General features: G+C 72.8%; 39 protein-coding genes. 10 read left to right on the forward strand and 29 right to left on the reverse strand.

Translation table 11 applies throughout. The features are described 5' to 3' along the window. Positions 1–74 precede the first annotated feature (74 nt). Complete coding sequence (locus AB0K00_RS40730) at positions 75–1,265, reverse strand: helix-turn-helix domain-containing protein (protein WP_363532554.1); 1,191 nt, start codon at positions 1,263–1,265, stop codon at positions 75–77. A 66-nt stretch (positions 1,266–1,331) separates the two neighbouring features. Here AB0K00_RS40730 and AB0K00_RS40735 point away from each other — a divergent pair, with 66 nt between their 5' ends. Further along, positions 1,332–2,402: a ferredoxin reductase gene (locus AB0K00_RS40735; RefSeq protein WP_363532557.1), complete on the forward strand. Its 1,071-nt coding sequence runs from the start codon at positions 1,332–1,334 to the stop codon at positions 2,400–2,402. A 103-nt stretch (positions 2,403–2,505) separates the two neighbouring features. Next, on the forward strand, positions 2,506–3,651 hold the full coding sequence (locus AB0K00_RS40740; protein WP_363532560.1) for an acyl-CoA desaturase: 1,146 nt from the start codon (positions 2,506–2,508) through the stop codon (positions 3,649–3,651). 11 nt (positions 3,652–3,662) lie between these two features. On the opposite strand, the gene AB0K00_RS40745 is transcribed toward AB0K00_RS40740, so the two are convergent. Next, positions 3,663–3,893: a DivIVA domain-containing protein gene (locus tag AB0K00_RS40745; RefSeq protein ID WP_363532563.1), complete on the reverse strand. Its 231-nt coding sequence runs from the start codon at positions 3,891–3,893 to the stop codon at positions 3,663–3,665. A gap of 50 nt (positions 3,894–3,943) precedes the next feature. Between AB0K00_RS40745 and AB0K00_RS40750 the strand changes: the two genes are divergently transcribed. After that, a complete protein-coding gene (locus AB0K00_RS40750; protein ID WP_363532566.1) occupies positions 3,944–4,660 on the forward strand; it encodes a spermidine synthase in 717 nt (238 codons plus the stop codon). Here AB0K00_RS40750 and AB0K00_RS40755 read toward each other — a convergent pair. Together AB0K00_RS40755 and AB0K00_RS40760 are read right to left on the reverse strand one after the other, a co-directional pair. Further along, positions 4,653–5,492, reverse strand: coding sequence for a cellulose binding domain-containing protein (locus tag AB0K00_RS40755; protein ID WP_363532657.1), 840 nt, complete (start codon positions 5,490–5,492; stop codon positions 4,653–4,655). The two genes, AB0K00_RS40750 and AB0K00_RS40755, sit on opposite strands and share 8 nt — an antisense overlap. Further along, positions 5,408–6,673 carry an endo-1,4-beta-xylanase gene (locus tag AB0K00_RS40760; protein WP_363532568.1) on the reverse strand — a complete coding sequence of 422 codons (1,266 nt, stop codon included), beginning with the start codon at positions 6,671–6,673 and terminating at the stop codon, positions 5,408–5,410. Before AB0K00_RS40760 ends, AB0K00_RS40755 begins: the two co-directional genes overlap by 85 nt. Positions 6,674–6,820: 147 nt before the next feature. On the opposite strand from AB0K00_RS40760, the gene AB0K00_RS40765 reads away from it, so the two are divergent. Continuing rightward, on the forward strand, positions 6,821–7,495 hold the full coding sequence (locus tag AB0K00_RS40765) for a hypothetical protein (protein WP_363532571.1): 675 nt from the start codon (positions 6,821–6,823) through the stop codon (positions 7,493–7,495). Between the two features lie 18 nt (positions 7,496–7,513). On the opposite strand, the gene AB0K00_RS40770 is transcribed toward AB0K00_RS40765, so the two are convergent. Genes AB0K00_RS40770 through AB0K00_RS40785 form a run of 4 tightly spaced genes read right to left on the reverse strand, consistent with a single transcriptional unit; the run spans position 7,514 to position 11,338 of the window. Further along, complete coding sequence (locus AB0K00_RS40770) at positions 7,514–8,431, reverse strand: carbohydrate kinase (RefSeq protein ID WP_363532574.1); 918 nt, start codon at positions 8,429–8,431, stop codon at positions 7,514–7,516. Next, complete coding sequence (locus AB0K00_RS40775; protein ID WP_363532577.1) at positions 8,428–9,231, reverse strand: ATP-binding cassette domain-containing protein; 804 nt, start codon at positions 9,229–9,231, stop codon at positions 8,428–8,430. Before AB0K00_RS40775 ends, AB0K00_RS40770 begins: the two co-directional genes overlap by 4 nt. After that, the gene (locus AB0K00_RS40780; RefSeq protein WP_363532580.1) at positions 9,228–10,274 is read right to left on the reverse strand and encodes an ABC transporter permease; all 1,047 of its coding nucleotides are present in this window, start codon (positions 10,272–10,274) and stop codon (positions 9,228–9,230) included. The genes AB0K00_RS40775 and AB0K00_RS40780 overlap by 4 nt, the downstream gene beginning before the upstream one ends. Then, positions 10,271–11,338 carry a substrate-binding domain-containing protein gene (locus AB0K00_RS40785; RefSeq protein ID WP_363532583.1) on the reverse strand — a complete coding sequence of 356 codons (1,068 nt, stop codon included), beginning with the start codon at positions 11,336–11,338 and terminating at the stop codon, positions 10,271–10,273. Before AB0K00_RS40785 ends, AB0K00_RS40780 begins: the two co-directional genes overlap by 4 nt. Before the next feature lie 202 nt (positions 11,339–11,540). On the opposite strand from AB0K00_RS40785, the gene AB0K00_RS40790 reads away from it, so the two are divergent. Further along, positions 11,541–12,563: a LacI family DNA-binding transcriptional regulator gene (locus tag AB0K00_RS40790; RefSeq protein WP_363532586.1), complete on the forward strand. Its 1,023-nt coding sequence runs from the start codon at positions 11,541–11,543 to the stop codon at positions 12,561–12,563. Positions 12,564–13,066: 503 nt separating this feature from the next. Here the strand turns inward: AB0K00_RS40790 and AB0K00_RS40795 are convergent. The 12 genes from AB0K00_RS40795 to AB0K00_RS40850 form a co-directional block, all read right to left on the reverse strand. Further along, the gene (locus AB0K00_RS40795; protein WP_363532589.1) at positions 13,067–13,837 is read right to left on the reverse strand and encodes an AIM24 family protein; all 771 of its coding nucleotides are present in this window, start codon (positions 13,835–13,837) and stop codon (positions 13,067–13,069) included. Between the two features lie 10 nt (positions 13,838–13,847). Next, on the reverse strand, positions 13,848–14,525 hold the full coding sequence (locus AB0K00_RS40800) for an AIM24 family protein (protein ID WP_363532592.1): 678 nt from the start codon (positions 14,523–14,525) through the stop codon (positions 13,848–13,850). Between the two features lie 11 nt (positions 14,526–14,536). Continuing rightward, positions 14,537–16,105: a TerD family protein gene (locus tag AB0K00_RS40805; RefSeq protein WP_363532595.1), complete on the reverse strand. Its 1,569-nt coding sequence runs from the start codon at positions 16,103–16,105 to the stop codon at positions 14,537–14,539. Positions 16,106–16,186: 81 nt separating this feature from the next. Further along, the gene (locus AB0K00_RS40810; RefSeq protein WP_363532597.1) at positions 16,187–17,899 is read right to left on the reverse strand and encodes a TerD family protein; all 1,713 of its coding nucleotides are present in this window, start codon (positions 17,897–17,899) and stop codon (positions 16,187–16,189) included. A 46-nt stretch (positions 17,900–17,945) separates the two neighbouring features. After that, positions 17,946–19,424: a TerD family protein gene (locus AB0K00_RS40815; protein WP_363532600.1), complete on the reverse strand. Its 1,479-nt coding sequence runs from the start codon at positions 19,422–19,424 to the stop codon at positions 17,946–17,948. A gap of 28 nt (positions 19,425–19,452) precedes the next feature. Beyond that, a complete protein-coding gene (locus tag AB0K00_RS40820) occupies positions 19,453–20,271 on the reverse strand; it encodes a hypothetical protein (protein WP_363532603.1) in 819 nt (272 codons plus the stop codon). Further along, positions 20,268–21,398, reverse strand: coding sequence for a cysteine protease StiP family protein (locus tag AB0K00_RS40825; protein WP_363532605.1), 1,131 nt, complete (start codon positions 21,396–21,398; stop codon positions 20,268–20,270). Before AB0K00_RS40825 ends, AB0K00_RS40820 begins: the two co-directional genes overlap by 4 nt. Continuing rightward, a complete protein-coding gene (locus AB0K00_RS40830) occupies positions 21,395–22,738 on the reverse strand; it encodes a phosphoribosyltransferase family protein (protein WP_363532608.1) in 1,344 nt (447 codons plus the stop codon). The genes AB0K00_RS40825 and AB0K00_RS40830 overlap by 4 nt, the downstream gene beginning before the upstream one ends. Continuing rightward, positions 22,735–23,916 (reverse strand): HpcH/HpaI aldolase/citrate lyase family protein, encoded by a 1,182-nt coding sequence (locus AB0K00_RS40835; protein WP_363532610.1) that lies wholly within the window; start codon positions 23,914–23,916, stop codon positions 22,735–22,737. Before AB0K00_RS40835 ends, AB0K00_RS40830 begins: the two co-directional genes overlap by 4 nt. A gap of 55 nt (positions 23,917–23,971) precedes the next feature. Further along, the gene (locus AB0K00_RS40840) at positions 23,972–24,115 is read right to left on the reverse strand and encodes a hypothetical protein (RefSeq protein ID WP_363532613.1); all 144 of its coding nucleotides are present in this window, start codon (positions 24,113–24,115) and stop codon (positions 23,972–23,974) included. A 244-nt stretch (positions 24,116–24,359) separates the two neighbouring features. Beyond that, positions 24,360–24,935, reverse strand: a complete 576-nt coding sequence (locus tag AB0K00_RS40845) for a TerD family protein (protein WP_363532616.1) — start codon at positions 24,933–24,935, stop codon at positions 24,360–24,362. Positions 24,936–25,364: 429 nt separating this feature from the next. Next, positions 25,365–25,625: a hypothetical protein gene (locus AB0K00_RS40850; RefSeq protein ID WP_363532619.1), complete on the reverse strand. Its 261-nt coding sequence runs from the start codon at positions 25,623–25,625 to the stop codon at positions 25,365–25,367. A 679-nt stretch (positions 25,626–26,304) separates the two neighbouring features. On the opposite strand from AB0K00_RS40850, the gene AB0K00_RS40855 reads away from it, so the two are divergent. Together AB0K00_RS40855 and AB0K00_RS40860 are read left to right on the forward strand one after the other, a co-directional pair. Continuing rightward, the gene (locus AB0K00_RS40855; RefSeq protein ID WP_363532622.1) at positions 26,305–27,312 is read left to right on the forward strand and encodes a hypothetical protein; all 1,008 of its coding nucleotides are present in this window, start codon (positions 26,305–26,307) and stop codon (positions 27,310–27,312) included. 102 nt (positions 27,313–27,414) lie between these two features. Continuing rightward, positions 27,415–29,748: a GTPase-associated protein 1-related protein gene (locus tag AB0K00_RS40860; protein ID WP_363532624.1), complete on the forward strand. Its 2,334-nt coding sequence runs from the start codon at positions 27,415–27,417 to the stop codon at positions 29,746–29,748. Here the strand turns inward: AB0K00_RS40860 and AB0K00_RS40865 are convergent. The 3 genes from AB0K00_RS40865 to AB0K00_RS40875 all read right to left on the reverse strand — a co-directional run bounded on the left by AB0K00_RS40865 (position 29,723) and on the right by AB0K00_RS40875 (position 33,314). Then, positions 29,723–31,882, reverse strand: a complete 2,160-nt coding sequence (locus AB0K00_RS40865) for a rod shape-determining protein (protein ID WP_363532627.1) — start codon at positions 31,880–31,882, stop codon at positions 29,723–29,725. The two genes, AB0K00_RS40860 and AB0K00_RS40865, sit on opposite strands and share 26 nt — an antisense overlap. A gap of 69 nt (positions 31,883–31,951) precedes the next feature. Then, on the reverse strand, positions 31,952–33,046 hold the full coding sequence (locus AB0K00_RS40870) for a nucleotide disphospho-sugar-binding domain-containing protein (protein WP_363532630.1): 1,095 nt from the start codon (positions 33,044–33,046) through the stop codon (positions 31,952–31,954). A 10-nt stretch (positions 33,047–33,056) separates the two neighbouring features. After that, positions 33,057–33,314, reverse strand: a complete 258-nt coding sequence (locus AB0K00_RS40875) for a MerR family transcriptional regulator (RefSeq protein WP_363532660.1) — start codon at positions 33,312–33,314, stop codon at positions 33,057–33,059. A 545-nt stretch (positions 33,315–33,859) separates the two neighbouring features. Here AB0K00_RS40875 and AB0K00_RS40880 point away from each other — a divergent pair. Then, positions 33,860–34,717 carry a S41 family peptidase gene (locus tag AB0K00_RS40880; RefSeq protein ID WP_363532632.1) on the forward strand — a complete coding sequence of 286 codons (858 nt, stop codon included), beginning with the start codon at positions 33,860–33,862 and terminating at the stop codon, positions 34,715–34,717. Positions 34,718–34,733: 16 nt separating this feature from the next. Here AB0K00_RS40880 and AB0K00_RS40885 read toward each other — a convergent pair whose 3' ends face one another. From AB0K00_RS40885 to AB0K00_RS40910, 6 genes are all read right to left on the reverse strand, one after another. After that, on the reverse strand, positions 34,734–36,083 hold the full coding sequence (locus AB0K00_RS40885; protein WP_363532635.1) for a glycosyl hydrolase: 1,350 nt from the start codon (positions 36,081–36,083) through the stop codon (positions 34,734–34,736). A gap of 108 nt (positions 36,084–36,191) precedes the next feature. After that, on the reverse strand, positions 36,192–37,424 hold the full coding sequence (locus tag AB0K00_RS40890) for an endo-1,4-beta-xylanase (protein ID WP_363532638.1): 1,233 nt from the start codon (positions 37,422–37,424) through the stop codon (positions 36,192–36,194). Beyond that, positions 37,421–38,092, reverse strand: a complete 672-nt coding sequence (locus AB0K00_RS40895; RefSeq protein WP_363532640.1) for a polysaccharide deacetylase family protein — start codon at positions 38,090–38,092, stop codon at positions 37,421–37,423. Before AB0K00_RS40895 ends, AB0K00_RS40890 begins: the two co-directional genes overlap by 4 nt. A gap of 133 nt (positions 38,093–38,225) precedes the next feature. Continuing rightward, positions 38,226–40,385 carry an Hsp70 family protein gene (locus tag AB0K00_RS40900; RefSeq protein WP_363532643.1) on the reverse strand — a complete coding sequence of 720 codons (2,160 nt, stop codon included), beginning with the start codon at positions 40,383–40,385 and terminating at the stop codon, positions 38,226–38,228. A gap of 76 nt (positions 40,386–40,461) precedes the next feature. Continuing rightward, positions 40,462–41,349, reverse strand: coding sequence for a PfkB family carbohydrate kinase (locus tag AB0K00_RS40905; RefSeq protein ID WP_363532646.1), 888 nt, complete (start codon positions 41,347–41,349; stop codon positions 40,462–40,464). A 32-nt stretch (positions 41,350–41,381) separates the two neighbouring features. After that, entirely contained in the window at positions 41,382–43,061 is a 1,680-nt protein-coding gene (locus AB0K00_RS40910; protein ID WP_363532649.1) for a family 16 glycoside hydrolase, read from the reverse strand. Positions 43,062–43,308: 247 nt separating this feature from the next. Here AB0K00_RS40910 and AB0K00_RS40915 point away from each other — a divergent pair, with 247 nt between their 5' ends. Together AB0K00_RS40915 and AB0K00_RS40920 are read left to right on the forward strand one after the other, a co-directional pair. Further along, on the forward strand, positions 43,309–44,055 hold the full coding sequence (locus AB0K00_RS40915) for a MerR family transcriptional regulator (protein WP_363532652.1): 747 nt from the start codon (positions 43,309–43,311) through the stop codon (positions 44,053–44,055). Then, positions 44,052–44,903 carry a hypothetical protein gene (locus AB0K00_RS40920; protein ID WP_363532655.1) on the forward strand — a complete coding sequence of 284 codons (852 nt, stop codon included), beginning with the start codon at positions 44,052–44,054 and terminating at the stop codon, positions 44,901–44,903. Before AB0K00_RS40915 ends, AB0K00_RS40920 begins: the two co-directional genes overlap by 4 nt. Positions 44,904–45,149: the final 246 nt, after the last annotated feature.

The following is a 45,149-nucleotide window of genomic DNA, read 5'->3' on the forward strand; positions in this document are numbered from 1 at the left end:
TGTCTCGGCGGTCTGGCCTCAGGACCACCGTAGTCTGACTTATGGTCTCAGGTCGCTGGGCCGTCTCGACAGCGTCAGTCAGTGGCGGTGCCGACACTGAGCGCGACGGTCAGCAGCAACAGCCACTCCGGGTCGCGGAGGCGGTCGCCGTACAGCTCGCGTAGCTTCGCCACCCGGTAACGCACGGTCTGCGGATGGACGAAGAGCTCGGCTGCCACCTCTTCCCGCCGGCCCTGGTGCAACAGCCAGCTGCGCAGGGTCTCCACCAGTTTCGCGACGGTGGAGGCCCGCTCGCCGGCCAGCGGCGCCAGGGCCTGCGCCCGCAGGTCGGCCAGGGCCCGGGCGTCGGCGGTGACGACCAGCTCGACCAGGTGCTCCTCGGTGTCCACCGACGCGCCGTCGGGGAACAGCCGTGACACGCGGACGGCCCGGTCGAAGGAGTGCCTGGCCAGGGACCACGCCACCGGTGGGCCGGTGACTGCGCCGTGGCCCGCGACCATCCGCAGCAGGTGGCCGCGGGCCACGCCGTGGGCGTCGGGCACCAGCAGCACCGACGTGTCGCGCAGGTGCTCGACGGTGGTCTGCAGCGTCCGCGGGTCGAGCAGGTCGAGGACGGGCCGGGCGGCCCGGTCGGGGAGCAGGACCGCGGTGAACGTCTGCGGCGTGGCCCAGTCGGCGACCTCGGCGGCGACCGCGGCCGCGGCGACGGCCTGGGCGGGCTCGCCGGCCAGGAGGCTCTGGGCGAGCCGGTCCAGGGCGCGGCGGCGGGCCCGGCCGGAGGTCGCGAGCTCGTCGGCGTGGCCGGTGACGCTCGCCGCGGACAGCTCGTCGATGTAGGCGAAGGTCAGCTCGGCGAAACGGGCGAGGGCCGGCGCCGCCATCCCGGCGGCGACGGTGACGGCCGCCAGTTCGCGCCAGGCGACCCTGGCGCCGACCCGGTAGGCGGCGAGCAGCGCGTCGAGGCTGCGGCCGGCGCGCGCCTCTCCCCGGCCGAGGGCGTACGCGCCCTCCAGGGACGATGCCAGGGGTGAGGGGCCGGCCTTGCGTGAGGCAAGGTTGAGGAAGCCGCCGAGCGCGGCGCGGACGGCAAGCTCGATCTTGGTGCCCATCTCGCCGGTGAGGGCGCCGGCATAGGCTGGCACCTCGACGACGATCGCGGCGACCGCGTGGCCGGCGACGTCCGGCAGGGCGTGGCGCAGCGACTCGGCGGCGCCGGCGGTGAGGCGGAAGGCGTCCAGCGCGCTTGTTTTGTCTTCAGCGAACAAGAATCACGCCTCGATTCACGCGGCCCGGTCATGATTTTATGCTCCAGACTCCATCATGCTGGATGTATGCCCGCTACCCAAGCCCTCCGCGCCGGTGCCTGGCGGGTCGTCGAGCTCCTGACGACTCCGCTCGTGCCGGCCGACTACCTCGACGTGGTCGCGCCGCTGCGCAACCGTGAGGTGCTGCGGGCCAAGGTCGTGGCGGTCCACCCGGAGACGGACCGGGCGGTCACCCTCACGCTGCGCCCCGGGCGCGGCTGGCGGCGGCACGAGCCCGGGCAGTACCTGCGGCTCGGCGTCGACGTCGACGGGGTCCGGCTGTGGCGGGCGTACTCGCTGACCAGCGCACCCCACCGGCCCGACGGGCTGCTGACCGTGACGGTCACCGCGGTCGACGGCGGCGCCGTCAGCCGGCACCTCATCGAGAAGGCCCGGCCGGGCATGCTCCTCGGCCTCGAGCGCGCCACCGGCGACTTCACCCTGCCGAGCCAGGCGCCCGAGAAGATCCTCTTCGTGACTGCCGGCAGCGGCCTCACCCCCGTGATGGGCATCCTGCGGTCGCACAGCATGAGCGACGTGGTGCTGGTGCACTCCGCGCCCACCGCGCGGGACGTGATCTTCGGCGACGAGCTGCGCGCCCTCGCCCGCGACCGGAAGATCCGCCTGGTCGAGCGGCACACCCGCACCGACGGCCGGCTGTCCCCCGCCGGCCTCCACGAAGCGGTGCCGGACCTCGCGGAGCGGCACACCTGGGCCTGCGGCCCGAACGACATGCTCGACGAGCTCACCGCGTACTGGAGCGACGCCGGCCACACCGACCGGCTGCACGTCGAACGGTTCCGCCCCGCGACCATCACGGGAGCCACCGGCGACGGCGGCACCGTGACGTTCCTGCGCTCCGGCAAAGCGACACAAGCCGGCAGCGGTACCCCGCTGCTGCAGGCCGGGGAGGCCGCCGGGGTCCTGATGCCGTCGGGCTGCCGGATGGGCATCTGTTTCAGCTGCGTGCTCCCCCTGCGTGAGGGTGCCGTGCGCGACCTGCGCGACGGGCGGCTCACCACGGCCACCGAAGGCGACAACGTGCTGGTCCAGACGTGTGTCTCCGCCGCCGCCGGCGACTGCCGGCTCGACGTCTGAGCAGCAAAGGGCTCGTCTGAGCAGCACAAGGCTCGTCAGAGCAGCACAAGGCACGTCTGAGCAGCACAAGGCTCGAAGCCTGAACGCCACCGAAAGGACCCACGTGACCACGCTGCAACGCAAGCCCGTCAACCCGGTCGGCCACCTCACCGCCGAGGACATTGAGGCGATCGGCCGCGAGCTCGACGCCATCCGCGACGAGATCATCGACAGCCGGGGCGAACGCGACGCGGCCTACATCCGGCGGGTCATCAAGGTGCAGCGCTGGCTGGAGCTCGGCAGCCGGGGCGTGCTGCTGTTCTCGATCCTGCCACCCGCGTGGCTGGTCGGGACCGCGGGCCTGTCGGTGGCGAAGATCCTCGAGAACATGGAGATCGGGCACAACGTCATGCACGGCCAGTGGGACTGGATGCGTGACCCGAAGATCCACTCGACGACGTGGGAGTGGGACAACGCCTCACCGTCGGAGCAGTGGAAGCACTCGCACAACGAGCTGCACCACACGTACACCAACGTGATCGGCCGCGACAACGACCTCGGCTACGGCATCATGCGGGTCGACGAGGACCAGCGCTGGCACCCGATCCACCTCGGCCAGCCGGTGTGGAACTTCGTCAACGCGTGCTTTTTCGAATACGGCATCGCCGCCTACGACCTGGAGCTGGGCAGGAACCTCGCGACCAAGAAGCGGCGCAGCAGCCCGCAGTTCAAGGCGCGGGCGAAGCAGGTGCTGCGCAAGATCGGCCGCCAGGTGACGAAGGACTACGTGCTGCACCCGCTGCTGTCGGGCCCGTCGTTCCTGCACACGATCGCGGCCAACGCGACCGCGAACCTGGTCCGGAACCTGTGGACCCACTCCGTCATCATGTGCGGGCACTTCCCGAAGGGTGTCGAGACCTTCGAGCGGTCCTCGATCGTGGGTGAGACCCGCGGCGAGTGGTACCTGCGGCAGATGCTCGGCTCCGCGAACATCTCCGGCAGCCGGCTGATACACATCATGACCGGCAACCTGTCGTTCCAGATCGAGCATCACCTGTTCCCGGACCTGCCGAGCAACCGCTACCAGGAGATCGCCCCGCGGATCCAGGACCTGTTCCAGCGCTACGGGCTGACCTACACCAGCGGCCCGCTGCCCAAGCAGGTCGCCTCGGCGTGGGCGAAGGTCTTCCGCCTCGCGCTGCCCAACCGCCGGACCGCACCCGGGACGCCGCTGCCGGCCCCCGAGCGCGAGCCCGTCGGCGTCGGCTGAATCAGGACAGCTCAGCTCCTGTCATCCGGGCGGCCCTTGCCGATGCGGCGCAGGTAGTGGTCGACGGCGGCCTTGTCGTAGCCGCGCCAGGATGCGGTCGGGAAGCTGACGGCGTTCGCGGCGGCTAGTGCCTCCGCCCGCTTGGCGGGGTCTCCGGACTCCAACGCGGCCGTGGTCTTCGTGACGAAGGCGTCGACCGGCGCCCGGTCGTACCCGCCGAATTTGACCGGAAATTCACTCATGTTCCCAGTCTCCTCCTCCGGGGGTGCCCGCGCCACGATACGGTGCCCCGATGACCCGGCGGATCGAAGAGCTCGACTGGCAGCAGACCCCGATCGGCGAGGTCAGTCTCCGCCGCCGGCGCGAGCCTTCCCTCGGCGTCGAGGTGTACGAGGTGAAGCTCGGCGACGAGTACCTCATGTCCAGCCTCTTCACCGTCGCGGAGATCGAGCTCGCGCGGCTGGGCCTGGCCGGCCTGCCCGAGGGTCCACTCGACGTCGTCGTGGGTGGGCTCGGCCTGGGGTACACCGCGCACGCCGCCCTGCAGGACCCGCGGGTCGAGTCGCTGCTGGTCGTCGACTACCTGGACGCCGTCATCGGCTGGCACCGCAAGGACCTGCTGCCGCTGTCCGCCGCGCTGACCGGTGACCCGCGGTGCCGGCTCGTGCACGGCGACTTCTTCGCCCTCACCGCCGGCGACGACGGCTACGACCCGTCCGCGCCGGGCCGCCGCTTCGACGCGGTCCTGCTCGACATCGACCACTCCCCGCGGCACCTGCTGCACCCCGGCAACGGCGGCTTCTACACCGCTGCCGGGCTGCGCCGCCTCGCCGGGCACCTGCGCCCGGGCGGCGTGTTCGGCCTGTGGTCCAACGACCCGCCGGACGACGGCTTCATCGCCACCCTGGCCGAGGTGTTCGCCGACGCCCGCGCCGAGGTCGTCGCGTTCGACAACCCGCTGCAGCGCCGGCAGTCGACGAACACCGTCTACGTGGCGCGCCTCAACTGAGCGCGCAGGCCGTGCCGTTGAGGGTGAAGGCGGACGGGCGGGCGTTGGTGCCGGTGTAGCCGGCGAGGAAGCCGAAGTTCACCGAGGCGCCGGCGGTGACGGTGCCGTTCCAGGCGGCGTTGGTGGCGCTCACCGCGCCGCCGGTCTGGGTGATGGTCGAACCCCAGGCCTGGTTGACCCGCTGGTCACCGGCGAACGTCCAGCGCAGCGTCCACCCGTTGACGGTGGCGGCGCCGGTGTTGGTGACCGTGACGTCGCCGACGAACCCGCCGCCCCAGTCGTTCGTCGTGTACCGCACCGCGCACGCCGCCCCGCCGCCGGCTGACGCGGACGGCGACCGCGACGCCGACGGCGACACCGACCGGGACGCGGATGGCGACACCGACGCGGACGGCGACACCGACCGCGACGCGGACGGCGAAACGGACGGCGACACGGACCGGGACGCCGACGCGGACACTGACGGGGACCGCGACGCGGAGGAGGACACGGACGCCGACGCCGGCGGGCCCTCCGTCGAGATCGTCACGTCGTCGAGGTACAGGTCGCCGGTCGTGTCCGTGGTCTCCAGGTACACCGACAGCGCCGTCGCCCCGGCCAGGAACAGGTAGTCGCCGGTGAGCCTGGTCCACGTGGTGCTGATCGCCGTGTCGGCGCTGACGTTCTCGTAGCGGGTGGTGGTGTCGTTCTGCCGCTGCATGCTCAGCCGGGCGGTGCCCGTCCCGGACGCCGTGCGCACCCAGGCGGTCACCGTGTACAGCTTCCCGGGGCTGAGCAGGTCCAGGACCGGGCGGGTCGGGCCCTGCCAGGTCGCGGTCCGGCCGGAGGACAGGACACTGCCTGTGCCGCCGTGGTCACCTGCGTCGTGACCTCACTCCCCCGGGAACCCCAGCCGGCCAGGCCGGTCTCGAACGGGTACGCCGCGACGGTCACCAGGCTCGGCACCGCCGGCGGGTCCGGGACGGTCGCGGTGCCGCCGAGCGCCTCGACCACGGCCGTGTACGCCGGCCTGGCCCGCCACTGCTCGTCGAACAGCAGGGCCGCCCCGTAGCCGGGGAAGAACGCCGGGATCCACGAGTCGACCTCGCCGACACCCCACGTGGTCACGCCGGTGCAGCCGGCGACGGCGGCGCACGCGCCGACGACCGCCCGGTAGTCGCTCGCCTGCTGGGTGAGCTCAGCGGTGTCGGCGGGCAGCGGGATCCGCACGTCGAGCTCGGTGATCTCGACCTTCAGGCCGAGCGCGGTGAACCGTTCGATGTTCTGCCGCAGCGTCGACGGGACCTGCCCGACGATCAGGTGCGCCTGCAGCCCGACCCCGTCGATCGGGACGCCGGCCGCCTGCAGCCGCTGCACGAGGTTGTACAGGCCGGTGCTCTTGGCGTTGACGCCCTCGACGTTGTAGTCGTTGATGAACAGTTTCGCGGCCGGGTCGGCGGCGCGGGCCGCGGTGAGCGCGTCGGCGATGTAGGACTCGCCGAGCCGCTGGAGCCACACGGACGAGCGCAGCGTGCCGTCCTCGTTGAACGGCTCGTTCACGACGTCCCACTGGGCCGCGCGGCCGGCGAAGTGCGACGCCTCCGCGGTCACGTGGTCGATGAGCACCTGCCGTTGCGCGGCGGCGGTGCGGTCCGTGCTCACCCACGCCGGCAGCTGGCTGTGCCACACGAGGGTGTGCCCGCGCAGCCGCTTGCCGGTCGCGGCGGCGTAGTCGGCGATGGCGTCGGCGGCGGCGAAGTCGAACTGTCCCTGGGTGGGTTCGGTGGCGTCCCACTTGCCCTCGTTGCCCATCGTCACCGAGTTGAACTGGGTGTCGGCGACCTGCCGCCACTGGCTCGAGGCGAGGTTCCTGACCCCGGCCGCGGTGCCGATGTGGAATCCCCGGGCGGTCGCGACCTGCGCGAGGGTCTGCCCCGCCGCGGCGAACGCGGGCAGCACGGCCGCGACCAGCGCGATGGCGGCGGCGACGACACCCGCGGTCCGGGCGTGGCGGGTCCATGATCGGTGCTTCATGCTGGTCGCTCCCCAGGTCCGTGGATACGGCGGCGCCCACGAGAGCACGCCCGGTTGTCCCGGGACAACCCGCCGCGGCACTGGGCGCAGGTCACCGTGGTGCCGGCGGTGAAAGATGCACGGTCCCGGCCGTGCCATGATCGCCGGGTGAACTGCTACCTGCTGGAGTTCTCGGTCGGTCCGGGCGGTGCCCGGCAGGGCGACGTGCACGCCGCCCGCGACGTCGGCACGCTGCGCGCCGCGTTCGAGCGCCGGTACGACGAGGACGCCGTCGCCTACCTCACCCTGTGGTACGGCGCGGTGCTGCACCTGTGGGTCGTGCGGGACGGCGTCCTCGCCGGCGGGTTCGACCTGCACCCGTTCCTGCGCACCGGCGACGAGCGGCACGACGCGACCGTCACGGCGATCCTCGGCGCCGACCGCGACGGCGAGCCGTGGGAGCTGTTCGACCGGGTCAGCGAGGCCACGGGTTTCGAGTCGCTGGACGCGGTCCGGGTCGTCACCCAGGTCCTGGACCTGCGGGCCCGGGCCGGCACCGACCCGGCCGCCGCGGCGCGGCTGGCGGACCTGGAGGAGGCGGTCGACGCCGAGGACCTGCCGGCAATCCCTGGCCCGCCGTGCGCGTTCACCCTCGACTGGGCCGCGATCGCCGCCGCCGTGCCACCGCTGCATGCACCGGTGCTCCAGCCGGGCGTGCCGTTCGTCCTCACCTGGCCCGACGACGCCGCTCCCCCGGCGGACAGCTACCTGTGGCACGCCGACGCGCTGCGCCTCGGCCTCAACGACATCGAAGGTGGCTACGACGAGTTCGAAGAAGCCTGACCCCGGGGTGAGCGCGGTTCAGCGGCCCAGGTCGGCGAGGGTCGGCGGGTCGGCGCCGCGGCGGGCGCAGGTGACCCCAGCGACCTGGGACGCGAACGCGAGCATGCCGGCCAGGCCCGAGACGTCGACCCCGGCCAGGCGGTCGCGGTTGGCGGCGCCGAGCAGGCCCGCGGCGTGGCAGGCGTGCAGCAGCCCCGCGGTGAACGCGTCGCCGGCGCCGACGGTGTCCACGACCCGGACCGGGACCGGCGACACCGTCACCGCGACCCGGGCGGTGCTGCCCCAGGCGCCGTCCGCGCCGAGGGTCACCACGACCAGCCGGGCGCCGAGCGCGAGCCAGGCCCGGCCGATCTCGTCGTGCCGGCGGCCCGGGTACAGCCAGGCGAGGTCCTCCTGGCTGACCTTGACGACGTCGCTCATGGCGACGAGCCCCTCGACCCGGCGCACGGCGGTCTCCGGGTCGCCCATCAGCGCCGGGCGGCAGTTGGGGTCGTAGCTGACCGTCGCGGTCGCGGCGGCGGAGCGCAGCAGCGCCGCGACGTGCGCCGCGCCCGGTTCGAGGAACGTCGCGATCGACCCCGTGTGCACGCAGTCGACCCCGCCGTCCACAGTGGACACGGTGGGTTCGAAGGCCCGCCAGGCGATGTCGAACGTGTAGTCGGCCTGCCCGTCCGGGCGCAGCGTCGTGTGCGCGGCACTCGTCGGCGTGGCGTCGAGCAGGGTGCCGGGCGCCAGTCGTACCCCATTGGCGCGAAGGAAATCGAGGACCAGGCGGCCGTGCGGGTCGTCGCCGACCTGGGTCAGCAGGCCGACATCCTCGCCGAGCCGGGCCAGGGCGACGGCGACGTTGGCGGGGCTGCCACCGGGGTGCGCCACAGGCCGGCCCGGTGGACCCTCGATCAGGTCCACCAGGGCCTCACCGACGACGGTGATCACGCACCACCCCCGTCCACTGCGGCTTCCTGACGGCCCGGCGTCTCCTCCAGGGTGGTGGCGCCGGTCATGATGGCGACCGCCTCCGACATCGTGTGCGAGCGCGGGGTGATGAGCCCGCCGCAGCGGCCGAGGCGCTGGATGTGGATGCGGTCGGCGACCTCGAACACGTGCGGCATGTTGTGGCTGATCAGGATGACCGGCAGGCCCCGGGAGCGGACCTCGCTGATCATCTTGAGCACCTGGTTGGACTCGCGGACGCCGAGGGCGGCGGTCGGCTCGTCCAGGACGATGACCTTGCTGCCGAACGCGGCTGCCCGCGCCACCGCGACCGCCTGGCGCTGGCCGCCGGAGAGGGTCTCGACCGGCTGGGCCATGTTCTGCAGGGTGCCGATGCCGAGGTCGGCGAGGGCCTGGCCGGCGTCGCGGCGCATGCCCTTCTTGTCCAGCATCCGCAGGATCGAGCCGAGCGGCCCGGGCCGCAGCCGTTCCCGGCCGAGGTACAGGTTGCTGGCGATGTCCAGCGCCGGCGCGACCGCGAGGGTCTGGTACACGGTCTCGATGCCGGCCTCGCGGGCGTCCTGCGGCCGCTTGAAGTGCACCGGCCTGCCGTCGAGGAGCAGCTCGCCGGCGTCCGGGACGAGCGCGCCGGTGAGGCATTTGATGAGGGTCGACTTGCCGGCGCCGTTGTCGCCGATGACGGCGAGGACCTCACCGGGGAACAGGTCGATGTCGACGCCGTCGAGGCCGACGACCCGCCCGAACGTCTTGACCAGTCCCCGCGCGGACAGTACGGGTGTCATGCCTTGACCCTCCTGATCCACTGGTCGACGGCCACGGCCAGGAGCACGAGCATGCCGACGGCGAGGACGCGGTACTGGTCGTCGACGCCGGCGAGGGACAGGCCGCTGCGGAAGAACCCGACGATGAGCGCGCCGAGGATCGTGCCGAGCACCGCGCCCCGGCCGCCGAAGAGGCTGGTGCCGCCGATGACGACGGCGGTGATGCTCTCCAGGTTGGCGTCGGTGATGGAGTTGGGGCTGGCGGCCCCGGCCCGGCCGATGAGGATCCAGGCGGTGAGGCCGTAGATGGCGCCGGCGATGACGTAGACGCTGAGCAGGACCCGGTCGACGCGGATGCCGGCGAGGCGGGCGGCTTCCTTGTCGTCGCCGACGGCGTAGACGTGCCGCCCCCAGGCGGTGTTGGCGAGGGCGAAGCCGACCACCACGTACAGGACGGCGACGAGGACCACGCCGGCGGTGATGCGGAACCGGCCGATCGCGAACGTCTCCCCCGTCCAGTTCAGCAGGCCCGGCAGGTCCACGGACTGCACGCTCTGTCCCCGGGAGTACAGCAGCCCGATGGCGGTGAAGACGCTGAGCGTGCCGAGGGTGACGATGAACGGCGGCAGCCCGATGCGGGTGACGAGGGTGCCGTTGAGCGTGCCGGCGGCGACCCCGACGGCGATCCCGACCAGCAGCGCGAGGATCCCGGGGATGCCGTTGCCCTCGGCGAGCTTCGCCGACAGCATCATCGCGAGGATCGTGATCGCGCCGACGGACAGGTCGATGCCGGCGGTGAGGATGATCAGGGTCTGCCCGACGGCCAGGGCACCGATGACGGCCACCTGCTGCAGCACCAGCGACAGCGAGTTCGGCTGGGCGAAGCGCGGGTTGATGAGCGAGAAGACCGCGAAGGAGATGACCAGCACCAGGAACGGGCTGATCGCGGGGTAGGAGTGCAGCACGTGCTGGACCCGCTGCACCGGTGAGCGGCGGCGCAGCGCGAACTGCTCGGCGGCCGTGCTGGCCGTGGGGGTGCTCGCCGCAGGGGTGGCGGCCGTCATGACTTGCCCCAGCAGCGGTTGGCGGCCTCGGTGCTGTCGATGCTCTCGGTGCCGGCGGCCGGCTTGTCGGTCACCAGGGTCACGCCGGTGTCGAAGAAGTCGAGCCCGTTGGTGACGCTCGGCTTCGCCCCGCCGGTCGCGATCTGCTTGATCGCCTTGACGCCGAGCTCGGCCATCTTCGTCGGGTACTGCTGCGACGTCGCGTTGATGAGCCCGTCCTTGACCTGCTTGACGCCGTCGCAGCCGCCGTCGATGGACACGACGAGAACGTCCTTGGTGCCGGCGGCCTTGAGCGCCTTCTGCGCGCCGACCGCGGCCGGCTCGTTGATCGTGTAGACGACGTTGACCGCCGGGTTCTTCGTCAGGCAGCGCTCCATCGCGGTGCGCCCGCCGTCCTCGGCGCCGTTGGTCGGCTCGTTGCACACGATGCTGTAGGTGCCGCCGGTGTAGCTGCCGGTCTTCGCCTCGTCGCCGTTGCGCTTCTTGTCCTTGGCGTCGATCCCCATCCCGGTGAGGAAGCCCTGGTCCCGGTTGTAGTCCACCGACACGATCTTGTCGTTGAACAGGTCGAGCATGGCGATCGTGGCGGGCTTGCCGGCGAGGGTGGTGGCGGTCCACTTGCCGATCAGCTCACCGGCCTTGAAGTTGTCGGTCGCGAACGTGATGTCGACGGTGTTCGCCGGGTCCGGCGGGGTGTCCAGCGCGATGACATACAGCCCGGCGTCGCGGGCCTTCTTGATCGCCGGGTTGACACCCGGCCCGTTGGGCGTGATGAGGATGCCCTTGTCGCCGCGGGCGATGGCGTCCTCGATGGCCTGCACCTGCCCGGCCTCGTCACCGTCGGCCTTGCCCGCGGCGAGGGTGATCTTGACGCCCTCGGCCGCCGCGGCCTGCTTGGCCCCGTCCTGCATGGTGACGAAGAACGGGTTGGTCGAGTTCTTCGTGATCAGCGAGACCGACACCTGGTCGCTGCCGGCGTCGTCGCCGCACGCGGCGGTGAACCCGCCGCCGACCAGCGCGACGGCGAGCAACCCTGCGGCCCGCACACGGTGGCGTTCAAACATGTCAGCTCCTAGGGTTCGTTTGACAACGATGTCAAGGAGTGTCAGCCCGCCTCGTCATCCTTGTCAATATGTCCTATAAGATGGTCTTGGCCTTCAGGCTTGCCGAAGCCTGAGAATCTTGACATCGTTGTCAAACCAGCCGCTCGCGCCGCGCCTGGCCCGGCTGGCGATAATGGAGAGCCGATCTTCGCGAGGGAGTGCCGTGGACCACGTCGCCCGTGCCCGCCCGACCCTGCGCGATGTGGCGCAGCTCGCAGGGGTCAGCCCGAAGACCGTTTCCCGCGTCGTGAACGGCGAGTCCGGGGTCAGCCCGTCGAAGGCCGGCGCCGTCGAACGGGCGATCCGGCAGCTGGAGTACCGGCCCAACATCACCGCCAGCAGCCTGCGCCGCGCGGGCGGTCGCACCGCCGCCATCGCCGCCGTGCTCGAGGACGTGTCCAACCCGTTCTCCTCGGCGCTGTACCGCGCCCTCGAGGACGTCGCCCACGCCCGCGACGTGATGGTCTTCGCCGGCAGCGTCGAGGAGGACCCCGACCGGGAACGCGCCCTCGTCCGCGCCTTCGCGATGCGCCAGGCGGACGCGATGCTGATCGTGCCGGCCAGCGACAACCAGGCGTACCTGACCCGCGAGGTCGTCGGCGGCACCCCGCTCGTCTTCGTCGACCGCCCACCCGTCGGCCTGCACGCCGACGCGGTCCTCGTCGACAACGAGTCCGGCGCCGCCGACGCCGTGCGCCACCTCCTGACCCACGGCCACCGCGACATCGCCTACCTCGGCGACCTGCGCACCATCGCGACCGCCCGGCGCCGCTTCCAGGGGTACAAGGAGGCCCTCAGCGACCACGGCATCCGCCCCGACCCGGCGCATATCGCGCACGACCTGCACACCACCGAGGACGCCGCGCTGGCGTTCGGCCGCCTGCTGGACGCCGCCTCCCCACCGACGGCGTGCTTCAGCGCCCAGAACCTCATCACCATCGGCGCGATCCGCGCGCTGCGTTCCCGCGGGCTGCAGCACCGGGTCGCGGTCGTCGGCTTCGACGACTTCCCGCTCGCCGACATGCTCGAACCGGCGGTCACCGTGGTCTCGCAGGACCCGTACCGGATGGGCCGGGTCGCCGCGGACATCCTGTTCCGCCGCCTCGACGGGGAGGACTGGGAACCGACCACGCACCTCGTCGAGACCCGCCTGATCGTGCGCGGCTCAGGCGAACTCCTCCCCTGACGCGCGGCCGTCGCTGGGCAAAGCTCGCAGGCCTGGACGGGGGCATTGTGTACTTCGCGCTCGGCGCACGACCCCTTACAACCCGGTTGATTGCTGGTCGCCGAGGAACAGGGATCCACCGGGTTGTTCGGCAGCGGCGGAATACGCCATCGGCGCCGCACAACCGATCGCGAGTCGGACCTGTGCAGCGCTTGACCAACGACGGTGTTGTAGCACCGAATGATGACGTCGGCGGCGCTGGACCATGTGCGTGCGGACCTGGCTTGGCATCACCTCGACACGGCACGGACCGCAACCACGCCACCCATCGCGCGGCCGCCAGGCCGCGCGGAACCACAAAGGCCGCAGCACTCGATGGCTCTTCTATTACGGGCATGACGACCACGCACGCGGACCGCAACGGCAAGGCAACCAGCGCATCGGGGAAACCCAGGAACCCGCCACCCCACACAGCAAAGGTCCCGGGCAGCAGACGCGCTGCCCGGGACCAGATGCTGGAACGATCAGCGGCCCATGCCGCCGAAGGGGTTGTTGCCGGCCATGCCGCCCTGGCCGAGGCCGAAGCGGCCCGCCATGCTGGTGCCGGCGAGTGCGTCATACGGCGGGACGAGCTCGGCCGGCTGGACGACGACGAAGCCCTCACCGGTGAACTGCATCTGCCAGCTCTCACCGGTGTTGCCGCGGGGGCGCCACACCGAGGAGGACGTGACCGCGGCCTGCATGCTGACCTGCAGGCTGGTCGACCACGCGATGACGGCATCGGCGTCGGCGAAGTAGTAGTTGTTCGGGGTGACCCGCATGACCAGGGGCGCACCGGTGGTGGTGACCGCGACCTTGCCCCGGCCGCCGATGTCGATGTTGTAGCCGCCGGCACCGGCGATCTGGACCTGCGAGTCGATGCGCACGATGTCCCAGCGCAGCTGGGTCTCGAAGGCCAGGATGTTGTTGCCGTCGACGGTGAGGCCGTCGCCGGTGAGGTCCAGGATGTGGATGTCCTGGGCCTGGTTGGCCAGGAACACGGTGCCGCTGCCGTGCACCTTCATCAGGTTGAGGCCCTCACCCGTGAAGTGCCGGGCGACGTGCGAGCCCCAGCCCTGGTATTGCGAGTCGAAGTTGACGCCGCCCTGGTAGGCGACCATCGCGCCCTTGCGGGCGAAGAACTCGCGCATGCCGTTGGCCTGGCTCAGGGTGGCCTTCAACATCTTGCCGTTCTGCAGCGCGAACCGCTCGGTGCTCTGCACTTCCTGGTTGGACAGCAGTGAGCTCTGATACATGTCGGTCTCCTCAACCCCGCACCGAGAAAGCGGGGCGCGCGTCCTCGCTCGGCTGGACCATCACGAAACCCTGCCCGGTGAAGCCGAGCTGGAACGACTCGCCGGAGCCGCGGCCGATGAGACTGCCGAAGCGGGCGGTGCGCTTCGGGCTGATCTGCAGCCCGTCGGTGAAGCCGACGAGCGCGTCGGTGTCCACATAGGTCGGTGCCTCGCGGGTGTCGAGGACCACGGGCGTGCCCTTGCTGGTCAGCGCGACCCAGCCGTTGCCGCGGATGACCACGTTGAACATGCCCATGCCGGACAGCATGCTGACGCCCTTGACCCGCTCGATGGTCCACTGCAGGGTCGAGTCGAAGGCGAGGATGTTCTTGCCGTTGACGGACAGGCCTTCGCCGGCGAGCTGCACGACGACGACCTCCTTGCCGTAGTCGGCGAGGTAGAGCTCGCCCTGGCCGGTAGCGGTCATCAGCGGCACGCCCTCGCCGGTGGCCCACGAGCGGGCCATCGCGCCGAGCTGCGGCGGGTTGGGGTTGAAGTCGATGAGGCCCTCGTAGGCGATCATCGACCCGGTGCGGGCCATCAGATCCTGGCCCGGCCCCATGATGACCTTGGCGATCTTGCTGCCGTGGAGGCTCATCCGGTCCCGGACCTGCGTCTGGCCGTAGTGTTGGAGCAACGGACTCTGCACAGCGTCCCCTTTCAGACCTCGTAGGGCTGGACCACGACGAAGTGGCCCTGCATTCCCATGAACTGGAGCGCGACGGACTCGCCGCTGGCGCCGGCGTAGATCTGCCGGGACACCCGGACCTGCGTCGACACCGCGACCCGCATGCCGGCGGTCCACGCGACCACGGCATTCATGTCGCCGAACGTCGGGCCCTGGCACATCAGCGTGACCGGGGTGCCCTTCGTCATGACGACGACGGTGCCCTGGCCCCTGACCTCCAGGTGGAAGAAGCCGCCGCCGGGGATGCCGGCGCTCTCGATCCGCTTGACCTCGGTCTGCAGGCTCGCGTCGAAGGCGAGCACGTTGTTGGCGTTGATGCACAGCGCCTGGCCCTGCAGCTCGACGATGTGCAGGTCGGCGGCGTTCTCGGCGAGGAACACCTCGCCCTGGCCCTTCAGCGTCATCAGCTTGAGACCCTGCCCGGTCATCGCGCCCTCGAACATCGCCTTCAGGCCGCCGGAGCCCTTGTACTCGAACTCGACGTTGCCCTGGTAGGCGACCATCGAGCCGCGCCGCGCGTGCGCGTCCGGGCCGAGGGTGACCTTGACGAGCTTGCCGTTCTGCTTCGTCCAGCGGCCGGTGGTCGGCGTCTCCTTGTACTTCTGGAGGCTGACCATGACACCCGGCTGGACGCGCTGCGCCTGCGACGGCAGCAACTCGCCCTGCTGCGGGGGGAAGCCTTGCGGCGGCTGCCCCTGCGGGGGGAAGCCCTGCTGCGGCGGCTGCCCCTGCGGCGGGAACCCGGGCTGACCCTGCGGCGGATACCCAGGCTGGCCCTGCGGCGGGAAGCCGGGCTGCTGCTGCGGCGGATATCCAGGCTGGCCCTGCGGCGCGAACCCGGGCTGCGGCGCGAACCCAGGCTGCTGCTGCGGCGGGAACTGCTGGGTGGGCGGCGGCGGCGCGAACTGCTGCGTCGGCGGCGGGGGCGGCGGCGCAAAGCCCTGCTGCGGCGGCGGCCCGCCGGGCGGCGGCGCGAACCCGGGCGCGGGACCCGCGGGCGCCGGGGCCGGCTCGTCGTCGACGTTGCCGCCGTAGGAGCGGATCAGGTCCGCCAGGCCGCCGGCGAAGCCCTGCCCGACCGCGCCGAACCGCCAGACGCCCTTCTTGTACAGGTCGCCGATGATGATGGCCCGCTCGGTCCCGAAGTCGGCGCCGGTGAAGCTGTAGCGCATGACCTCCTGGCCGCCCGCGACGATGCGCAGGTAGCCGGACTGCAGCTGGCTGGCGGTGCCCGACGTCTCGATCGCGGCACAGAACGACAGCTTCGCGATCTTCTCCGGCACAGCGTTCAGCGTCGCCCGGAAGGAGTCCGTGTCACCGGACTGCGGACCGAGCTTCTGGATCGAGCCCTCGGGCGACTTCGGCTGGTTGAAGAAGATGAAGAAGTTGTCGTCGGCGAGCTTGTCGTCGGCGTCCAGCCCGAAGCACGAGATGTCCCACGTGATCCCGGGAGCGTTCAACTGGATGCCTACATACAGATCATCTCCCGTGGTGAAGGACGAAATCGGGCTCTTCTGCCCCCGAGTGAATGTCTGAGACACGTGATCTCCTCGGCTACAACGACAGCGTTTCTGCGATCAACTTATAGCGACACCGTACAAGTGGCGTATGACAGTGACGGATCATTGCCCGTCCGCCTGACGGGCGAGGCGGGCCAGGATCTCGTCGACGGCGGTGCTGCCCGTGGTCGCGTCCGGGGTGAAGGTCCAGGTCAGGCCCACCCACGGGTCGCCCATGTGGTCGCCGGACAGGACCGGCAGGCGCGCCATCGAGCGCCACACCGCACCGACGAGCGGGCCGAGCGTCGAGGAGTCCGCCGGGTCGGCGACCATCAGCACGTGCACGCCGGCCTCAGGCCCCTCGTTGAGCAGGTAGTGCAGGTGCGCGACGGAGCGCTCGTCGAAACCGTACGGGAAGTCGTGCAGCACCAGCAGCCGCCGCCCGCCGTCGATCTGGTCCTGGTTGCCGCTGTGTGCGCTGGGCATGGCGCCGGCGCGGATCGCCATCTGCACGAGGTCGACCCGTTCGACGAGGTGCTCGAGCATCTCGCTGAGCGCCTGCGGGGTCGCCGCGACCGGCGTCGTCGGCCCGCCGCCGAGCGCGCCGCCCAGGTCGAAGGCGCGGGCCGCGGCGCCACCGCCGGCGAGGTCCGCGACCGAGACGCTGAGCTGGCCCGGCGGGTGCGCGGCGAGGAGCCGGACCACCACGGAACGGGCCATCGCCACGGCGGCGGTACGGTCCGCGCCGGTCGAGTCGATCCACAACGCCCGCATCAGCGGCAACCGGAACAACAGCGGGATGCGCAGCTCCGGCGACTCCGGCACGTGCACGTCACCGACGCGGATGCCGACGGTCGTGGTCTCCGGCAGGCGCCAGTCCTTCCACCGCGGGCTGTCCCAGGCCGCCAGGGGCGCCGGCAGGGTCGTGGCGAGGCCGTTGAGCTCGGCGACGAGCTGGTCGACGTCGCGGCGGCGGTCCGCCTCGGCGCGGCGGACCAGCTCGTCGTGCCGCCGGTCGGCCTCGGCGCGGGCCGCGGCCGTCTCGGGCGAGTTGCGCAGCCGCGGGTCGTTGAGCAGCTCACCGACCTCGTTGTCGCGCCGCTGTTCGGCGTAGCCGACGGCGGAGCGCAGCGCGGACGTGGACCGGGCCGCGTCCTGGAAGATCGACCACACCTGCTGGTACAGGCGTTCCTCCGGCGGGCCGCCGATCTCCGGGACCGGCTGCGGCTGCTGGGACGCGGCCGGGGGCTGCCCGCCGGGGCCGGGGAAGTGCGGCGAGGACGTGCCCGGGAAGTGCGGCGAGGCGGTGACCGGCGCGGGCGCCGGCTCCTCCTGCTCGACGTCGACCCCGTGCGCCGCGATCAGCTGCGCGAGGCCACCCGAGTAGCCCTGGCCGATGGCGCGGACCTTCCAGGCGCCGGCGCGGCGGTACAGCTCCCAGGCGATGACGGCCCGTTCCTCGCTGAGGCCCTGCATGGTGAACGTGCCCAGCTCCGCGCCGGTCGCCTCGACGAGCCGGGCGACCGGTGCCGGGCCGGACCCGAACGTCGTCGTGCGGTCGTCGGGGCTGATCACCGCGATGACCCGGGCGACGTCGGCGGGGACCGCGGACAGGTCGATCTCGACCCGCTGCGCCCCGCCGGCGCCGCCGGTCAGCCACGTCAGTCCCGGCGCCGCCGGCTGGTTGTAGAAGACGAAGTCGCCGTCGGACCGGACGCGTCCCGTCTCGGTGAGCAGCAACGCCGACAGGTCGACCGCGACGGCGGCCTCGACCATGATCCTGAGCTGCTGCGCCACCAGGGGTGCGTTCTGCCCCTTGACGAAGACCAGCGTCATTGTTCCCCTCCTGATGCCGACGGACCCTGACTCCTGACTGCTGGGACTACAGGAAGCGAGCCAGCTGCGGGATCATCTCCAGCGGCTGCTTGGCGTTCTGGGGCTCGCCGATCGCCGTCATCTTCCAGCCGCCTCCGTCGCGGTGCAGTTTGGCCATGACCATGCCCGTGCTCGGCGTGCCGCCGGAGAGCGTATAGCGGGTGAGTTCCGCCCGGGTCGTCTCGTCCACCAGCCGACAGAACGCCGCCTCGATCTGCGCGAACGTGTGCCCCTCGTACGAGGTCACCACGAAGATGATCGTGGTCACGTGCGCGGGGACGCGGTTGAGGTCCACGACGATCGACTCGTCGTCGCCGTCGCCGGCGCCGGTGCGGTTGTCACCGGCGTGCTGGACGGAGCCGTCCTTGCTGCGCAGCTGGTTGAAGAACGCGATGTCCACCGGCTGCTTGTCGGCGAACAGGATCGCCGAGGCGTCCAGGTCGACCTCGGTCTCGCGGTTGCCGAACAGGCCGCGCTTCTTGATCGGGTCCCAGCCGAGGCCCATCCGGACCAGGCTGAGCGACGAGCCGTCCTGCTTGCGCAGCGAGACCCGCTGGCCCTTGCTGAGGTTGACGGGGCCGCCGGGGCCACCCACGGGCGCGTCCTGCGCCGGGGCGGCGGGCACCGGCGGCGCGACCGGCGGCATCTGCTGCGTCGGCGGCTGCTGCTGCCCGTACGCGGGCGGCTGCTGCTGGCCGTACGGCGGGGGCGGCGGCTGCTGTCCGTACGCCGGGGGCTGCTGCTGGCCGTAGGGCGGCGGCGGGGGCGGCGGCTGCTGCCCGTAGGCCGGGCCCGGCGGGTTCTGCCCGTACGCCGGCGTCTCCTGCGGGGGCGCGACGTGGGTGGGCGCGGTCTGCGCGGGCATCGTGTACACCGGCGCGACCGGCGGCGGCGTGGGGGCGGGCGGCGGCGGCGGAGGGGCGACCGGCGGGGTGGCCACGGGCGGCGCGGACTGCGGGGCCGGGGTGGCCGCCGGGGCCGGCGAGTCGTCGACGGACACGCCGTGGTCGCGGATCAGGTCGGCGAGGCCACCGGCGTAGCCCTGGCCGACGGCCCGGACCTTCCACTCGGCGTTGCGCCGGTAGATCTCCAGCGCGATGACGATGCTCTCGGTGTCCAGGCCGCTCACCACGTACTGGATGAGCTCGGCGCCGGACTGGTCGAGGACGCGGGCGACGGGCGGCGCGAACTGCCCGAACCGCTGCCCGGTGCCGTCGACGCTGACCACGACGCGGACCTTGTCGACGTCGGCCGGGATCGCGGCGGTGGAGACCGAGGCCTGCCACTTGCCGCCGCCGGTGTCACTGACCGAGACGCCCGGACCGGACGGCTGGTTGTAGAAGACGAAGTCGGCGTCGGTCCGCACCTTGCCGGCCGCCGTCACCAGCAGCGCGGACAGGTCGGTGGCAACGCCGACCTCCACCACGACGCGCACGTCGTTGGCGGTCAACGCGGTGTTCTGGCCCTTCACCAGCACGGTGGCCATGCTTTGTTCTCCTCTTGTCAGATGTCCGTCAAGGCCGACCGTCGCCGGTCTGCGCCACGTACCAGTCGAGAATCTCGTCGCCGGCCGCCGCACCCGCGGAGGCCGTGGTCAGGCAGTGCGGCGAGGTGAAGCCGGTCAGGTGCAGCTCTCCGTGCGCCGGTCGGATCGCCGCGTGCGCCGCCCGGAGCATGTCGGCGTCCAGCAGGGAGTCCCCGCCGGCGACGACCCGGTCCGCGCCCAGCCGCTCGGCGGCATGCGCCACCGCGGCGGCCTTGTCCAGGCCGGTGGGCAGAAGATACAGCTTCCTGCCCTGTAGCGAGACCCGCCAGCCGTTGATCCGTCCCCACTCGGCGGCCTCCTCGGCGAAGGCCACCAGCCACGGCTCCCGCCGCACGACGGTGAGGTAGATGAAGAAGTCCTCCACCGCGCGCACGGCGTCGAAGCCGCGCTGCTCCCGCCAGCGCTGCGCCTCCTGCCACACGGTGTCGAAGGACGCGCCGCCGTCGGCGAGGCGCCGCCGGACGTGCCGCTCCCACCCGGCGTCGGACTCGTCGCCGACGAGCAGCCGGGCGCCGTTGCAGACCACCGCGGACGGCGGGCGCTGCCCGGGCAGCCGCAGCCGCTGGTACTGCTCCACCGACCGGGTCGTCGCGGGGACGACGACGCCGGCATCGGCGAGGCCCGTCCACTGCCGCACGACCCGGGTCGTCATGTACGCGTAGATCCGCTCGCCGTCGACGTCGACCGGCACCAGGTCCTCGTCGGCCGGCCGGACCGGCCCGTGCGACATCGCCTTCTCGGAGAAGATCACGGTCCCGTCGAGGTCCGTGGCGACCACGGTCGTCACTGGGCACCCCCGCGGGGGCGGATCAGGCCGACGCACGCGTACGGCAGGTCGTCGATCTCGTCGACGGGCACGCCGGTGTCCTTCGCCAGCAGCAGGATGTGGCCGAGGTCGCCCCGGGCGTCGGGGCGGATCAGCACCCGCCACGGGCTGCGCCGCAGCAGCACCCGCGTGGTCTCGCCCACGCCCGGCTTGAGCAGGTTGACGTCGTCGAGGCCGTACTGCGCGGCGAGCCGGACGGCGATCTTCCAGCCGCTCCAGTCGGGGGTGCGGTCGGTGGCCGCGAGGACCGGCCAGTCGGCGGCGACCCGGGCGGCGACCGCCGGGAAACACGCCTCGACCGCGTCGAGGAACAGCTCCGACACGTCGCCGGGGGCGAGCTCCTTGTAGAACTTCGCGCCGTGGAACTGGCCGGGGCCGATGTACCGGTCGTTGAGCACCGTGCGCGACACCAGGCCCGACACCGTCGAGTTGAGGCAGGCCGACGGGATGAGGAAGTCGTCGCGGGTGCCGAAGACGCCGGTGCAGCCACCGGGGTCGGCGAGCACCGCGAGCTGCGGGTCGAACACGGGCCCGCCGGTCTCCGCCAGGAGCGTCACGGCCTCGGCCAGCTCGCGGCAGATCGCGCCCTTGCCGGTCCAGCCGTCGACGAACATGACCTGCGCCGGGTCGTGGTGGCGGGCAAGATACCGCATCGCCTCGATGTCGATGCCGCGGCCGCGCACGATCGACACCGCGTAGTGCGGCGGCTGCACGCCGTGCGCGAACTGCGCCCACCGGCGCATCAGGATCCCGACGGGGGTCCCGGCGCGGGCCAGGGACACCAGCACGGGATCGCCGCCGCGGGCGGCCATGACCAGCTCGGTGACGACACCGACGGCGTGCGCGACCCGCTCCGCCGACGCGGCGAGGGCCTCGTGGAACAGCTCGAGGTACTCCGCCGTCGGCTGGTACTCGATCGGCAGCGACTCGGCGTAGTGACCGGCCTTCGCCTGCATCATCGCCTCGCGCTGCTCCGCCGGCGCCTCCAGGGCGACGTGCGACAGGTCGGTGAGCAGCCAGCTCACCTCCGCCGCGGCGTAGGAGGAGAACGCCGGGCCGTGCAGCGGCGAGGGGGGTTCGACGTTCACCGGTTACCTTCCTGCGGTTCCGTTGCTGGGGTGACAGCCGGCCGGAGGTCCGGGATGACCACGACCGTGACACCTTGGCAGACTCCACGCAGCGCCGCCACCAGGCCCCTGTCCTCCCAGAGGGCGGGAGCACCGCCGGTCCGGTCGACGACCAGCACGATGTGCTCGAAGCCGGTCACGTTGTACGCGTAGCGCGGCGTGTCCGTGTCGACCCCGTCGTGCGCCGGGAAGGTCAGCCTGGTGCGGATGGCGTAGCCGGGATCGTCCACCGGCAGCACCGGCGACCTGGTCGTGGAGGAGCACCGGACCACTCCCGGCCGCAGCCGGGCGAGGCCGCGGGCCAGCAGCAGCGGCGCGTACATGAGCTCCTCGCTGCCCAGCACCAGCACCCGCGCGTCGCCGGGGAGCCCCTCGGCGACCTGGGCGGCGAGCCGGTCGGCGGTCTCCAGCAGCGCGGCGCGGTGGGTCGCGGCGAACCCGTGGCGGCCACCCTCCGGCAGCCCCGCGGGCCAGTCCGCGTCGATCCTGGTCACCGGCGCCGGCCCGGGGGTGCCTGGAGTCTCCGGTACGTCCAGCGACGCCACCAGGTCGCGGCTGCGTTCCAGGACGTCCGGGGGCAGCTCGACCTCCCCGGCGGCGAGGGACACCACGTCGATCCGGGTCCCGAGCTCCTCGCCGAGCGCGGCGAACCCGGGCCGGTCCGCGGCCGTGCGCAGGTCGAGCAGGGCGGCCACGACGTACCGCTCGCGGGGCCGGATCGCGTGCAGCTCACGGATCGTCGCCTGCACGGTGCGCCCGGTGGTCAGTTCGTCGTCGACGAGGACCAGCGGGCCGTCGCGGTCCAGCCAGGCCGGGTCGGCCGGCAGCAGCAGATGCTCGGTGGCGTGGCTGTGCGCCTCGTCGAAGCGGCCGAGCAGCGCCACGCCGGGCACGGCACGGCGGGTCGAGTGCAGGTAGTCGGCGTCGGCGAAGCTGTCGGCGACGACGTGCCCGAGCGACGTGGCCGTCTCGGCGTAGCCGAGCACGAGGGGTGCGCCGCCCGGCACCTTGATCTCCTGGAAGTCCACGGTGTCCCAGTCGTCGCCGGGGTCCTCGGCGCCCAGGACCGTCCCGGCCCGCAGGCCGAGCAGCCGGCCGCCGGCGTAGATGACGCGCGGGTCGGCCGGCACGTGCTTGCCGAGGACCGGCGACACCACCAGGTGCGCGCGGCGCGGGTTGCGGCGCACCGCGAGCCCGGCGAGGTCGGCCACCCGAGGGGGTTCGGCTGCGCCGTCCGCGTCGACGAGCCGTACACCGAGCCGCCCGGTGACCCAACTGCCCGACCAGATCACTTCCGTCACGCGACGTGCTCCCTGTTGACGGAGGCGTCGAGGAAGTCCACGAACCCGAGGCCCTCGGCGGCCACCCCGAAGATCTCGGCGCGCACCAGGGTCCGCTCCGCCCACGACAGGTGCGGCCGCACCTCGTTCATCTTGTTCATGTAGACGCTGCGCAGGACGCCACCGCCGCCGTCGCCCGCGTAGTCCTCGACGATCGCGTTGGCGTCGCAGTACTCCTCGTGGCTGACGACGCTCAGCGCGTGTACGGCCGCCGCGTGGCTGGGGTGGATGACCGTCTTGCCGACCATGCCGTTGGCCTTGTCGAGCACGATCTCGCGGATCAGGCCGTCGAGGGACTGGCGGACCAGTTTGGCGCGCAGCATGGGATCGTGGTCCTCGAACGGCGTGACCCGCAGCTGGGGTTTCAGCACCCGCTCCCCGCCGGAGAAGTACTCCCACACCGGACCCGTCACCTCATACCCCTTGCCGCCCCGGCGGGCCAGCACGTTGACGATGTCGGTCAGGATGCCGGCCACCACGTTCACGTCCCACGCGGTCAGTTCCGCTGTCCTGCGCAGGGCATAGATGCTGCTCAGATCGGTCGCGCCGACCCTGACTGCCAGGACCCGGTCGCGGTTGCTGTCGAGCATGTCACGAACGGCGAGCAGCGTCGGCAGCCGGGTCTCCGCGTAGGCGATCTCCGGCGTCTCGAGCACCGGCATCGCATACAGGGGCAGGTCGCTGCCATCGGCGACCTCCCGGACCGCCTTCAGCCCGGCCTGGCCGGACTCGTCGGGCCGGAACTTCGGCAGCACGAACCCGCTGAGGATCCGCAGGTCGTCGCCGAGCCGGTCGGCGAGCCGGTAGATCTGGTCGGTGTTGCGGACCCGCACGAAGACCAGCGGGCCGCCCACCTCCATCCGCGCCAGGCGGCGCAGCTGGTCGGCCAGGTTGAGCTCGGCCTCCTCGACCTCGCTGTCGCGGATCGAGTCCTCCAGGCAGCCGACCATGCTCATCACGCCCTCGGCGTGGCAGCGCACGATGTCCTCGGCCAGCCGTGGCCGCACGGCCGGCGAGTAGAGCGTCGCGCCGAGTGCCATGGCGAGGGTCTCGGCCGGGCTTTCCTGGGAGAACTCCGTCGGCAGCCGGTGGAACAGCGCGTCGACGGGCATCCCGACCAGATGGGAGAAGTAGCGCACTCGGTGTCCTTTCTTCTCTGACCCGGGCGGGGAACGGCGTGCTGCGGGATCGGTGTCACCACCGCGTTGACGTCGGACGGCGCCCGGCTGGGCCGAGCGCCGTCCGGGCCTGTTCGAGGAACTCGGACTCCGCCAGTGTGCCCCGGTTCACCAGATAGACGGTGATCAACTTGATGGGCATCGCGAAGGCGGTGATCACGAAGGTGTTCTGGCTGGCCTCGACACACCCTCCGACTGTCTGCGTAAGGCCGCGGTTGCGGCTGGTAGTTTTTCGGCGAATATGGGACCGCGGGCCGTCCTCCGTGTGGAAGGGCGACCCGCGGCGATGGTACTGAGCAAACAAACGTGAAACATATTCGTGTAATAAACCGGACCGTGTCCGGACACATCAGTCAACACGGCGAGTACGAAGCGTCACCGCACCGAATGATGAACAGTGTGTTTCAGACGTTGATGCCGAAGTCGCGGGCGATGCCGGCGAGACCGGAGGCGTAGCCCTGGCCGACGGCGCGGAACTTCCACTCGCCGCCGTTGCGGTAGAGCTCGCCGAACACCATGGCGGTCTCGGTCGACGCGTCCTCCGACAGGTCGTAGCGCGTGAGCTCCGCGCCGGAGGCCTGGTCGACGACCCGGATGTAGGCGTTGGAGACCTGCCCGAAGGACTGGCTGCGAGCCTCGGCGTCGTAGATCGACACGAGGAAGGCGATCTTGGTCACGTCGGCGGCGGTGGCCGCCAGGTCGACGTTGACCTGCTCGTCGTCGCCCTCGCCCTCACCGGTCGTGTTGTCACCGAGGTGCTTGACCGTGCCGTCCGGCGACGTCAGGTTGTTGAAGAACACGAAGTGCTGGTCTGAGATCGCCTTGCCCGACTCGCCGCAGATGATCGCGCTGGCATCCAGGTCGAACTCGGCCCCGGTCGTGGTCCGGACATCCCATCCCAGACCGACGGTGACGGCCGTCAGACCAGGCGCCTGCTTGGTGAGGCTGACGTTGCCGCCCTTGCTGAGGCTGACTCCCACGAACTCCTCCAACTCACTGTGCGGGGGACCCCCGCGGCTGTAAATACGGTCCGGATCGCGCCGGACTTTGCAAAAGGCCGCCATGAACATGCCGACTGCCGCGAAAAGGGTCGCAGATCTGCGGAGCCTCTGACGACACGAGCCGACGGTTGCACCGGAAATTCATGTGGGAGTGTAGTGCTCCACCGCAAAATCCTGATCAACTTGCCGCGCGCGCCGGGCCCTTCCAGGGCCGGCGCGGCGCACGTCGTCGCAGGTCAGGACCGGTGCTCCCGGACGGGGACGGGCCGGCGGCCGCGCCCGGCGCGGGCCGGCGGACGTTGCTCTGAATTCGCTGGGAACCCCGGCCGCCGGGTCCACGGGGGTGCGGCGGGGTGCCATGCGACGGCCGGCCGGGTCGGCACCGGTCAGGAGGCGGTCAGGGTGCCGTCAGGACGCGGCGGGGTCCGGCACCGGCGGATGGGTGGGGTCGTCGCCGGCGTCGCGCGGCTCGTCGTCCGGCGCCCCGGCCCCGGGCCGCCAACCGGCGTCATTGAGGCGGCGCAGCCTGCGGACCCGCTCGGTCAGGTCCGCGGTGATCTCGTCGGGGCTGGTCCCCTCGTCCATCGCGGCCGACCGCGCGGTGCGCAGCTCCCGGTGCAGCAGCTCGGTGATCCGGTCAGCCGGCGGGTCCGTGGGCGGAGTGGCCATGACCCTATGCTCCCAGACCCGCGCCCGGACCGGCGAGCGTCGACCGAAGCCGCCGTCCAGCGGCGGCTGGACTGTCCGGCCGGGTGGGACTGCGCATGACGTCGACCTCCACGCTCGGACCACGGGGCGTGGACGCACGGCCCGGCGGTTCCTGACGGACGGTGGGCGCGGCACCTGGCAGAACGGACATCGCCGGACACTTCTCGAATATGTCGCCAGGCCACCCATGACCCAGCCGTCCCGCCGTCGAACGGAAGACGAATCTATTGAAGCCTATGGATTGAATGGAATCCACCCGGTGGGGCCGGGAACTGGCCATACATTGGCCACTGACGTGCCAGATCATGCGCTCGCGCGACGCGACCGGACCGACCCGCGGGCCCGTCACGACCCGGCGTCGGGAGCCGGTGAACGCCTCCGCCCGTCCGGACAGGGTCGTTCGTTCACAAGCGGTGGACGGCGAATCGCCACCGTCCCCGTACCGGATCGACGGGAGACTCAACCCGGAAAGTCGATCCACCTCAGTCTGATCGAGGCGCAATTCGCCGGATAGTGCCGTTCCCTTTGGATGCTGCACTGACAGACTGGCATGAGCGTTCAACAAGGCGATTCGAAGCATCATCCATGCCCGACGTACCCCGCGTCACGCAGCCTCGAAAAGTGTTGAAAGGGAATCGTCATGCCTCGACGCAGTCCGACGGCCGCCGACGAGGTCCGCAGCCTGGCCAGGCTCGGGACGCTCGCGACGACCGTCGCCGACGCCGACGAGCCGCAGCGGCTGCGGCTGACCGGCGGCACCTACTCCGTCGTGTACCCGGTCGTCTACACCGGGCTGACCCAGGGCCTGGAACGGCGCCGCGGCCACCCGGCGTGCGCCGTCTCCGTGCGGCACCTCGCCGACGACTGCCTGGACCGCTTCCACGACGACGTCGAGGCCGTCGTCCACGACGTGGTGCGCCGCGCGACGGCCCCCATCGACAACCTCGACGCCTGGATCTGCGGGCTGATCAACTCCGCGACCGTCAACGGGCACCGCCGCCGCCGCGGTGAGATCGGCGCCCTGCAGCGGCCCCGCGCCCCGAAATGGCTCGTCGACGGGCTCGGCGGCGACCGCTGGCTGGTCCACCTCGCCGTGCAGATGCTCAACTGGGTCGGCAACCCGGCCACCGCCGGCTCGCAGGTCTGGCCGGTCGACAGCTGGACGGCCCTGCGCTGCCGGTTCACCGGCGACTGGGACCCGGCCGCCGGTGGCGACGTCCGCCACGACATCGAGACGGTGCTGCGGGTCATGCGGGCGAAGCGGGAATGGTACGAGCGGTACGTCGAAGGCCCGCTCGGCCACAAGCACGTGCCGGTGCCCCGGTTCGCGCTGGACAACCCCGGCGACGGCGCGATCACCCCGGCCCTGAGCCTGGTCGACGCCGGCGAGCGCGACGACATGTACATGCGGGAGCTGGCGCACCTGGCGATGACCGCGATGCGGACCCGGCTGCTCGCCGGTGAGGACCCGCGCACCGTGGTCGCCGAGGTCATCAACGTCGCGTTCGGCGACGGCGCCGTACCGGCCATGGACGGCGCGGCGCAGCTGAGCGACGCCGCCGGTGAGCACGTCGGGCGGATCCTGCGGGATCAGGACAGGATCTCCCGCATCATGGTCGCGGTCCTTGCCATCATCGAGGACCGCTAGCCCCTCCCCCGCCCCCCCATCGGGGCCGTGCCGCGAGGCGCTCTGACGGACCGGTCCGTCAGAGAGTCTTGGGACGGTCCGGCCAGGGATGGGAGCGACGGCATGGGCGACGACGCGCGTCATGAACGGCCCGCGGCCACGGGTACGCCCCGGCTCGAGACCCGCATCCGTACCGGGAGCCGCCCCCCGCGAGCCGCGGCGCCGCCGGTCGTGCGCACGTTCCTGCTGTACGAGCCGCCGGCGCCGGCCCCCGGCGGGCCCCACCCGGCCTCGTTCGGGCACCTCGTGGCCGACGGCTCCTACGCGACCACGGTCGGGCGGGACGCCGGCAAGGGCAGCCACGTCACCCACGGCATCGTCACCAGCGACCCCGCCGGCTACGGGTCGCTGCGCCCGGCGCAACTGTTCGGCGCCCCGTTCTGGGCCGCCGCCGGTACCCCGGGCGACCCCGTGACACGCGAAGCCATGACGACCACGCTGACCCCGTCCCTGATCCGCGAGTGCGTGCTGACCCAGCCGGGCGGCGCCGCGATGCTGCTGGCGCTGGTGTCGGCGCTGGAACGGGCCGACCTGCCGGGCGACACCCAGGTGGTCCTCGTCGGCGCGGAGGTCCCGCGGATCGTCGAGTGGCTGGTCGCCGGCACGCTGCTGCTGCCCCGCGCACGGGCGCTCGCCCTCGGTTTCAAGATCTTCGCCGGTGACCCGGCCACGGCGGGCGTCCCGGTCGTCGGCGTGCACCCCGACGACGCCGCCGACCTCACCGCCGACGCGGCCGAGCACGCCGGCTACACCGTGTTCGACCTGCCGACCGGCGCGTTCACCGACACGACCCCGACCGCGCACGCCCTGCGGTGGGTCGGGCTGTTCCTCGAGCACGACCCGAAGGACGTGGTCGACGCCCTCGACGTCGCCGTGGCCTGCGGGCTGGAGCCGCCGGAGGCCGCCGCCGCGCTCGGCCTGGCCGCCGTCCTGGGCCGGGAGCCGGACCAGCGCCACGCCGAGGCGGTCGCCGGGTGGCTGCGGACCGGGCCCGCGGATCTGCGCGACAGGTACGCCGGGCCGATCGCCGCGACCTTCGCCGGGTCGGTCCGGGCGTGGCCGCTGCCGGTCCTCGAGCTGCTCGACGCGGCCGGCTGCGACGAGCTCATCCCCGGCCGGGCGGCCGCGGTCCGGCTGGCGCTCATCCGCGGCGAGACCGACGCCGCCGCGCTGGGCGCCGAGGTCCGCGACCGCGTGCCGCCCGCCCTGCCCGCCGGCGAATGGACCGCCGGGGACGCGAGCACCGCCCGTCGGGTCGTGCTGGCCGCTCTCAACGCCGGGCCGGCACCCACCGGGTACGAGGCGCTGCTGCGGGTCGCGGCCCGCTACGGCATGGCCGTCCAGCCGTCGGACCTCGCCGACCGGGGACGCGACCTCGTCGAGTTCTGGGCCGACCACCCGGACGCCGGCTACGACCCGGACCGCTGGCCGTGCGGCGACCGCCTCGCGCAGGCGCTCGTCGACGAGCTGACCCGCCGGGTCAAGGCCGTCCCGGGGCGGCGGCGCGACGTCGGCGCCGGCTGGTGGCAGTGGCTGCTGCCGCGGGTCGACTCCCTGGAGCCGCCGCTCGCCGAGGCGGTCCTGGCCGGGGCCGTCCTGCACAGCGAGGACCGCGCCGAGTTCGTCGAGCGGCAGCTGACTGAGGCGGGGCGCAACCCGGACCATTTCATGTGGACGGCCGCGGCGCTGTGGGGGCTCACCCCGCCGACCGCCGACGAGCTGCGCCTGGTCAAGCGTCTCGCGCCGGAAGGGGTCGTGCTGCCACCGGCGGCCCTGGACGGTCTCGTCGGCCGGCTCGTCGGCGACGCGCCCCTGACCGACGAGGACCTGGAGGTCGGCCACCTGCTCGTCGACGCCCGCCTCGTGCCCCGGCACCGCCTGCTGTTCCAGTTGCTCGCCGACGACCGGGTCCTGCGCACCGTGGTGCAACGGCTGACCGCCGGACCCGCCGGCGGGCCGGGCCCGACCATCGCGCTGCTGCACGAGATCGAGGAACTGCCGGCGCGCCTGGTCCGGCTGCGGGCCGCCGCCGTGGTCGCGGCCCTGGCCCGCAGCGCGCCGCCGCGGGAGCTGCTCGCGGTGCTGCGCCGGCACCCGGGCATCGTCGAGCACTACGTCGCGCTGCTCAGCGACCTGCTGCGCAAGGCCGGCGACGAGCGGCACGCGGTCATCGCGTACCACCTGATGCACAACGCCGAGAGCCGTGGTCTGCGTCCGGTCCTGTCCGCGCCGGTGCTGCGGTGGGTGACCCGCGCGTCGAGCCGGCAGCTGCAGCGGGTCGGCGAGCTCATCGCGGCGTTCGGCCCGGCGTGGTCCGCGTCGTGGGAGGGCTACCTGGAGCAGGTCCGGTCACAGCGGCGGATGAACCGCCTCATCCACCCGTTCGGCGGCCTCTGACGGGCGCCTGCCGCCGTCCGGCGGGGTTCGCGGTGTGGCTCGCGGCGAGGTTCGCGGTGGTGAGCAGGGTCAGCAGGATGACCGCCAGCCAGAAGCCGGGGCCGGTGCCGACCATGTCGTCGGCGGTCCTGCCCTCGGGCATCCGGCTCTGCTCGAGGACGGCGGCGGCGAGCCGGTCGGTGACGAGCGCCTGTCCGGCGGCGAGCACGAGCACGGCCAGGGCGGCGAGGGCGGCGGTCACGGCCCGGCGGCGACGGTCCCGGCCGAGGGCGGTGGCGGCGAGGGCCGCGGCGAGCAGGAGCAGCGCGGCGACGTACGCCGGTTGCGGGGCGAGCCGGTCGGGGCGCCACTGGTCGGGTGGGCGCAGCTGGTCCTTCCGGACGGCCGGGGCGCCGCCGGACGCGAGGTCGAACCCGGTGTACTCGCTCGTCCCACCCGGCTGCGCCCGGCCGTAACCGTCCGGGAGCCCACAGGAGACGGTCGCGAACGGCAGCGCGAAGCAGAGCAGCACCAGCAGGACCGTTGCAGGGCTGCGCCACCGCCGCCGCAGCGGAGTGCGCGGCGGCGCGACCGGCGCAGCAGGTGCGGGTGCGGGTCCGGCGGCGGGCTTGACGTCCGGAGCGGTGGCCGCCATGGCGTGCAGGGCACCTTCGGCGACGACGGTCTCGGGGCGTTCGACGGTGGTGGGTGCGACGCCGAGGCGGGCGTGCAGGAGCCGGGCCAGCAGCGGCAGCCGGCTGCCACCGCCGACCAGGAAGACCGCGGCGAGCTCCCCGGCGGGCGCGGCGGGGAGGGCGGGGTCGGCGACTGGCGGGGCGGCGCTGCGGCCTGGCCGGCGGTCGCCCACGCGGTCGCCCGCCGAGTCGCCCAGCGGGCCGGGTCGGTGGGCGAGACGGCGGTCGGTCAGACGGTCGCCCGGGGAGTCTGCCAGCGGGTCGGATCGGACGTCGGCCAGGCGGTCGGCCAGGGAATCGGCAAGCGGATCGGATCGGACGTCGGCCAGGCGGTCGGCCAGGGAATCGGCCAGCGGGTCGGATCGGACGTCGGCCAGGCGGTCGGCCAGAGAGTCGGGTCGGCGGTCGGTCAGGGCGGCGGCGGTCAGGGTGGCGGCGAGGTCGGCGATCGGCGCCAGCAGCGGTGCGGCCGCGGCCTCGAGTTCCTCGCGGGTCAGGTGCGGGTCGGAGCGGCAGCCCGGCACGTGCACCGGCGCGACGCTGAGCCGTGACAGGCTCTCCTTGGCGGCCCTGACCTCCTGCCACAGCAGGAGCCGGTCCCGGCGGTCCGCGGCGGTCACCGGTGCGGACAGGCGCTGCCACACGTCGGGCTCGGTCGCGGACACCACGTCGCCGAGGACGCCGACCAGGGCCGCGTCGACGTCGAGGCCGCCGACGTCCAGGCCGCCCTGCGCGATCACCTGCCCGTCGCGGACGACGGCGAGGTCGGCGGTGCCGGCGCCTAGGTCGACGACCAGCAGCGCCGCGCCCGGTGGCAGCTCCCGTGGGCGCGTCGCGGTGAAGTACGCGGCGGCCGCGACGGGTTCGCTGACGAACTCCACCGCGCCAAGCCCGGCCCGCGAGGCGGCGCAGGCAAGCACCTCCCGCCGCGGCGCACCCCACCCGGCCGGCACGGTCAGCACCACGGAGCCCTGGCCCGCCGCCCCAGCATCCGCGGACGGCGTCACGGAGCCCGCGACCGGCACCACAACGCCCGCGGCCGGCACCGCAGCCCCCGCGGACGGCGTCACGGACCCCGCGACCGGCATCGCAGCACTCTCGGGCGGCACCGCAGCAACCGCGGACGGCACCGCAGCACCCGTGGGCGGTGTCCTGGGGACGCGGGCAGCGACCGCGGCGAGCACCGTGGCGAGGGCGTCGGTCACGGCGACGGCGTGCGGGCCGAGCAGCACGGTGCCGTCGTCGATCCGCCGTTTCGGGTTGGGTTCGAACGCGGCCGGGTCGGCGCGTGCCAGGCGTTCCGCGTCGAGGCCGGCGACCAGGACCCCGCCGGCGCCGGCGTGGACCGCCGAGGACAGCTGCTCCCGGCCGTCGAACAGCACCGGCCGGACCTGGCCGTCGTCGCCGCGCAGCACCGCGACCGTGTTCGAGGTGCCGAGGTCGATGGCCAGCCGGTGCACGACCGCAGCGTACGCCGCGGGCCGATCGACCGCCTCCCATCCATGCGGCCACCGCGACCGCGGGGACGCCTATGCGGTCAGCAGCGCCGCGACCTCGTCGGGGTGGGGCCGGGCGGCGATGCTGGTGCGGAACCTGCCGGCGGTCGTCCGCAGCCCGTAGTCGGACAGCAGCCGGTGCAGCTGGTCGGCGGTGATCGCCGCGGCGGACATCGCCCAGCCGGCGCCGGAGCGCTCCACGACGCCGGCGTTGTGCCGGCGGTCGCCGGGGCCGGGGACGACGAGCTGCGGGATGCCGGCGGCGAGCGCGCCGAGGACGGTGCCGGCGCCGCCGTGGTGCACGACGGCGGCGAGCGTCGGCATGAGCGCGTCGAGGGGCACCCAGCCGGTGGTGAACACGTTGCCGGGCAGGCGGGCGGGCAGTCCCGGCTCCGGCCGGACGAGCAGGATGTCGGCGGGCACGTCGGCGGCGACGGCGACGACCGCGCGCATGAGGCCGCCGCTGCCGGGCCCGTCGACGGTGCTGCGGGACACCACGATCCGTGGCCGCCCCGCCGGGCCGGGGAACGGCTCGGACAGCTTGCCGACCGTGGCCGGCAGGTGCCGCATCGGTGTGCCGCCGCGCTCCCCGACCAGCTCCGGCGGCGCGATCTGCACGGCGGTGACCGGCTCGGGCAGGGCCTCGACGCGGTGCCGGCGCAGCGCCGGCCCGGCGGTCACGGCGGCGAGGACGGCGCCGTCGAAGAGGTTGTTCTCGTGGCGGACCGCGGGGATGCCGCGCCTGGCGGCGACGACCGCGCCGGCGACCGCGAGGGGTTCGTACACGACCAGGTCCGGCCGGAACCGGTCGGTGAGCGACGCGACGCCGTCGACGAGCCGCTCGTTGACGGCGCCGAACAGCAGGGCCACGCCGCGCGTGCCGGCGGTGCCGGCCAGTTCGGCACGGGCGGTCAACGGGTGGCGCAGCATCATCCGCCGCGCCGTCCGGCCGAAGGAGAAGCCGGGCGCCACGTCGCTGACGGGCAGTTTCAGGGCCCGGCCGGCGGTGAGCGCGTCGGCCGCGGTGGCGACGAGGACCTCGTGCCCCGCCCGACGGAAGGCCTCGGCGAGCGGGACGAGCGGCAACACGTGGCCGAGCAGCGGCGCGGACACGAACAGCACACGCATGCGGTCGACCTTAGTCGATCTCCGTCAGGCGCTCCCGGTTGATGCGCAGCGCCTCTTCGAGCTGGTCCTCGAGGATGATGATGCGGCAGGCCGCCTCGAGGGGGGTGCCGCGGTCGCACAGCTCCCGGGCCCGGATCGCCAGCCGCAGCTGGTACTTGGAATACCGCCGGTGCCCGCCGGGCGAGCGCAGCGGGGTGATCAGTTTCAGCTCACCGAGCCGGCGAAGGAAATCGTGCGAGACGCCGATGATGGCCGCGGCGCGGCCCATGGTGTAGGCGGGAAAGTCATCGTCGTCCAGCGGGTGGTCCTGTTGTGCCACGTCACCTCCACGTCGAGGGCCCCGGCGCTTGTGCACCGGGGCCCAGGGTTTTGGGTCTAAACACCATCTACCAGCATGAATGCCGGATTGTCATGTCCACATCTGGCGCGAGTTGCGGCGCCATCAGCAGGGATCGCATCTATCAGACCGAAGACCACCTCTCGTTCGATGGACACTGCGGTGCTCGCCGGACCTCGTTGCACGATCCACGGCGGGCGATCCAACGGTGTGAACCCTCCCCTTCCTCTCGTCACTTCTCACTATCCTTGCCGAACGGAGTCGCAGCCAGTCGCGCGGCTCTGTCCCTTCGCCCTCGGAGGGGGCGGCTGCGTCAGCATGGTTTGCTGTCTCTCTTGACCCCTGAAACGCTACGCCCCATCGCCACGAAAATCTAGTTCCGGCGTACCAGATTTTCCGGGACCACCCGTTCGGGTTCGCCGACGGCGTAGGGCTCGGGTCACCCCCGCGCGGTGGTCCTGATCTACGGTCAGATCATGACCACCGTCCGTGACGTCACCGTCCGGCTCACGGGCTGGCTCGACCGGCTCATGCCCGCCGGCGACCGTTGGGCCGCGCTCACCGCTGAGCTGGCCTGGTTCCGCAACGACGACCGGCCGGTGACCGCCGAGCTGTGCGCGGAGATCGAACGCGCCGCCTGGCGGGTGTCCCGGCACGTGGCGCTGATCTACGAACCGGGCGGCACCGCCCCGCCGGACAGCGAGGCCGGGCAGTGGCCGCGGCAGGACCCGGCGGCCGTGCGGGCCCGCGCCGCGTCGGTGTCGCAGTCGCGCCGGCTCCCCGACGGCACCGCCCTGATCCGGATCGACGGCCTGGACGAGGTGGGTCTGGCCCAGCCGTACGTCGACGCCGCGTTCACCCTCGCCCGCGGCGCCGACCGCCTCATCCTCGACCTGCGCGCCAACGGCGGCGGTGACCCGGCGACGGTCGCGCTGATCGCCGGGTGGCTCCTCGGGGACGAGGCGGTCCAGCTGTCCGAGGTGGTCGACCAGCACGGGCGCCGGCAGTGGTGGACGCCCGACCGGCCGCGCGGCAGCGCACTGCTGGAGGAGACGTGCGTCCTGGTCAGCGCCGCCACGTTCTCCTCGGGTGAGGCGCTGGCATATCACTTGAAGGCCCGCGACCGGGTCCTGGTGGTGGGCGAGCCGACGCCGGGAGCGGCCGATCACGTCCTGCCGGTCCGGCTCGCCCCGACCGTCCTGGCGCACGTGCCGCGGGCGTACGTCGTGGACACCGTCACCGGCGGGAACTGGGAGGGCACCGGGGTGGTGCCGCACGTGCGCACCACGGCCGATCAGGCCCTGGAGACGGCGCTCACCGTCATGGACCGGTGAGCGCCGTCAGGGCCGGTCAGCCGGCGGCGCGGTACGCCTCACCGGCGGGCGTCGGCGTCGTGCCGTCCTTGTACAGCCCGTACGGCAGGGAGTCCCCGACGGCCGGCAGCGAGAACCAGGCGTAGCGCTCGATCCACGACGTGGCCTGCATGGACGTCGTGGTCGCGGTGATGAACGCGGTGATCTGCGCGGTGGTCGGGTACTTCGGCGTGCCGGTGAAGTTCATCAGGCCGTACTCGGTGACCCAGATCGGCAGGTTGTACCGGTCGTGGACGGCCTTGAGGTAGCCGGCGAACTGGCCGGCCGCGGCGGCGCTGAAGTCGGAGCCGTACCAGTGCAGGGTGATGAAGTCGACCCGCCGCTGCTGCTGCCGGGCACCGGTCATGAACCGGTCGAGCCACCCACCGGGGGTGTTCCCGCCGTACGCGACGGCCGGGCTGCCCAGCCGCATGCCGGTCGCCTCGAGCCGCGGCCACAGGCTCAGCGCCTGCTCGACGCTCATGTTGGCCTGGCCGGCCAGGTCCGGCTCGTTGAAGCCGAGCAGCACGGTGCCCTCGCTCTTCGCCTTGGCCAGGGTCGCGTCGGTGACCGAGGCGGCGCCCCAGATCATCGGTACGAACTCCGCGCCGGCGGGCATGCTGTCGTTGCTGGGCGACCAGTTGTAGTACCAGCCGGCGCCGACGTTGGTGACGGCCGAGGACAGCCCGGTGAACGCCCAGGTGCTGACGCCCTTCTTCTTCGCGCCCGGCACCGAGGGAGCGGGCGAGGAGGGAGCGGGCGAGGAGGACGAGGCCGGCGACGAGGACGGCGCAGTGCCGCCGGGCAGCTTCCAGGCCTGGTTGGCGCCGCCGGTGCACGCCCAGATCTGCAGCCGGGTGCCGTTGGCGGAGCTGTTGCCGCTCGCGTCGAGGCACTTGCCGGAGCTCGGGTTGACGAGGCGGCCGGCGCTCGCCGTCCACCGCTGCGCGCCGGTGCCGTTGCAGGCGTACAGCTGGATCTTCGCCCCGTCGGCGGTGGAGGCCCCGGTCACGTCGAGGCACTTGCCGAGCGCGCGGACGCTGCCGTCGGACTCGACGGTCCACTGCTGCGCGCCGGTGCCGTTGCACGTCCACAGCTGCACGGCGGTGCCGTTTGCGGCGTTGGCGCCGGCGACGTCGACGCACTTGCCGGCGATGCCGGTGATCGGGCCGGCGGTGGCCGCGAGGGCGTTGGTGAGCCCGAGCACGCCGAGCGCGGCCACGACCGCGGTCGACACGATGATCGCGAGGGTGCGGCGGCGCGGGCGCCGGCGGGCGGCCCGGTGAGCGGGCGGTGGGGCGGTCGGGTGGGGCGTCATGCGCTCAAGCTCGCCGATGCGCTTCGGCATCGTCAACCTGAGGACGGCGACTTCATCAAAGCCTAAGACAAACTTGAGAGAGCGCTCTCCGAACCCTGTCCGGCACCGCCGCCGCGCTGCCGGACAGGGGGCTCGGTGTCAGCGTCGCGGCAGCTGCCGCGGCGCCTGCGGGATGCGCTTGTCGACGAGGGGCGGGCCGGCCGCGGCCAGGTCGCCCTGCACGGTGCGCAGCGACTTCTTCGGGTTGTACGCGGCGTCCCACAGGCAGCCGGAACCCTCCGGCGGGTTCTTGAACCAGTTCGGGATCCACGAGTACTTGTCGGTGAAGCCCCACACCGTGAACGACAGGCAGTGCCGGTTCAGCAGGCACGCCTGCAGCAGCACGTGGTAGTTGTACGCCGCCGCCTGGTCCCGGGCGTTGACGTCGGCGCCGTTCGCGGCGAGGGTCGGGTCGTCGGCGTTCTTCATCAGGCTGCGCGCGTCGACCTCGGTGAGGGCGACCGCGAGACCCAGGTCGCTGAAGCGCTGCAACGCGTCGGCGACCTGGAAGACGTCGTAGTTGCCGTACTGCGTCGCAAGGTGCCCCTGGCTGCCGAAGCCGTCGATCGGCACACCGTCCGCCCGCAGCTGCTTGATCATGTTGTAGACGAACTGGGTCTTGTCGCCGGCGCCGCCGTCGCCGAACGCCTCGACGTTGTAGTCGTTGTAGAACAGCAGCGCCTTCGGGTCGGCGGCACGCGCGGTGCGGAACGCGTCGGCGAGGTACCCGGGGCCGAGCAGGTCGGCGAACTTCTGCTTGAACGACCCGGCGTTACCGCCGAGGTGGATGGCGCTGGGCGTCTCCCACGGGTCGCTGACCGCCTCGTTCACCACGTCCCACTGCCAGATCCGGCCCTTGAAGTGGGTCACCACGTCGGTGATGTGCTTCTTGAGCAGGGCCCGCAGCTGCGGCCCGTCGATGGAGCCGTCGTTGATGCCGTCGTTGAGCCAGCCCGGCAGCTGGCTGTGCCAGACCAGCACGTGACCGCGCACCAGCTGCCGGTTGCGCATGGCGGTGTCGATGAGCGCGTCGGCCGGGGCCCAGTTGTACGTGCCGCGGGTCGGCTCGAGGCTCTCCCACTTCATCGCGTTCTCGGCGGTGACGGTCGAGAACTGCGTGTCGACCGTCGTCTTGTACGTCGGGTCGGCGGCGTAGGCGGCCGGGTCGACCGCGGTGCCGAAGTACAGCCCGTGCTTGGCGGCGAGGGCCCGCAGGCTCTGGTCCTGCGGCTTCGGCGGCCGCGCGTCGTGCGCGGACGCGGCCACGGTGCTCAGCGAGCCGACCGCGACAACGGCCAGGACACTCGCGTTGATCAGTCTCCGGAATCTCATCCGTGCTCCGTTTCGTCAGGGGGTACGGCGGTCTGGGTGCCGGGCGGCCGGCGGCCGTCGGGGGCGACGGCCCGGCCGGTGGCGGGCGAGATCATGCCCGGGTGCAGGCCGCGGCTGGTGAGGTTCGCGACGATCTGCGGGATCGCGTCGATGGTCGTCCGATAGCCGTCGTGCATCAGGAGCACGCCGCCGGCCTGCAGGTTCGACGCGGCCCGCACGATCTGGGCGGTGCTCGCGCCGTTCCAGTCCTGCGAGTCGACGCTCCACAGGACCTCGGTGAGGCCGAGCTGCGACTCCATGGCTCGCAGGTTCGCGTCGGTCTCGCCGTACGGGGGGCGGAACAGTCTCGGCGCGGTGCCGGTGGCCTGCTGGAGGGCCTCCTGGGTCTGCGTCAGCTCGGCCGTGATCTGGGCGGTGCCGAGCTGGGTGAGGTGCGGATGGGTCCAGCTGTGGTTGCCGATCCACATGCCGGCCGACTGCTGGGCGCGCACGAGCGACGGGTTCGCCTGCGCCCGCCGGCCGATGTTGAAGAACGTGGCCCGCACGCCGGCGGACCGCAGCGCGGCCAGCAGCGCGCCGGTGGTCGACGGGTCCGGGCCGTCGTCGTAGGTCAGGGCGACGTATCCGTTGCCACCGTTCGGCGCGGCCTGCGAGGCGTCTGTGCGCATGCTTCACGTGCCTCCTGGGCGGCGGTGGCGGGAGCGCCGTCGATAGACTTCGACGGATCTGGTGCGCTCTGTTGATAACCGCCGGTTCCCACCCCGGGAACCATTTTCGGAAGCTTTCGAAAGGCCTTGACAGTTACGGCACGGTGACCGTGTTCGCTTCGATGAGCGCGACGAGGTCGGTCCAGTCCTCCACCAGCTGCGCCTGGTCGATGCGCGCGAGGCGACGCTGGGCGGCGCGGCCGGCGGTGGCGTCGTGCAGGTGCCGGCGCAGCACGTCGTCGACCTGGTCGATGGTGGTGTGCTCGCCGAGCAGGTCCTCGACGCCGTCCAGGTCCAGGTAGACGACCAGTTGCGCGCACAGGTCCCGGCAGCGGCAGACGAAGCTCGGCAGCCACCGCTGCGGCGGGCCGCTCAGGTGCTCGACCAGCAGCTCCAGGTCGAAGCGCAGGTCGTCGGCGCCGTCGTTGCGCACCTGCCACGGCGGCGTCGCGACGAGCCGGTCGGCGGCGTCCGTGGCCGCGTACCTGGCCAGCGCGAGGGTGTCGGCGAAGACCAGCAGCCGGCCGTCGGCGTCGGTGGGGAACACGTGCTCGACCACGTCGTAGCCGTCGCCCAGCACACCGCGCAGCGTCACGCCCTGCCGTCCCGGGGTGACGAACTCGAGCAGTTCGACGTTGCTGAGCGCGGCGCGGTCCTCGTTCGGCGGCGGTACCCAGCCCGCCGGCCCGACCGGCCGCTGCGCGGGCTGCGGCCAGTGTGCCGGCTGCTGCCACTGCGGCGGCTGCTGGGGTTGCGGCAGCGGGGGCTGATGCGGCTGCTGCCACTGTTGCGCCGGCTGCTGGGGTTGTGGCTGGGGCTGATACGGGCGCTGCCACTGCGGCGCCGGGAACTGCTGCGGCGGCTGGGGCTGCGGGGGCTGAGGCTGCTGCTGCGGGGGCTGGTGTTGCGGCGGGGGCTGCTGCGGCGGGGGCTGGTGTTGCGGCGCTGGGGGCCGCCAGGCGGGCGGTGCCGCGGGCGGGAACTGCGGCGCAGGTTGAAACTGCGGCACGGGCGGGGACTGCGGCACAGGCGGGAAATGCGGCGCGGGCGGGGAGGCCGGCACGGCACCGGACGTCTCGCCACCGCCGGAGATCGGCACCGGACCGGTCCAGCCGATCGGCCGCTGCCCACCCTGCGGGCCGGCCGGCGGCCCGTCCGGCCCGGCGGGCGCGAGTCCGGTCACCATGGGGTCGATGCTGCCGGCGGCGACCACCAGCTCCGGCTGGTCGATGATCGTCGGTGCCAGGCCGAGGGCCCGGTGCAGCATCGTCGCGACCAGCGGCATCCGGCTCGCCCCGCCGACGAGGATGACGGCGCCGAGGGGGCGCAGCGGCACCGGGCAGTCGGCGAGGGTGGCGGCGACCGCGGTGACGGTCCGCTGGATGAGCGGCGCCGCGAGCGCCTCCAGCTCCTCGCGGGTGACGATCTGGTCGGTGTCCAGCAGCGGCAGGTACAGCAGCGCCGAGCTCGTCCGGGACAGCATCTCCTTGGCGTTGCGCACGTCGTCCCACAGCTGCCGGCGGGCGGCCCGGTCGGCGACGGTGACGGGGTTGTCCAGCCGCGCCCACAGCTCGGGGGCGCCGGACCGGCGGCGCAGCAGGTCGACGATCGCGGCGTCGACGTCCTGCCCGCCGGTCTCGTCGAGCCCGGCGCTGCACAGGACCTCCATCCGCCCGCCGCCGGAGCCACCGGCGGCCGGCGGGGCGTGGCGCACGACGGCGACGTCGAACGTGCCGGCGCCCAGGTCGTACACCAGGAGATCGGCTGGACCGGGACCGTGCCGGCGCAGGTGGAACGCCGCGGCCGCGACCGGCTCGGGCACCAGCCGCACCGCCCCGGCGGAGGTGTCGAGCCCGGCCCCGGCGGCCGCCCGCAGCAGCGTGGCCCGCCGGCCGGGACCCCACGCCGCGGGGTGGCAGACGGTGGCGCCGGTGACGGCCGTGCCGCCGATGCGCTGCGCCTCGGTCACGACCCGGCGCAGCAGCGCGCCGAGCAGCGCCTCGACGCTCACCTCGGCGCCGAGCAGGACGGTGCCGTCGTCGATGCGGCGTTTCGGGTTGCCTTCGAAACGTTCCGGGCGGGCGCGGGCGGCGTACACGGCGTCGCGGCCGACGAGCAGCGCGCCGTTGTCGTCGGCGTAGACCGCGGATGGCAGCAGCGGCGCGCCGTCGAAGAGGACCGGCTCGGGCGGGCCGCCGCCGCGGCGCAGGAACGCGACGGTGCTGGACGTGCCGAGGTCGACGCCGAGCTCCACCGCCGCCCTCCCCCCGCTCTGTCCGCTCATCGAAGTCGGGTGCTCGCACGCTGTCAAGCCCGCCACGGCCGGCCCGTCAGGCGCGCAGTAGCAGGTCCTCGCGGCCGATCGGGTCGACGCGGGTGCTGGGCACGGTGCACGCGTGCGCCCCGGCGACGGTGCCGAGCCGGGCGCAGGTGGGCGCGGGCTCGCCCGCCAGGAAGCCGAAGAGGAAGCCGGAGACGAACGCGTCGCCGGCGCCGTTGGAGTCCACCGCCGGCGCGGGCAGCGCGGCGACCGGCACGTGCAGCACGCCGGGCGCGTCGCGGGTGAGCAGGTACGCCCCGGCGGCGCCGGCGGTGGCGACCGCGATGCGGGGGCGGCCCATCGCCAGGACGCGGCGCAGCGTGGCCGGCACGTCCGGCAGCGCCGCCGCGGACATGAACACCAGGTCGGCGCCGCGCGCGAACTGCTCGTGGTAGGCGTTCCCGCCGTCCCAGTCGTGCAGGTCCGTCGACACGGTCACCGGCAGCCCGGCGAGGACCCCGACGGCATGCTGGCACGGGTCGGTGATCGACACGTGCACGTGCCGGGCCGCGCCGGCGAGGTCCCGCAGCAGCGGCTCCGGGAAGCGGGCGGTGTCGTCCTGGCGGCTGCCGTCGTACAGCGACAGCCGCCGCCCGGACGGGTCGACGAGGTTCACCGCCCGCTTCGTGCCGGCCGGTGTCGGCACCGCGGTGAACGGCACCCCGTGCCGCTCGTGCAGGTCACGGACGAGCACACCCTCGGGGTCGTCGCCGAGCACGTCGAGGTGGGCGACGCGCAGCCCGAGCGCGTGCAGGCCGAGGGCGACGCCGTCGCCGGTCTGCCCGGCCCGGGTCCGGATCGCCGGCACCAGGTAGCTGTCGGCGAACGGCAGCGGCAGGCTCGGCACGGACACGACCGTGTCGACCCCGGCGCCGCCGAGCACCAGGATGTCGTTCATGCTTCAGACGGTACGGACCCCGGTTTACGGTTTTACGGGATGGTGTCCGCGCCTGCCACGCCGGCGCCGGCGGCCGGTGGGGTGGCCGACGCCGAGCCCGTCGCGACGCTGTACGGCGGCGGCGGGACCGAACCGTCGGCCCGCAGCCAGTCGCTCTGCGTGTTGCCGCTGCTGTTCGCCCGGGTGATGGTGGCGGGGTCGTAGAAGTTGCTCGCCGTCCACGTCAGGCGGGTGTCGCCGAAGTCCTGGGTGATGGTCTTGGCGCCCTTGACGTAGTTGCTCTCGGCGTAGATCTGGCCGCCGACGCCGAGGCCGAGGAAGTAGTCGGTGACGTTGACGTAGTTGGCGTAGACGTGGGCGTAGCCGAAGCGGACCCGCGGGTGGCGGGTGTTGGAGCCGTCCAGCCAGTTGTGGTGGTAGGTGACGTGGAGGTACCCGGTGTCCTGGGCGCCGTTGCCGTCGGAGTGGCCGAGCAGCATCGACTTGTCGGTGCCGGCGAACCGGTTGTACGACACCGTCACCAGGTCCGAGCCGCGCTTCACGTCGACGGAGCCGTCGTAGGCCGGGTAGAACGTGTTGTGGTCGACCCACACGTGGTGGGAGTAGCACTGCACGTTGACCGAGTCGTCGGCGGAGGAACGGAACGTCAGGTTGCGGATGATGACGTTCTGCACGTGGGTGAAGCTGTCCTTCTCCGCCGGGTCGCAGAGGTCACCGCCCCAGGCGACCTCGTCGGGCCCCCAGCCGTTGACGTCGAAGCCGAAGCCGCTGATCGTGGCCGTGGCGCCGACGCCGATGATGGTCTTGTTGGAGCCGACGTCGAGCATGTCGGCGCCCGCGCCGGTGATGGTGCCGGAGACCCGCACGATCCGCGGGGCGTCGTCGGCGACGGCCGCGGCGAGCTGCGCGTAGGTGGTGACGGTGACGGTGGGCCCGCCGCTGCCGCCGTTGGTGCCGGCGCGGCCGTAGCCGGTGAGGGTGGCGAACCCGGTGAGCCCGGCGCTGTTACCAGGTGTCCCGGTCGGTGATGCTGTCGGTGTCGGTGTCGGGCTGTTTTTTGTCGGGCTCGGGCTCGTTGGGCCGCTTCCGCCGGTGGTGACGCTGACGTCGTCGAAGGAGGCGGCCGCGTAGGACGTCTGCAGGCCGATCCGGCCGGCCGCCGAGACCGTGCTGGTCGCGGTGGCGACGGTCGCGCCGTCGACGGTGCCGCGCACCGTGCTGCCGCTGACCTCGATCGCCAGGGTGTACCAGGTGCCGGTCGCCACCGTGCGCGACACGCTGCCGAGGACGGTGACGGTGCCGCCGTTGACGGCCTGCAACTGGACGCGGTTGCCGGGCAGCAGCGCCAGCCGGTAGTACTTCGTCGCGCTGCCGGCCCGGGCGAGCAGCGCGGCGAAACCGGCGGAGCCCAGGTTCAGCGGCTTCACCCTTGCCTGGACGGTGTAGTCGGTGAGGGAGTTGGCGGCGTTGAACAGCCGGGCGTTCTCGCTGCCGGTGTTGGCCTGGTTCGCCACGCGCGAGCCGTCGGTGGTGACGGCCCAGGTGCCGCCCGACTTCGACCAGCCGCTGATGCTGCCGTCCTCGAAGTCGGCGCTGAAGGCGGTGACGGCGTTCGCCGTCTGGGCGAAGACGACGGCGCCGGCGGCGGCCAGCGCCACGGCGGCACCGGCGGACCACCACCTGCGGCGGCGGGAGGGCGATCGTGTGTCCATTGCGGACCTCTCTTGCCACGAAGGACCGCGGCCGCGCGCACCGGGCAGGGTGGCGGGACCGCAGGGGACGGCGGCGGGTCCGTGCGCCCTCCGGCGTGCCAGCGGCCGGGCGGTGGCCGCTGTCGGGGTGTGCACACCTTAGGAAAGCGCATTCCTCAGGCGTGACGGTAACCTCTGTTGCTGACGGCTGTCAATGTCAGCGGGGTACCCTTGACCTTGCCGCTACGTCAACGTTTCTACTGGACCCATGCGGATCGGTGAGCTCGCCGCGCTGGTCGGGGTGTCCACCCGCACCGTGCGCCACTACCACCACCTGGGCCTGCTGCCCGAGCCGGAAAGGCTCGTCAACGGCTACCGGGAGTACCGGCTGCGCGACGCCGTCGTCCTCGCCCGCGTGCGCCGCCTCGCCGAGCTCGGCCTGTCCCTCGACGAGATCCGCGACGTGCTCGCCGACGACCAGGGCCGCGAACTGCGGGAGGTGCTGCTGGACCTCGACGCGGACCTGGCCCGCCAGCAGGCCGCCATCGCCGCCCGGCGCGACCGGCTCGCCACGCTCCTGGCCCGCCCCGACCTCAACCCGGACTCGACCGTGTCACCGGACCTGGCCGCGGTGCTGCGCGACCTGCCCACCGGCGACTCCCCGTTCGGCGCGCTGGACCGTGAGCTGCTCGCGCTCGTCGACACCGGCGCCGACGAGGCCGCCCGGGCCGGCTTCGCGGACCTCCTGCGCCCGCTCACCGAGCCCGGCGCGCTGTCCCGCGGCCAGGCCCTGTACGCCCGGCTGGACGACCTCGCCGCCGCCGACCCTGCCGACCCCCGGGTCGCCGCCCTCGCCACCGACCTCGCCGCCCACCTCCCGGAGGGCATGGCCGCGGCGATGACCGCGACCGGCCCCGGCACCGACCGCTGGATGCAGACGATGACGCAGGAGATGTCCCCCGCACAGGCCGAGGTCTTCCGCCGGCTGCTGCTCGTGCTGCGGGAGCGCCCGTGATGCTGCGACTCGCCCGCGCCGCCCTCTTCGCCACCGTCCCCGCCGAGCTGCTGCTCGTGGTGCTGCTGGTGTCCGGCACCCCGCTGCCCCGGCTCCTGGTGGCGGCCGTGGAGACGCTCGTGCTCGCGGTCCTCGTCCTGGAGGCCGTCGCCGTCCTGCGCCTGTTCCGCGCCGCCCGCCGCCGCGGCCTCGACCGCCGCCGCGCGGCCCGCACCGCCTACGAGGACCTCGTCCCCGTCCAGGTCCGCCGGATCATGGGCTTCGACGCGAAAGGCATGCTGAGCCTGGCCCTGTGGCTCACCCGCCGCCGCCACGGCGTCCCACCCGGCGCCGTGCCCGTGCCGTACTTCGGCGCGCAGGCCCCCGCCCTGATCGTCTTCCTCGGCGCCATGGCCGTCGAACTGCTCGTCGTCGACATCGTCCTCCGCTCCGTCGGCGCCCCCACCGCCGTCCGCACCGTGCTGATCGTGCTCGACGGCTACTCGATCCTGCTGGCCCTCGCCATCATCGCCTCCTGCGTCACCCGCCCACACGTCATCTCGACCGACGAGATCCGCATCCGCTCCGGCGCCTTCTTCGACCTGCGCATCCCCCGCACGAACGTCGCCACGGCCCGCCGAATCCGCGGGTACGCCGAGAAGGGCACGATCCGCGTCGAGGGCGACGTGCTGACGGTCGCGGTGTCCTCACAGGCAAACCTCCTGCTGGAACTGACCACCCCGGTCACCGCGGTCCGCCCCCTCGGCGCCACCTGCGAGGTCCGGACCGTCCGCTACTTCGCCGACGACCCGGCCGCGGCTCTCGAGGCCTTCACCCGCACAACCCCAGCCACCCACCCACCCCATTGACCCAGCCACCCCGTCACCCGCCTTGCCGGGACAAGTCCGACGAACCGCAGCACCCCGAACAGACTGGCACGAGACAGACCGAGACGAGGCAGCGCGGAACGGGCACGGGCGGGGGTGGACCTGCGCCGACGCGGAACGGGCACGGGCCACGGGGTGGACCTGCGCGGACGCGGGACGGGCACGAGCGCGGGGCGGTACTGCGCGGACGCGGGACGGCACGGGGGCGGCGTGAGGCGGCACGGGCAC

The organism is Dactylosporangium sp. NPDC049525, from assembly GCF_040676755.1.
GTDB lineage: Bacteria > Actinomycetota > Actinomycetes > Mycobacteriales > Micromonosporaceae > Dactylosporangium.

Bases quoted from the DNA above. Each gene is read 5' to 3' on its own strand.
- AB0K00_RS40735 (WP_363532557.1), top strand. From the start codon at position 1,332: ATGCCCGCTACCCAAGCCCTCCGCGCCGGTGCCTGGCGGGTCGTCGAG.
- AB0K00_RS40745 (WP_363532563.1), bottom strand. From the start codon at position 3,893: ATGAGTGAATTTCCGGTCAAATTCGGCGGGTACGACCGGGCGCCGGTC.
- AB0K00_RS40750 (WP_363532566.1), top strand. From the start codon at position 3,944: ATGACCCGGCGGATCGAAGAGCTCGACTGGCAGCAGACCCCGATCGGC.
- AB0K00_RS40760 (WP_363532568.1), bottom strand. From the start codon at position 6,673: ATGAAGCACCGATCATGGACCCGCCACGCCCGGACCGCGGGTGTCGTC.
- AB0K00_RS40775 (WP_363532577.1), bottom strand. From the start codon at position 9,231: ATGACACCCGTACTGTCCGCGCGGGGACTGGTCAAGACGTTCGGGCGG.
- AB0K00_RS40780 (WP_363532580.1), bottom strand. From the start codon at position 10,274: ATGACGGCCGCCACCCCTGCGGCGAGCACCCCCACGGCCAGCACGGCC.
- AB0K00_RS40785 (WP_363532583.1), bottom strand. From the start codon at position 11,338: ATGTTTGAACGCCACCGTGTGCGGGCCGCAGGGTTGCTCGCCGTCGCG.
- AB0K00_RS40795 (WP_363532589.1), bottom strand. From the start codon at position 13,837: ATGTATCAGAGCTCACTGCTGTCCAACCAGGAAGTGCAGAGCACCGAG.
- AB0K00_RS40810 (WP_363532597.1), bottom strand. From the start codon at position 17,899: ATGACGCTGGTCTTCGTCAAGGGGCAGAACGCACCCCTGGTGGCGCAG.
- AB0K00_RS40815 (WP_363532600.1), bottom strand. From the start codon at position 19,424: ATGGCCACCGTGCTGGTGAAGGGCCAGAACACCGCGTTGACCGCCAAC.
- AB0K00_RS40850 (WP_363532619.1), bottom strand. From the start codon at position 25,625: ATGGCCACTCCGCCCACGGACCCGCCGGCTGACCGGATCACCGAGCTG.
- AB0K00_RS40855 (WP_363532622.1), top strand. From the start codon at position 26,305: ATGCCTCGACGCAGTCCGACGGCCGCCGACGAGGTCCGCAGCCTGGCC.
- AB0K00_RS40860 (WP_363532624.1), top strand. From the start codon at position 27,415: ATGGGCGACGACGCGCGTCATGAACGGCCCGCGGCCACGGGTACGCCC.
- AB0K00_RS40870 (WP_363532630.1), bottom strand. From the start codon at position 33,046: ATGCGTGTGCTGTTCGTGTCCGCGCCGCTGCTCGGCCACGTGTTGCCG.
- AB0K00_RS40875 (WP_363532660.1), bottom strand. From the start codon at position 33,314: ATGGGCCGCGCCGCGGCCATCATCGGCGTCTCGCACGATTTCCTTCGC.
- AB0K00_RS40880 (WP_363532632.1), top strand. From the start codon at position 33,860: ATGACCACCGTCCGTGACGTCACCGTCCGGCTCACGGGCTGGCTCGAC.
- AB0K00_RS40885 (WP_363532635.1), bottom strand. From the start codon at position 36,083: ATGCCGAAGCGCATCGGCGAGCTTGAGCGCATGACGCCCCACCCGACC.
- AB0K00_RS40890 (WP_363532638.1), bottom strand. From the start codon at position 37,424: ATGAGATTCCGGAGACTGATCAACGCGAGTGTCCTGGCCGTTGTCGCG.
- AB0K00_RS40895 (WP_363532640.1), bottom strand. From the start codon at position 38,092: ATGCGCACAGACGCCTCGCAGGCCGCGCCGAACGGTGGCAACGGATAC.
- AB0K00_RS40905 (WP_363532646.1), bottom strand. From the start codon at position 41,349: ATGAACGACATCCTGGTGCTCGGCGGCGCCGGGGTCGACACGGTCGTG.
- AB0K00_RS40910 (WP_363532649.1), bottom strand. From the start codon at position 43,061: ATGGACACACGATCGCCCTCCCGCCGCCGCAGGTGGTGGTCCGCCGGT.
- AB0K00_RS40915 (WP_363532652.1), top strand. From the start codon at position 43,309: ATGCGGATCGGTGAGCTCGCCGCGCTGGTCGGGGTGTCCACCCGCACC.